This is a genomic window from Niveibacterium umoris (genome assembly GCF_014197015.1).
Lineage (GTDB): Bacteria > Pseudomonadota > Gammaproteobacteria > Burkholderiales > Rhodocyclaceae > Niveibacterium > Niveibacterium umoris.
Genome location: NZ_JACIET010000002.1, coordinates 114056 through 167198, shown reverse-complemented (window position 1 = coordinate 167198; position 53143 = coordinate 114056). Strand labels below are relative to the sequence as shown.

Sequence of the window (53143 nt, the reverse complement as noted above, 5' to 3'; positions counted from 1 at the left end):
GGCCGCCGCAGCGTCGGGCGGTTTGTCGGAGGTCGTCGATATCGCTCGACGGGTGTACAAGGTCTTTAAGGCGGTGAAGCGCTATGCGCAGCAGATCATCCGCATCGCGATCAGCGCGCTCGATTCGGCGTCGGAGATCGCGAGTGGCGCCATCGACAAGGCGGGCGCGCGGGTGGAAGGGCTGATGCGCCGCGCGATGCCGGTGGTGATCGGTTTCCTGGCCGAACAGGTCGGGCTGGGCGGCGTCGGCAAGAAGATCCGCGAGCTGGTCGACACGATCCGCAAGAAGGTGGACGACGCGATCCTGTGGCTGATCGACAAGGTCAAGGCGGGCATCGACGCGATCCTTCGCGGCATCAAGGCGGTGGCCGGTGCGATCGCGGACTGGTGGAAGACCCGCGTGGGCTTCCGCAGCAAGAGCGGCGAATCGCACACGATCTCGACCGAAGGCACCGAGGATGCGCCGGCAATCTACGTCGAGAGCAAGAAGACCGCGATCGACGAGGCGATCGGGCAGATCGCCGACGGCGGCCTCAAGTCACAGGCGAAGGACCTCAAGCGCGATGTCTACAAGGCGATCCGCGACGGCAAGAACGCCAAGGACGACGCGGAAGCGGACAAGCACGCCAAGACGGTACAGAAGCACCTGAACGCGCTGGGCGGCGTGTTCCGCCAGGCCGGCGTGCCGACCGATGACAGCGACCCGGCGCTGGAGCTTGGCGACGGCATCCCGACCAGCGTCAGCTACGGTGGCGTCGATGCGCAGCGCGGCGGTAAGAGCATGACGGCCGACCCACTGACGCCCGAGCACGGCGCCGGCAGCTCGCCGTCAGTGGTACCGCCGATCTGGGACAAGGTGAACAAGCGACGCAACGACAAGCGGCTTTATGTCATGGGCCACCTGCTGAACAACAAGCTCGGCGGCCCCGGCGACAACATCGCCAACCTCACGCCGATCACCTTCAGCTGCAACGCGGCGCATCAGGCCGCGGTGGAAAGCACGCTAAAGTCGATGATCAATACCGCGCGCAAATTCGTGTACTACAAGGTCAGCGTGAAGTATCCGAAAACCCCGGTCGCGACCCCGCCCGAGGCGGCCCCCGAAGAGGGCTTCCTCGCCACCGCGATCTCGTGGGAGTGGCAGCAGCTCAAACGCAAGAAGACGGGTGGCGGCTACGAGCGCATGGGCAGCGCGACGCGCGGCTCGGTACCGAACTTCCCCAACGGTTTCCCGCAGACCTGAGGCGTCACAGGTGCGGGCGTCGGCGCCGGCCCGGGCGCACGACGCATCCTCCAACCCTTGCCAGAAAAGGTGAAATGACATGCAGGCACAACAGTTCTTCGATCAGGTAAAGCCGGTCATTGCTGCCCTGAAGGCAGAGGGGCTCGATCAGCGCATCTACAGCGACGTGATCGACGATGCAGGCATGCAGTATGTCGATCTGGTGATGGAAGGCGGTGGCGTGCTGGGGGTGGCGCTGCTCGGCTACGTGTATGTGCTGGAGCAGGCCGGGCTGCGTTTCAGCGGGCTCGGCGGCGCGTCAGCCGGTTCGATCACAGCGCTGGTGCTGGCGGCGATCGATGTGCCGGCGGCGGAAAAGAGCAGTCGCTTGATCGAGATCGTCGCCAACATGCCCATGGCCAGCTTCGTCGATGGCAAGGATGACGAGGACGAAGATGCGCCGGACTTCGTCAATACCATGCTGACCCGCCCGCGCCTTGCCAAGGTGCTGTGGAAGGGCGGGCAGGTTGTCGACAACTTCGAGCAGATGCATGCGCTCAATCGCGGCGAGGTTTTCCACGACTGGCTCAAGTACGATGTGCTGGGCCATTGCGGCGTGACGTCGACCTTGGCGCTGCGGCAACGCATGGGCACCACGCCCGCGGGTTGGCGCTTGCGCGACGACACCCGCTATCGCGCGTCCCAACTCGACGGTGCGGCTGCGTTGCCGCCACTCGACCCGGCACGCGATTACCTGTGCGTGGTGACTGCGGATATCGCGACCGAGACCAAGGTGGAATTCCCCCGCATGGCGGCGCTGTACTGGGATAACCCGGCGACGGTCAACCCGGCGGAATTCGCGCGCTGCTCGATGTCGATTCCGCTGTTCTTCAAGCCGATGCGGGTGCCGATGCCGGCTTTCGATGAGGCCCGCCGCAAGCTGTGGGAAGACATGGCCGGGCTCGGCGATCACGACGTCGAGAACGGTTTCCCGCCGGCCGAATGTGTGTTCGTCGATGGCGGGGTGCTGTCGAACTTCCCGATCGACGTCTTCCACTGCAGCTACAAGGTGCCGACCCGGCCGACGCTGGGTGCCAAGCTGCAGTGGGACGAGCGCTCACACGTGATCGACGGGGCCTTCAAGCTGGTGACGCAGACATTCAACTCCGCGCGGCATTGTCTCGACTACGAGTTCATCCGCAAGAACCCGGACTTCAAGCAACTGGTTACCTACATCGATACGGCGGACCACGACTGGCTGAACTTCAGCCTCTCGGATGCGGACAAGCTGGATCTGTTCGATCGCGGCGCGAAAGCGGCCTTCCGCTTTCTCGAAGGCTTCGACTGGCAGCGTTACAAGGACACCCGCGCCAAGCTTGTCGAGGTGCATCAGGAAGCGAGCCGGCCGCAGACGCTGCCGGTGTGACGGGTGATGGCGGCGGCACGCGCTGCCGCCATGTACCCGATCAGAGCCGCTCGATCGCCTCGCGCACCTTGTCCGGTTCGTCGAGCTTCATCAGCTTGCCGACCTTGAGTGCGAGTTCGCCGGCGTGGGCGCGCAGGACTTCCTGTTTGACTTCGAGGATCTGCGTCGGGTGCATCGAGAAGTCGCGCAGGCCCATACCCAACAGCAGCCGCGTGTTGGCGATGTCACCCGCCATTTCGCCGCACACCGACACCGGGATGCCCACCCGCAGCGCGGTCTGGATGGTGCGGTGGATCAGCATCAGCACTGCCGGGTGCCATGGGTCGTAGAGGTGCGACACGGCGGCGTCGGTACGGTCGATCGCCAGCGTGTACTGGATCAGATCGTTGGTGCCGATCGAGAGGAACTGCAGCTTGCGCGCGAACAGGCCGACCGACAGCGCCGCGGCGGGGATCTCGATCATGCCGCCGACCGGCACCGCGTCGTCGAACTTGATCTTCTCGGCGCGCAGTTCGGCCTTGGCGCGTTCGATCATCGCGAAGGTCTGCGTGATCTCGTCCAGCGTCGCCAGCATCGGCACCATGATCTGTAGCTGGCCGTGGTGCGAGGCGCGCAACAGCGCCCGCAACTGGGTCAGGAACATGCGCGGCTCGGCAAGGCAGTAGCGGATCGCGCGCAGCCCGAGTGCCGGGTTCTGTTCGTTATGGACGTCGGAGCCGCGCAGGGCCTTGTCGGCGCCGATATCCAGCGTGCGGATCGTCACCGGCTTGCCGGGCAACGCCTTGAGCACGCTGCGGTAGGCCTCGAACTGTTCGTCTTCGTCGGGCAGTTCGTCGCGGCCCATGAAGAGGAATTCGGTCCGGAACAGGCCGACGCCATCGGCTTCGACTTCGCGCACGCCCTGCGCGTCGCGCGGCAGTTCGATGTTGCCCTTGATGAACACCCGCTCGGCGTCCAGCGTACGGGCGGTGGCGCCGGTGATGCGCTTGAGCTTGGTGCGTTCGAGTTCGAGCTGATCCTGGCGGATGCGGTATTCCTCGAGCACCCGTTCGTCGGGCGCGACGATCACCACGCCACGGGTGCCGTCGACGATCAGCACGTCGCCGTCGTTCACCGTGTGGCGCACATGCTGCAGGCCGACCACCGCCGGGATCGCGAGGCTGCGCGCGACGATGGCGGTGTGCGAGGTGGCACCGCCGATGTCGGTGACGAAGCCGGCGATCTGCGCATCCTTGAAATGGATCGTGTCCGACGGCGACAGGTCATGCGCGACGACGATGGTCGCGAATCCGTCACGGCGTTTCTGCGGCACATAGCCGGGGTGGCCAAGCAGGCTCTTGACCAGCCGTTCGACCAGCTGTACGACGTCGGCCTTGCGCTCGCGCAGGTAAGCGTCCTCAATCGCGTCGAACTGCTCGACCAGCACCTCCATCTGCTGCACCAGCGCCCATTCGGCGTTGCAGCGTCGCTCGCGGATATGTTGCCGCGCCTCTTCGATCAGCAGCGGGTCTTGCAGCAACATCATCTGCAGATCGACGAACACCGCGACTTCCGAAGCGGCCGCGCTGGGCGTCTGCCGCAGCAGTTCGAGTTCCGCGCCGACTGCGGCGATCGCGTCGTCGAGGCGGCCAAGTTCTTTCTGAACTGCCTTGGGCGAAACGACGTAGTGATGAACTTCGAGCAGCGCGTGCGAGATCAGGTGGGCGTAGCCGATCGCGATGCCGTGCGATACCGGCAGCCCGTGCAGCGCAAACGAAACCGATTCCGGGCGCGCCACCGTTTGCGGCATTACTCGGCTTCCCCGAAGCGGTTGGCAACCAGGTCGACCAGCGCCTTCATCGCCACGTCGGCGTCCGACCCTTCGGTCTCGATGATGACTTTCGTCCCCTTGCCCGCCGCCAGCATCATCACCCCCATGATGCTCTTGGCGTTGACGCGGCGGCCGTTGCGCTCGAGCCACACCTCGGCTTCATGGCCGCTGGCGACCTGGGTCAGCTTGGCCGAGGCGCGCGCGTGCAGCCCGAGTTTGTTGACGATTTCGACTTCAGTTCTTGGCATCGCGATCCACCTTCATGTGCAGCACGCCATCGCATCCCCCTGCAATGGCCTTGGTAATGACGGTATGAATGTCGTTCTTCTCGCGGTAGGTCAGGATCCGCAGCAGCATCGGCAGGTTGGCGCCCGCCAGGCCTTCAATCGAGCCGGGCTTGAGCAGCTTGAGTGCGATGTTGCTGGGGGTGGCCCCGAAGATGTCGGTGAGCACGATCACGCCGTCACCGGAATCGACGGTGGACATCAATGAGCGCGCGGTCGGCAGGGCATCCAACGGGTCGTCGGCGGCCGACACGCCGAGCTGCGCGATCTGCGGCGGCCGGCGGTTTAGAACATGACAAGCGCATTGTATCAGCGACTCGCCGAGGGTCCCGTGCGTGACGAGAAAGATTCCGATCATGCTGTCTCCGGTCGGCAAGGCCGAGGTATCCGACCGATTCTAACCGCTGCGTGCGTGATGCGGCAGTGTCAGTCCACGACCGTGTCGGCACGAACGTCACCGAGCCACTCGATACGCTTGGCAAGCGCACGGGTGACTGCGATGCGCCCGGCGGCATCAACGCGCAGCGCGTGGTCGATGCCGTAGGCGGCGACGCGCGCGCGCCAGTGCTCGCCGTCGATGAAGGCGGGCTTGCTGGCGGCGTCCGACAAGGTGCCGGCGCGCGGCCGGGCGGCGACCAGGATGGTGAGGCTGCGCGTCTCGGTCGCCGGGTTGCCGGTGCGCGGGTCGATCAGGTGGCAGAAGCGCTGGCCATCGCGCTCGAAGAAGCGCTGGTAGTCGCCGGAGGTGCCGATCGCCTCGCCGTCTTTCAGCGGTAGCGCAGCCAGCGCGCCGGCGCCGCGCGGGTTCTGGATGCCCACCTTCCACGGCTGCTCGCCCTTGGCGCCCAGCGCCAGCACGTTGCCGCCGATATTGATCAGCGCGTTGGCGATACCTTCGGCGCGCAGGATCTCCGCCGCGCGATCCAGCGCCCAGCCCTTGGCGTAACCGCCCAGATCCAGCTGCACCGCAGGGTTGCGGCTGCTGACCCGCGTCCCTTCGATTTCCAGGTCGGCCATCGTCGGGTGGGCGGCTACCGCTTCGCGCAGGGCGAGCGGGTCCGGCGTCACCGCTTCGTACTGGTCGCGGTGGAAACCCCACAGGCCGATCAACTTGCCGATCGCCGGGTCGAAGAGCTGGTCGCCGCGTGCAGCCAGATCTTTCGCCTCGACCAGCATGCCGGCCAGCTCCGGCGTCACGGTGGCGGTTTCGCCTCGCGCCAGCGCCGCGTTCAGCGTGGTCAGCTCGGAAGGCTGCCAACCGTGGTACGCGCGGTGCATGCGGTCGAACTCGCGCAGCACCGCGCCGACCGCCTTGCCGGCCTGAGCTTCGGGCACACCCCAGGTCGTGATTTCGACCCGCGTCCCGAACACGAAGGATTCCTCATGGTGGGCCGTGTTGCGGGCGCAGCCGGCCAGCGTGGCGATCGCAACCAGCAGGGGGAACAGGCGGAGCAGCGTGAGTGATCGGGCGAATGTCATCGGTAGCGGCAAGACGGAGCGGTTCGACACACTGTAGCGAGCAAGCAATTCGCTTGCCTTGTATTAATCGTTGTGTGATCGGCCCATGCTGGAAAGGTCATTGCCGCATCGGTGCAGGGGTTGGTCGGCGCATTTGCCAGCCATGCCTGCGCGGGACGAGCATGCCCTTGGAGCCTTGGGATGTCGCCTTTGCGCCAATCGGAAGTCGGAAATGCGTCCGGCTAGCTGTGTTCCAGCGCTTCGATCACCTTCGTGGCGACTGCACAGCCCGTCTGCGCTTCGATCTCGACCATGCAGGTCGGGCTGGTGACGTTGACCTCGGTGAGGTAGTCGCCGATCACGTCTAGCCCGACGATCAGCAGGCCGCGCGCCCACAGTTGCGGGGCCAGGGTCTCGGCGATCTCGCGGTCGCGCGGGGTGAGCGGGCGTGCGACGCCGCGGCCGCCGGCGGCAAGGTTGCCGCGCGATTCGCCATCCTTGGGGATGCGGGCGAGGCAGTAGGGCATGACTTCGCCGCCGATGATCAGGATGCGTTTGTCGCCTTCGCTGATCGCCGGAATGTAGCGCTGCGCCATGATCGTCTGGCTGCCGAGCTGGCCCAGCATCTCGATGATCGAGTTGCGGTTCGGATCGTCGCGGCGCACGCGGAAGATGCCGCTGCCGCCCATGCCGTCGAGCGGCTTCAGGATGACGTCGCCGAATTCGTCGATGAAGGCGTTGATGTCGGCGGTGGCGCGTGCCACCAGCGTCGGCGCGGTGAACTGCGAGAACTCGGTGATCGCGATCTTCTCCGAGTGGTCGCGCACCGCACGCGGGTCGTTCCAGACCTTGGCGCCTTGCGCCTTGGCGCGTTCGAGCAGCCAGGTGGCGGTGATGTACTCGAAGTCGAAGGGCGGGTCTTGCCGCATCAGCACGGCATCGAAGGCGGCGAGATTGAAGTCGCGTGCCTCGCCGGCGGCGTACCAGCGGGCGTTGTCGTCCGATACCGTGAGCGGCTGCGCACGCGCGCTGACAATGCCGTCGCGCAGGCGCAGGTCGTCGCGCAGCAGTGCGAAGACCTCATGGCCGCGCGCCTGCGCCGCCCGCATCATCGCGACGCTCGAATCCTTGTAGGGCTTGAGTCCTTCGAGCGGATCGACGATGAAGGCGATCTTCATGCGAGTTCGAGCTCCGCCGGGGCCGTCTCTTCGAGTTCCACCGAGGCCGCCAGCAGCGCGAGGCGGGCCACCACGCCGTAGGCGTAGAAGCGGTTGGGCGCGTCGTCCGGCCCGAGCATGCAGTCGGGCGTGTTGCAGCCAGTCTCGAAGGCCAGCGGTTCGAAGCGCATGCCCGGCGCGTTGAGGTTCTCGTCAATGCCGCGCTCGGTGTTCACCCGGTAGAAGCCGCCGACAACGTACTTGTCGAGCATGTACACCACCGGCTCGGCGACGCCACCGTTCACGGTTTCGACGGTGTGCACGCCTTCCTGGATGATGACCTCGCTGACCTGCATGCCCTCCTTGATCACCGACATCTTGTTGCGCTGCTTGCGGTTGAGGCCGGTCACTTCGGAGGCGTCGCGCACCGTCATCACGCCCATGCCGTAGGTGCCGGCATCGGCCTTGACGATCACGAAGGGCTGGTCATCGACGCCGTATTCGGCGTACTTCGCGCGGATCTTCGCGAGGGTGGCATCCACCTGTGTGGCAAGGCATTCCTCGCCCACGCGCTCATGGAAATCGATCTTGCCGCAGCGGCCGAAGTAGGGGTTGATCAGCCAGGGGTCGATCTTGAGCATCTTCCCGAAGGCCTCGGCGACGCGGTCGTAGGCGCCGAAGTGGATCGACTTGCGGCGCGTGGTCCAGCCTGCGTGCAGCGGCGGGATCACCCATTGCGAGTCGAGTCCCTTGAGGATCTCGGGCACGCCGGCTGACAGGTCGTTGTTCAACAGCACCGCACAGGGCTCGAAGTCCCTGAGGCCGAGGCGGTCGCCCTTGCGCACCAGCGGTTCGAGCGTGAGCTTCTGGCCGTCCGGCAGGTCGAGCGTGGTTGGCTCGGTGATGTCGGGCAGCAGGCTGCCGATGCGCACCTTGAGCCCCGCATGGCCAAGGATGTTCGCCAGCTTCGCGACGTTCATCAGGTAGAACTGGTTGCGCGTGTGGTTCTCGGGCACCAGCAGCAGCTTCGAAGCGTCCGGGCAGATGTGTTCGACCGCGGATTGCGCGGCCTGCACACACAGCGGCAGGAAGCTCTCGTGCAGGTTGTTGAAACCGCCGGGGAAGAGGTTCATGTCGACCGGCGCGAGCTTGAAGCCGGCATTGCGCAGATCGACCGAGCCGTAAAACGGCGGTTGGTGATCCAGCCATTGCTGCCGCAGCCAGGCCTCGATGCTGGTGGCGTGGTCGAGGAAGCAGCGTTCGAGTTCCAGAAGCGGTCCGGTGAGGGCCGTTGTCAGATGCGGGACCATTGGGGTGTCTCCTCGGTCGGGGCGCCAAGTTTAACCCCGCAAGGAACGCGCTGCGATTTACGCGGCGCGGGACCCGACGGGGGGCAATTGTCGTGCGTACGCGGCGAAGGCGGCCGGCAGGCGGGCGTTCTGCAGCGCCCGCTGGCCGAAGATGAAGCGACCGTCGCAGACGAAGCCCTGCTCCGCCCAGTCGACCGCGTTCAGCATCGCGCACAGTTCATTCAGGCCTACATCGGGGCGATGCGGGAAAAGCGCAAGTACCGCACCGTCGAAATGCGGACTGTCGTGCAGGAAGAAGGGCTCCGCAACGCGGGTGCGGTGGTTCACATAGATGCGTGGCGCGGCGCTCTGCGGGTAGCCGCGCCCCCACTGCCACCAGTTGCTCTCGTCGAAGGGTGCGATGCGTCGCGCCAGCAGCGCCGCCTTGTGCGGCTGCAGCGCGGGGTGGGGCGACTCGGGTTGCCAGATCATGCGCCGGGTCTCGCCGCTGGTACGGGTGTGCGAGCAGACGAAATCGCGCGTGCCATGCTCGGCGCTAGCGAAAACCGAATCGGCGCCCGAGACCGCACCGACCTTGACCGAGAAAACCTCGGTCAGAGGGACCTCATGTGCGTCGCGCACAAAGGCGAGCTGCCCGGCGTGTTCGACGAAGTCGCGCATCTCCCAGTCGCCGTTCCGGGCGGCCGCCAGCGCATCGTCGAGCGTGCGGTGATGGGCGGCGTCGATCAGCGCGGTGCGGCGCGAGAAGTCGCCTTCGACAAAGCGCCAGATCAGGCAGTTCGGCAAAGCACCTGCGAAACTCTTCTTGTCGCCCAGTTCGATCGCATGGGTGATCGTGCCGCGTGCATGCAGCAGGCGGTTCAGCGGCTGGGCGCTGGTGGCCTTCAGGAAATCGCGCGGGGTGATGAAGATCAGCTCGCCGCCCGGCACGAGGTGCTTCACGCATTTGGCGATGAAATACAGGAACAGGTTGCTGCGGCGATCGAATGGCAACTCTGTCGGCAGCAGTCTGCGTGTGCCCGGCGCGATGTCCTGATGCCGCACATAGGGCGGGTTGCCGATGATCGTGTCGAAGGTTTCGTTCAGCGGCAGCGCGAAGAAATCGCCCACCAGCACGCCCGGCGGCGCGTGGCGCGGGTCGAGCTCGATCCCGACCGCGCCGGGTAGATGGCGCAGGAAGGCGCCATTGCCGCAGGACGGTTCAAGCGTACGGCCGTGATTGCGGCGCAGCGCCAGCATCGCGCGCACCACCGGCTCGGGCGTGAAGACCTGGCCCAGCTGCGCGACATCGTAGTCCGGCGTGCTGGGGGTGCTGGCGTGAGGCGGGCTGCAAAGGGTGTCCATCGGGGTGGGATTGTCCCACAAGCCCGCGCTATCGCTGGCGACGCTGCCGAACGACGGCGAAACCTGAGCCAGACGGTAACGATCCGTTACGGAAAGCCCTCATCCGGGCGTGCTAGCGTCACGCCATGACGACGCCTTTGCTTCCCTTCACATTCTGGGCGCTGCTGACCCAGCTCGGCACCGCAGCCCTGATCGTTCCGGTCGCCGCGCTGGTGGCCTTCGGTGCGACGCGCGCGGGCGGTGCGCGTTTCGCAGTGCGCTGGTTCGCGTTGTTGATCGCCGGCGCCGCGGTGGTGCTGGCGACCAAGATCGCATTCATGGCGTGGGGATTCGGATCTGCCGACCTCGATTTCACCGGCATCAGCGGGCACTCGATGCTGGCGACCGCGATCGTGCCCGTGGTGTGTGTCGCGCTGGGTGGCGGTGGGAACGGGCGGCGCCGCGTGTTGCTGACGGTCGTCGGCCTGCTGATCTGCGCGCTGGTTGCCTATTCGCGCATCGTGCTGGGGGCTCACAGTATCAGCGAGGCGGTGGCGGGATGGACGCTTGGCGCCCTGGTGGCGCTCGCAGCCACGCTGGATTCAGTGCCGTCGGGCGTCCAGCGCTTCCGCGCCTTGGTGCTGTTCGCCAGCGTGGCACTGCTGCTGTGCGCACATTCAAGCCTTGGCCTGCCCTCTGCGCACCGTTGGGAAGCCTGGCTGGCCGCGCGGATGATCGGCAAGGATTGCCTGTTCACCCGCGCTGCCCTGCACAGTGGTGCGACACAATGCGTGCCGCGCCACCTTGCGCCGGCAAGCGTCTTGAGCTGAGTCGGTCGGCGCGCGCCTGTGGTCGGGCCGGCGACGGCGCTCAGTGCAGCCCGACCTGACCCTTGTTCGCGGCGATGATCTGCGGCGAGTCGTAGGCCACGCCGGCCTTCATCGTCCAGGTGAGCTTGTTGAGCGCCGTGGCGTCGGCAGACAAGCTGCCCTTGAAGGCGACCAGATCGGCGCGCAGGCCTGGCGCGATGCGCCCGATGCTTGCCTCGCGCTGCAGGTAGCGGGCGCCGTTGTGCGTCGCGACCTGTATCGCCTGCGGCAGCGTGAATCCGGCTTCAAGCAGCAGTTCGATGGCGCGCACCGCCGAATAGCCCGGCACCACACCACCGAAGCCGGTCGGATCGGTGCCGACGACCAGCAGCCCGCCGTCGTCGTAGTAACGCTTTTCCCAGGCCATCGCCTTCGGCAGCAACTCGGTCCACAGGTTCTTGCCCTTGCGTGCGATCTTCGACCACTGCGCGACGTAGGCCTCGCGCAGCGGCGGGATTAGCAGATCGAGCGCGCCCTGCGGTGCGAGCGGGCGTCCGGCGGCGAAGGTCTCGAACACCGTCAGCGTCGAGGTGATCGCGACGCCGCGTTCGCGCAGATGCTGCTGCAGCGCGAGCATGCGCGGATCATCGGCGGCGAGCGCATTGAGCGACTTGTCGACCTTGTCCTGGCCGGGGCACACGTCGGGCTTCTTGTCGGCGACGAAATCGCTCGCGACCAGGAAGCCGTGCTCGAGGTCGTCGATGCCCAGGTCAGCCGCCTCGGTGTAGGTCAGCGAGCACAGGTGCGCCGTCACCTTCTGGCCACGGGCATGGGCGGCCGTGATGATCGCCTTCATCTGCGCGCGCGTCAGGTGCATGTAGCCCTTGTAGGAGGAGGCTCCCTCGTCGGCCCAGTAGTCGACCATCCGTGTGGCCTGCGCCGGGGTTTCAAGGCGCTGCATCTGCCCGACGAAGGCTTCCTTGCCGTTGAGGAAGGGCGCGGTCACATCCATGTCCGGCCCGACGATCTTGCCGGCGCGGATGTCTTTCCAGGTATTCAGGTCTGCATACGGGCTTACGCTGCCGGCGGTGCGCAGCGTCGTCGTGCCGCCGGCGAGGTAAAGGCCGGGGAAGGTCTCGAACATGGCCCCGTACGAGCCGCTGGCGAGCGGATAGAACCAGTGTTCGTGCAGCATCACGAAGCCGGGCGTCAGCGAGTGGCCGCTCATGTCCTTTACCAGCGCGTCGCGCGGAATGCGGGCGTCGCCGTCGGGCAGCACCGCCTTGATCAGGCCATCTTCGATCAGCACTGTCTGGTCTTTGCGGACTTCACCGCCGCTGCCGTCGATCAGCTCGGCATGGGTCAGCGCGATCTTCGAGCCCTTGAACAGCACGTACTTGTCGGCGGGATTGGGCGGCGTTTCTGCCCGCGCCATGAACGGAATCATTAGCAGACCGACGGCAAGCGTGCGCAGATTCATCGGGCGAAGTCTCCTCAGGGTTGGCGGATGCCGGCAAGGCGCTGGCCCCGATCGCAACGGGGCCCGGATTGTTGTTGGGGGTGGTGCCGCGCTTACAAGGTGCGCGTCTGCCCGCCGTCCACGTCGAGAATCGTACCCTGACAGTAGGCCGACAGCGGCGAGGCGAGGAAGGTAACCGCAGCCGCGATCTCGGCGGGGTCGCCAAAGCGCGCCACGCCGAGCTTCTTCGCCATCGCGGCCGCCGCTTCGTCGAGTGACAGTCCGCTTTCGCTTGCAACAGCCCGGATGCGGGTTTCGAGCCGTTCGGTGCGGACCGAGCCAGGGTTGATCGCGTTGACCTTCACCCCATCGGTGAGACCTCGATCGGCGAGCGATTTGGTGAGGTTGAGCAAAGCCGCGTTCACTGATCCGCCGATCGAAAATTCGGCCGAACCGGTGCGGCCACCGACTCCGACGATGTTCACGATCGCGCCTTGCGTGCGCACCAGATGCGGCCAGGCCGCGCGGCTGCAACGCACGGTGCTGAAGAACTTCAGCGCGAAGCCGTCTTCCCAGTCCGCCTCGGTGAGCTCAAGGAAATCGCCGCGCCGGGTGGCGCCGGCATTGTTCACCAGCACGTCGATCGTGCCGAATTCGGCAAGGGCGAAGTCGATCAGCCTTTGCGGGGCGTCCGGTTCGCGCAAGTCGGCCGGGAATAGTCGGACGTCGCAGTCGCATTGCGCTGCAGTGTCCTCAAGGCCGTCACGCGAGCGGGCCGCCAGAACGAGGCGGGCGCCTTCCGTGGCGAGCCCGATCGCAATCGCGCGACCGATACCGCGGCTGGCGCCGGTGACGATGGCGACCGAATCGTGCAGTTTTGTGTTCATTCAGAGCCTCTGGCCGGTCAGGGGGCGATCGAGCAGGATCAGGCGCAGTGCGAGCGACAGCATTACACCGGCGAGCAAACGCCCCTGCGTTCTGAAGATCACCGGACTGCGCCGCAGCATCGCGCCGACCTGTCCGCTGAAGGCGCCCAGCAGCGTATTGAACGCCAGCGCGGTGAACGACAGGGTGCTGCCGAGAAACGCCAGTTGCAATGCCACATGCCCGTGAGCGGGCTCGACGAACTGGGGCAGGAAGACCATGAAGAACAGCAGGGCTTTCGGATTGAGCAGGCTGTTGAGCATGGCGCTTCGGCACACGTACAACAGCGAAACCTCAGCGTGCCTCTGGGCGAACGGCTTCGAGGTGGCGCGCAGGGACTGGACGGCGAGCCAGAGAAGATACGCCGCACCAGGTACCTGAGCAGATCGAACGAGGGCGGCCATGCCGCGACGAAGGCGGTGACGCCGGAACAGGTGAGCAGCGTGAGTACCAGATCGGCAAGCGTGATGCCGAGCGCGGCGGCGAACCCGCCTCGCGGACCATGGGCGAGGCCGTGAGACAGCACGAATGCCATGTTCGGCCCCGGCGAGAGCATCAGTGCCAACACGGCGAGCAGGAAGAGGGCGAGGGTCGAGAGTTCAATCGGCATGATCAGACTGCGGTGACGTTCCGGGGCACGGGCCATTGCTTTGCATGGATTGTCCGGGCGCGAATTGTCCGCAATGTGTCGAAGCGGCGTCGATCTCTCCCGGGGTTGGGCTCATGCCTCGGGTCGAGGTCGCACAGCGCGGGTCTCCAGCAGGGCGATCAGCTCGCTCATGTGCCCGATGCGCCACTCTCCGAGCTTCAAGGGTTCGCTGTCGGCCGGCGCGAGATGGACAACATCCATGCCGGCAGCCCGCGCGGCAAGCACGCCGGCTTCGCTGTCCTCGACGACAACGCAGCACGACGGGGCAAATCCCATCGCGTCGGCGGCATGAAGAAACAGGCCGGGGTCAGGCTTCCAAGAGCCGACCTCGTACGCGCTGAATACGTGTTCGCCGAAGTAGCTGGAAAGACCACTTACCGATAGCGCCTGGCGAATCTTGGCGGATGGCCCGCTCGATGCCACGCAGCGCGCATCGCGCAGTTGCCGGAGCATTTCGCGAACCCCCGGCATTGGATGCAAGGCTTCGGAGAAGCGCGCCGCAACATGCGCGCGGTAGCGTGTTTCGAAGTCTGCCGGCAGCGCACGGCCGAGTGCGCTACTGAGGTCAGCGAGGATCTCTGCAAGCTTGCGGCCCCGGTGCATCGCGACCAGCGACGCGAGCGGCGTATCGAGATCCGGGAGCAGGTCGAGGAAGGCCTGGTTGCAGAGCCCCTCACTGTCCACCAGTGTGCCGTCGAGATCGAAAATGATGCAGCGCTGTGTCGTCACCCGCTCAGTCGCCGCGCAGTCGTGCATGCATGACGCTGTCGATCAGTTGCCCATCCTTGAAGACACTCTTGCGCAGCACGCCTTCGCGGCGGAAACCCGCTTTCTCGAGTACGCGCATCGACGCAGCATTCCATTCGAACACGGCGCCTTCGAGTCGTTCGAACCGCAGATGCGTGAACGCGTGATCTGCCATCGCGCGCGCGGCTGCGCTGGCGATGCCCTGACCCCAGTGCGGCTCGCCAAGCCAATAGCCGAAGTTGCCGGTGAAACGCGCATTACCTTCCCCGGCAATGATGCCGATGCCGCCCACGAGGCTGCCGCGATGAACAATCGCGACGTGGCATGAGGGGGCGCTGTGATTGGCGAATTCAATCCAGAACGCCGCGTCGGCCTCGGTGTAGGGGTGCGGAAACAGGTCGGTGAGGTTGCGCCAGATCTTGCGATTGTCGGCGAGCGCAACCAGGGCCGCCTGGTCGGATTCCTGCCAGGGGCGCAGGAAGCAGTCTGGAAGGTCGGTTCGGATCATGGGTGTCGGACGGGGCGCAAGTGAGGCTTGATCTCGCAGCAGGACTGCCTCCGAGCGCGCCCGGAGCCGTAATGCGTTACTTCCACTCGTAAGCTGATTCGAGGCCGAAGGCCGTCAGCGCTTCATCCAGCAGGCGCGCGGGTGTGCCGCGCGTGTTCTGTTCGGCGAGCCGCGCGTCCATGGCTTGAAGCAGGGCGAGGCAAGGCGACTTGCGGCTGAAGCCGAAGTGGATGGTGCCGTTGCTGATCGGCGGGTTAACCGAGGTGATGCGTATGCCGCTCTTGCCCGCTGCGCTGCGCAGGTAGGCGCGCCCGAGATAGTCGCCGGACACGAAGTAGTCGATGCGACCAAGCTTGAGCTTGCGGAAGTTCTCGACCATGGTGAGCGCGGTTTCAACCTTGAGATTGTCGCGCATGTACTCGTCAAATCCGTTTCCGAAAGCATCTCCCAGGCTCACCCCGCCCCGATAGTCCTTCAGCGTTTGCCAGTCGGCGTACTTGATGGGGCTGGTCTCGGGAACGAAGACGACGATCGGATTGGCGAAGGCGGCAGCGCGGGTGAAACTCAGGTAGCGCTCGCGTTCGGGCGTGATGCGCAGACTCAGCAACAAGTCGATCTCACCGGCCTCGGCCATCGCCTGTGAGCGTTTCCAGGGGAACACCATCGGCACCAGCGTGACGCCGGGCGGGGCGACCAGCTTGAGCAGTTCCACGCTCGCACCCTTGTAGTCGTCGCGCTCGCCGGGCCAGCTGAAGGGGGGGTAGTTCGGATTGGTCGCGTACCGCAGGACCGTGCAGTCGGCAGCGGCCGGTGGCGCGGGCAGCAGGGCCAGCACGGTGGCGATCGCGACGACAAATCCGCTGAGCAGGTTCATTGAAGTTCAGCACGCTTGATGGGAAGCCATTTGCGACCGCCAGTCCTGCCTGTTTGGGGTCGCCAGCCTGCATCCTATCCCTCAACGCATGCCCGCGGGAAACTTCTACCCGCGTCGCCGCTGCGACGCGGGCCCTGCGTCAAGCCGGGACTCAGCGACCGAGTTCCTTGAGGTACACCTTGCGCGCCGCGACCGCGGTATCGGTGAAGTCGGAGAACAAGCCGTCGATGCCGAGCCGGTAGTACTGCAGATATTCGGCCTGCGGATCGCCCTTGTAGTCGAGGGCCAGGCGCCGCTTCTCGTTGCGGAAGGTGTAGGCGTGCACCATCAGGCCGGCCTTGTGTGCATCGGCGATCAGCGTGGTCGGGGTCTGCGTGGTCGCATCGGCATAGTTGATCTTGCCGTCGCCGTTCATGTCCTTGACTGCGCCGTTCGCATCCAGCGTGCCTTTCACCGGCACGATGTAAGGCTTCCACGGGCCGATACCGTCGGCGTAGGTGGCGATCTCGGCCAGGCCAGCCGGCGTCACCATATCCTTGAAGCCGCGCGGGTCGCCCGCCCTGGCCCAGTCGTAAGGCTTGTCGTAGGGCGCTGCATAGGTGAGCTGGCCGGTCTTCAGGTCAACGTCGTCGGCATCGATCAGCTGGATCAACTTGGTGTTGAGACCATTTGCCTTCATGTACTTGAGGCTGCCCGGCTCGAAGCTCTGCACATAGATCGGCGCGGACTTGCTGTTCCAGCCGGCGGCGTTGATCAGCGAGATCAGCGTGCCTTCCAGCGGCAGGCCCAGGTCGCGGTGGTAGCTCGGATTCTTCGTCTCGGGGTACACGGCAATCGTGCGGCCGAGCTTGGCGCTCTGCGTTTTGGCGAGGTCGATGATTTCCTGGAAGGTGGCGATCTTGTAGAGGCCGTTGTACTGCTGGGGGCGCTCGGCGTCGGTCGAAATGCCGCCCAACGTCTTGATCTCTGCCAGCGTGAAGTCGCTGGCGAACCAGCCGGTCTGTGTCTCGCCGTCAACGCTGGTGGTCTTCTTGCGGTCGGCGAATTCCGGGTGACTGGCGACGTCGGTGCTGTAAGCGAGGTTAGGGTCGTGGCGCGCGATCAGTACGCCGTCCTTGGTCGACACCAGATCCGGCTCGATCACGTCGGCGCCCATGTCGATCGCCAGCTGATAGGCCTCCAGCGTTTCCTCCGGCAGGTAGCCGGAGGCGCCGCGGTGGGCGACGACAATCGGCGCGGCCTGGTTGAGCGTCTTGAACGCTTGTGGCGTGGGGGGCGTGGTGTCGGTGCCGTCGCTGCCGCAGCCAGTCAGCAGCAGACCGGCGCTGAACAGGGCTGCGATGGAGGTGTGCGGGCGAATGCCGAGCGAAGCGAAGGTGCGCATGGATAGGTCCAGTAGACGATCGGACCTTGCAAGCTATCGGCGACACATGACGCCGGCGTTGAGGCGAGATGGCAGGCGCGTGACGCGGCCCGCTTGGCGTGTCGTGATGTCAGGCAGCCACGATGGGCGTAGCCACGCGCGCACGGCGCCCGACGCGCAGGCACAGCGCGACGATCGGCGGCCCGATCACCGCCGCGGTACTGAGGATGTCGGCCAGCGAGTGGTAACGCTGAATCATCATCAGTCCCGCGTAGGCCACCAGCGAACCGATCCACACCCACCGCGCGCGCGGCAGCAGGGTGCACAACAGCGCGACGAAGGCAAAAGACACCGCCGCGTGGGTGCTGTAGTCGAGTCCGAAGGCGGGCCACAGCGCCAGCGCTTTGTCGGCGAACATCATCGCGTAGCAGATCGCGACGCAGGCCAGGCCCAGCGCAAGGCGCCACGCCGCAACGGGCCAGTCTTGTGCAAAGGCGGCGCGCAGTACGCAGGCCAGCCAGAGCAGGCCGATCGTGGGTGTGTACGCGTTCGCAATTGCAGCAAGTGTCTCGTAGGAAGGCATGGTGGCTGTCTTCAGGCGGGGAGCTGGTATTCGAAGATCCAGAAGTTGTCGAGGCTGCGGTAGTCGACCAGTTCGGCGCCGAAAGTCTGCACCATCGCGCGCAGCTCGCTCTCGTGCGGAAAGTTCTTCAGCACCCGATGCTGGCTGCCATCACGCAACGGGCGCATCTGGTAGGTGTTGCCATCGGCATCGGTGTCGCAGATCGGGTAGTCCCGGCACTGCACCTCGCTGTTGTCGATGAAAAGCACGCGCGCGCCGGGGCGCAGGCGCCGATGCAGGCCGCAGAGGAATTCGCCGCGCCTTGCGATCGGCACATGCGACAGCCACAGTCCGGCGAAGGCGCCTTCGAATTGACCGAGCGATTCGGGCAGTGCGTAGGCGTCTGCGACGAGGCAGCACGCCGGATCGACGCCGGGCCTCTGCTTCGCGAAGGCGAGCGGCGCGTCGAGGCCGTCGGTTGCGACCAGTCCGGTACATGCCGGGGCGAGGTGCTGCGACCAGTAGCCCGTACCGCAGGCTATCTCCAGCACCCGCCGCCCGGAGAAACGCGCGGGCAGGTGGTCGCGCAGGAAAGCGATGTCGGCGGCGCGCTCGGGCTGCTCATAGACGGCGTCGTAGTAGGGCGCGCGGGCGGAATAGTAGGCCTTCATGGGGGGCTCCGTGGCAGGCAGACGCCATGCTACCGGTGGATGCGGATCACGCGCGTGCAGGTGTCACATCGCCCTGCATGGTGGCGAGGGCGTCAACCACATGCTGCTGCCAACCGGCCGCGGCGGTGGGGCGCCAGACCAGCCAGACGGATTCCTCGCAGGTGTACGGACAGTCGCTGACCGAAACGTGCACCAGGCCGGGGGTCTGCAGCGCGAAGTCGGGCAGGTAGGCCAGCGCTTCGCCTGCGATGACGAGGCTGACGAGGACCTGCAGGTCATCCACCCAGTAGCGGATCGCGCGCGGCAGGCGATCGTCACGCCAGCCATCGGAGCGGCTGCCGCGTTGCACCCCGCAGAACAGCGACCGGCTTGGGCAGGCGAACGGGTGGGCGAGCACTTCGGCTGTGCTGGCGGTGACCGGCAGGCCGGGTGCGCGCTGTGCGAGCGGATGATGTGCGCCCGCCGCGAGCTGCATGCGTATCGTGCCGAGCGACACGGCAGCAAAGTCGCTGCGCCAGTGGCGCGGGTTGCTGCCCTGCAGGGCTTTACCGGTGACGCAGGCGAAGTCGGCGTCGCCGCGGGCGAGCGCGGCCAGCGCCTCGTCTTCGAACACCGGGCGCAGCGCGAGGCTGCTGTCTGGAAAGCGCGCCGAGAGTGCGCGAGCGATCGCCGCACCCCAGCGCCACTGCAACACCGCGGGTGCTGCAACGCGGCAGTGCACGCGGAAATCGGCGCCTTCGAACTCGGCACGCGTCTGTTCCGCGAGATGCACCAGATCGAGCGCGCGTTGCCGCAATCGCTCCCCTGCTGCGTTGAGCCGCAGTGATTTGCTCTGGCGATCGAAGAGCGGCGTGCGCAGGTCTTCTTCCAGGCGGCGAATGGCTTTCGACAGCGCCGATGGCGTCAGGTGCTGTTCGCTGGCCGCCGCCTGCAGGCTGGGGTGGCGGGTGGCGGCGAGAAACAGGCGGAGATCGGCGAGATCCATGCTTGTGTCGGAACGGGCAACAAAAGTGTAATTTTAGTTGCTTTTCGGGAAATATGGCGGCGAACACACTGCAGGCTTCTCCAGTTTTTTGCGTGCCCAGCCATGACCGTGTCGAATCCCCCGATCCATCAGCAGTGGATCTACGCCCGCCAGCCCGATGCGGTGGTGGGCCCCGAGCATTACGAACTGCGCAGTCAGCCACTCTCCTTTGCGTTGTCGAGCGGCGAGGTGCTCGTGGCCGCGCGTTACATCAGCGTCGATCCCTACATGCGGATCAACCAGTCGCGTCGCCCGACCTACAACGCGGAACCGCATCCCTTGGGCGTGGTGCAGAGCGCCGGCGTGGTTGGCGAAGTGCTGGCCGCGCGCGATGCCCCGTTCGCGCCGGGCGACTGGGTCGAGGGCCTGCTCGGCTGGCAGACCCATGCGCGGGTGCATCACAGCGTGCTGCGCAAGCTCGATCCGACGCTCGCGCCGGTCAGCACTGCCCTGGGCGTGCTCGGCATGCCGGGGCGCACGGCGTGGTTCGGTCTGACCGAGTCCGGCCGGCCGCACGCCGGCGAGGTGGTGGTGGTGTCCGGTGCGGCCGGTGCGGTGGGCTCGCTGGTGGCGCAGTTTGCGCGACGCCACGGGTGCCGGGTCCTCGGCATCGCCGGGGGCGCTGACAAGTGCGCCTGGCTGACGGGCACGCTCGGCCTGGACTGGGCCATCGACTACCGCGCCCACGCCGACGCCGACAGCCTGTCGCGGGCGATCCGGGCAACGACCGGCGGCGTCGACGTGTACTTCGACAATGTGGGGGGCTGGATCAGCGATGCCGTGATCCCGCAGATCAACCGCCGCGCGCGCATCGTCATCTGCGGCAGCATCAGCCAGTATTCCGGCGGACTCGACGCGCCGGAACTCGGGCCGCGCTTCCTGCATCACCTGCTGTACCAGCGGGCGACGATCCAGGGGATGCTGGCGCGCGACTATCTGCACCGCATGGACGAAATGCTGCGCGTGGTCGGGCCCTGGGTGCAGCGCGGTGAAATCGTCTTCGAAGAAACCTGCGTCGATGGCTTCGAACAACTGCCAGCGACCCTCAACCGCCTGTTCACCGGAGAGCACCGCGGCAAGCTGCTTGTCAGGGTGGCCCTGTGAGCGTGCGCTCCGCGTTGCAGGTGCATTGCCTGCCGGCGCTGGGTCGCGCGCTGCCCGCCGATCAGGACCATTGCCTGACGCGCACCTCGCCGGGCGCGCTATTGCTGATTCATGTGCCGCCCGGCGCCTACGCCTTCGAACAGCACGTTGCGGACGAATGGATCGTTTGCGTGAGCGGCCGCCTCGTCATGGAGACCGCTGACGGCGGGCGCGCCACGGCGAACGCGGGGGATCTGCTGCATGTGCCAGCCGGATTGGCGCACCGCTTCGCGCAGGACGCGGATGCCGTGGTGCTGACCCTGTCGCAGGCGGCCGAGGCGCCGCCGTGGAACCGGGCGTAACCCGCCAACAGGGGCCTCTAGTCCTGCTGAAATGAAACTGGCATTCCATACAGGCCGGCGCTGCGCGGCCGCCTGTCGGCGCGGCTCGCGACATTGCGCTCGCGCGGTATATAGTCACGGCCGCACGAACAAAATGCTTGCCCGGGAGCCTGAATGGAATTCCAGAACTATTCGATGATCGCAACGCTGTCGCCGGCCGAGAACGCGGGCTATCCCGCCCTTGGTACGCTGGTCGAGCAGATCCTGCATCTGCTCAATTCAGACATCGTCTTCAGCGACATCATCATCCACCAGAACAGCCCGGTGATGCTGCGCCAGCCCAAGCGGCTGGTGGCGGCCTCTGATACGCCGGTGACCGGGGAGGATCTGGAGGAATTCTTCAAGGTCATCGAGCCGAACTGGGAAGAGCGCATCATGGAGCGCGCCTTCGACCGCTCGAAAGATTTGTACAGCGCCCGGATCCGCGCCAACTGCTTCACCTTCCAGGGCCGCAAGCGCCTGGGTTGTGTGATCCGCCGCTTCCCGACCGAGCCGATGCCGCTCGAAGACCTCGGCCTGCGCCCGTCGATCCAGGATCTGGTCAAGCTCAACAGCGGCCTGGTGCTGTTCATCGGTGACACCTGCCAGGGCAAGTCGACGACGATCGCGTCGCTGCTCGACGAGATCAACAAGACCCGCTCGGGCCACATCATCACGATCGAAGACCCGGTCGAGACGCTGATCCCGCAGCGTCGCTGCATCATCACCCAGCGCGAAGTGGGTGAGGACGGCGACGTCGGCAGCTACTACCTCGGCGCGCTGGATGCATTGCGTGAGCGGCCCGATGTGATCCTGATCGGCGAGATCCGCGATGCGCAGACCGCGCAGGAAGCGCTGGCGCTGTCCGAGTCCGGCCCGCTGGTGTTCGCGACGCTGCACGCAAAGACCACCGAACTTGGCCTGCAGAAGATGCTGCGCCTGCTCGGCAACAGCGAAACCCAGGCGCAGACGCTGGCCAGCTCGCTGCGCAGCGTGATCTGCCAGGCCCTGATTCCGTCGAACAAGGGCGATTCCTACTACCTCGCCACCGAATGCCTGACGCCCAACGCCGAGGCGCAGGCGCTGATCAGCGCGCGCAATGTTGGCGGCATCCGCGCGCTGCTCGACAAGCTCAACGCAATGCCCGATTCGCGTTCGCACACCATGAACTCGGATCTGGAAATCCTGCTCAAGGCCAAGCGTGTCGGGCTTGCCGATGCACGCAAGGCGACTACCGACCTGGCGCGATTCAGCGAACTGTTCGAGCGCTGAGTCTGACCGACCATCCGGGCCGCGCGATGGACTTCGAGCTGGATTTCTATAGTTCCGAAGTCGAGCGGGTTGAAGTTGCCGGCGATACGCTGAGCGTGGTCTTCTCCGCTGCCCACGGCCTGCGTGCCGTTGCGCCGGGTCTTGCGCCGGTGCGCGGATACGCGAGCGGGGTCGTGCTGCGCTTTGAAGCGGCGCGCTGGGAGGGCGATCCGGCGCGCTTCTTCGGCGGCCTGGCCGACGGGTGGCTGGAAGTCGCGTCGACAAAGCGGGCGCGCCTGCGCCTGCCGCTCAGCGAGACGGGCGGCGTTCGCGCGGAATTGCGACTGATCTCCGGGGTGAGCCTGCTGCTTGCGGCCGCGGCGGTGTACTGCGACGCGCCGGCCGCCGAGGCTTTCACCGAGTCGTACGCCTGCTGAACGCCACCGGCCCCGCTGTTCCCGGCGGCAGCCTATGCGGCGGGTGCGGCTGTTAGAATGCCGGCGTGGAACCCATGAACCTCACCCACCACTTCCTGATCGCCATGCCCGCCATGGACGATCCCAATTTTTCTCGTACGCTGATCTATCTCGCCGAGCACAACGAGGAGGGTGCGCTCGGCGTGATCGTGAATCGCCCGATCGAGATGACGCTGGGCGAGTTGTTCGGCAAGGTTGATATCGCGCTGGAAGCCGACGAGCTGGCGCAACGCCCGGTGTATTTCGGTGGCCCGGTGCAGACCGACCGTGGTTTCGTGCTGCATCGCCCGGCGGGCGAATGGCACTCGTCGCTGAAGGTGAACGACGAGGTTGCGCTGACCAGTTCCAAGGACATTCTCGAATCCCTGGGTTCGACGGGTGAGCCTTCCGATGTGTTGATTTCGCTCGGCTATGCCGGCTGGTCGGCCGGCCAGCTCGAGGACGAACTGGCGCAGAACGCCTGGCTGACGGTGCCGGCCGACCTGCGCATCGTGTTCGACCTGCCGCCCGACGAGCGCCTGGATGCGGCGATGAAGCTGCTGGGTGTCGATTTCGCCCGACTCTCGGACGTCGCCGGACACGCCTGATGGGCACGGTGCTGGGCTTCGACTTCGGCACCGCCCGCATCGGCGTCGCCGTTGGCGAAACCGAGCTGGGCATGGCGCAGCCGATCGAAGTCATCGAAGGCGAGGCGAACGAGCCGCGCTTTGCCGCCATCGCCAAACTCATCAAGGAATGGCAGCCGCAGGCGCTGGTCGTCGGCCTGCCGGTGCATACCGACGGTGCCGAGCACGACATGACCGCGCGTGCGCGACGCTTTGCCAATCAACTCAACGGCCGTTTCCGCCTGCCGGTGGAACTGGTCGACGAACGCCTGACCTCGCTCGAGGCCGAATCCATGCTGCGCGAAGCCGGCCACGGCTGGCAGAAACGCAAGCGCCACCTCGACGCGGTCGCCGCCCAACGCATCCTTCAAACCTGGTTCGATACCCGCCATGCATCTGCCTGACGTTGAAAGCCTGATCGCCGATCTGGTCACCCAGATCCGCCCGCACCTCACGCCTGCCACCGGCATGGTCGGCATCCACACCGGCGGCGTGTGGCTCGCCGAACGCCTGCACGCGGCGCTGGGTATCGCCACACCGCTCGGCGTCATGGACGTGTCCTTCTACCGTGATGACTACAGCGCCAAGGGCTTGCACCCAAGCCCGCGCAAGACCGACATCCGCTTCGATGTCGACGGCGCGCCGATCATCGTGGTGGATGACGTGCTCTACACCGGACGCACGACACGGGCTGCGCTCAACGAGTTGTTCGACTACGGCCGCCCGGCGCGCGTCGACCTGTGTGTGCTCGCCGACCGCGGTGGTCGCGAGTTGCCGGTCGCCGCGCGCTTCTGCGGCATCACACTGCAGGCTCCCCTCTCGGCACGCGACCGGCTACAGCTGGAGAAGGCCGAAGACGGCGCCCTTACCCTGAGGCTCGCCCATGCATAACCCTCAATTGACCAAGGACGGCAAGCTCGCGCACCTGCTCACGCTGGAAGGCCTGCCGGCCAGCATCCTGACCGCGATCCTCGATACGGCGGCGCCCTTCACCGAAGTGGGCGAGCGCGAAGTGAAGAAGCTGCCGCTCTTGCGCGGCAAGAGCGTGTTCAACGTGTTCTTCGAGAACAGCACGCGCACCCGCACGACTTTCGAGATCGCCGCCAAGCGGTTGTCGGCCGACGTGATCAACCTGAACGTGTCGACCAGTTCAACGAGCAAGGGCGAGACCCTGCTCGACACGGTGGACAACCTCTGCGCGATGGGCGCGGACATGTTCGTGATGCGGCACGCATCGAGCGGTGCGCCCTACCTGCTGGCGCAGCACCTGCGCGCCACCGGGCGCGACCACATCAGCGTGGTCAACGCCGGCGACGGGCGCCATGCGCACCCGACGCAGGGCCTGCTCGATATGTACACGATCCGCCACTACAAGAAGGACTTCACCAACCTGACGGTGGCAGTGGTGGGCGATGTGCTGCATTCGCGCGTGGCACGCTCCGAGATCGCCGCGCTGACCACGCTGGGCGTGCCTGAAGTGCGTGTGATCGGCCCGAAGACGCTGCTGCCGACCGACGTCGAACGCATGGGCGTGCGTGTCTTCCACGACATGCGCGAAGGCCTCAAGGGCGTCGATGTGGTGATGATGCTGCGCTTGCAGAACGAGCGCATGCAGGGCGCGCTGCTGCCTTCCAGCCAGGAGTACTTCAAGGTCTGGGGCCTGACGCCCGAAAAGCTCGCACTCGCCAAACCGGACGCGATCGTGATGCACCCGGGCCCGATGAACCGTGGCGTCGAGATCGACTCCGCCGTCGCCGATGGCGGCAATGCGGTGATCCTGCCGCAGGTGACTTTCGGCATCGCGGTGCGGATGGCCGTGATGAGCATGCTGGCCGGACACTGAGACCAAGACGATGAAGATCCAGATTGCCAACGGCCGTGTCGTTGATCCGGCCCACAAGCTCGATACCCAGCAAGACGTGTTCATCGCCGACGACAAGATCGTCGCGCTCGGCGCCGCACCGACCGGCTTCACCGCGGACCGCGTGATCGACGCGCGCGGCCTGGTCGTAGCACCCGGCTTGGTTGACCTCTCCGCACGCCTGCGCGAGCCCGGTTTCGAATACCGCGCGACCCTTGAATCGGAGATGCAGGCTGCGATGGCCGGTGGCGTCACCAGCCTCGCCTGCCCGCCCGATACCGACCCGGCGCTGGACGAGCCGGGCCTCGTCGAAATGCTGTGCCACCGCGCACGCAAGCTCAACTGCGCCCACGTCTATCCGGTCGGCGCGCTGACCGCGGGCCTCAAGGGCGAACGGCTGACCGAGATGGCGGAGCTGACCGAGGCCGGCTGCGTCGCCTTCGGCCAGGCCAACACGCCGATGAAGGACAACCTGGTGCTGCTGCGCGCAATGCAGTACGCCTCCACCTTCGGCTATCGCGTCTGGCTGCAGCCGCTCGATCCCTACATGTCTCGTGGCGTTGCGCATGACGGCGAAGTCGCGTCGCGCTTCGGCCTCACCGGCATCCCGGTCGAAGCCGAAACCGTGGCACTCGCCACGCAACTGCAACTGGCGAAGACAACCGGCGTGAAGCTGCACATCACCCGCCTGTCGTCTGCCGCCGGCCTCGACCTGATCCGGCGTGCGCGCGCCGAGGGGCTGGACGTCACCTGCGACGTCAGCGCGCACCATCTGCATCTGTGCGACATCGACATCGGCTTCTTCAACCCGCTCACGCATCTGGTGCCGCCACTGCGCGCCCAGAGCGACCGCGAAGCACTGCGCGCAGCGCTGGCGAATGGCGAGATCGACGCGGTGTGTTCCGACCACACGCCGGTGGACGACGACGAGAAGCAGATGCCGTTCGCCGAAGCGGCGCCGGGCGCTACCGGCCTCGAACTGCTGCTGCCGCTGACGCTCAAGTGGGGCGCGGAGATGAAGCTGCCGCTGCTGACCGCGCTGTCACGCGTGACCGCCGACGCCGCCCGCATCATGGGCATCACCAAGGGCGGCCATCTCGGCGTTGGCGCCCGCGCGGACGTGTGCATCTTCGATGCCGAAGCGCATCGCACCGTCACCCGCGAAAGCCTGCGTAGCCAGGGCAAGAACACGCCCTTCCTCGGCTACGAACTGCCGGGTGTCGTGAAGCACACGCTGGTCGAAGGCCGCGTAATGTTCGGCGGCTGAGCGCACGCGATGCAACATCGCTTCTGGGATGAGCGCTACGGCCGGCCGGGCTACTTCTACGGTACCGAGCCGAACGACTTCTTGCGCGCGCAGGCGGCCGCGCTGCCGATCGGCGAGGTGCTGTGCATCGGCGAAGGCGAAGGCCGCAATGCGCTGCACCTGGCGCGGCTGGGGCATCGCGTCACCGCGGTGGATCAGTCCGAAGTCGGCATGGCCAAATTGCGCGAACGCGCTGCGGCAGAGCAGCTGGCGGTCGAGGCGATGGTCGCGGATCTGGCTGAGTTCGATTTCGGCGCAGCACGCTGGACGGCCATCGTGTCGATCTTCTGCCATCTGCCAAGCGCGCTGCGCGTCGATGTGCATCGCCGCGCCGCACACGCGCTGGCGCCCGGCGGGCGCATCATTCTTGAAGCCTACACGCCGCGCCAACTGAACTACGGCACCGGCGGGCCAAGCGACCCGGACATGCTGTGCGAAGCGGAGGCACTGCGCGCCGAACTCGCGCCGCTGACGTTCGATCACCTGATCGAGCTCGAACGCGAGGTCATCGAAGGCCCCGCGCACAACGGCCTTGCGTCGGTGGTGCAGCTCGTCGCGCGGCGGCCAGGATGACAACCCCCACGCTCACTATGCTCGCGGCCTGGCGCGTACTGTCATGAAACTGATCGACACCGCGGCACTGGAGGCGCGCCTCGCCGACTTCGCGCGCGAACGCGACTGGGACCGCTTCCATAACCCGCGCAACCTGATCCTTGCGCTCACCGGCGAGGTCGGCGAGCTGGCCGAGATATTCCAGTGGCTTACCGACGCGCAGGCCGAGGCGATCATGCAGGGTGACAAGGCCGAGCATGTACGGCAAGAAGTAGCCGACGTGCTGCTCTACCTGATGCGGCTGGCGATGGTCTTGAAGATCGACGTGGATGCGGCCGTGCGCGACAAGATCGCGCTCAACGCAAAGAAGTACCCGCCGCTGCCGGAAGCCTGAGCGGCGCGCCGAAAGCCGCTCAGTCGTCGTCGCCGTTCTGGCGCTTTGGCAACTCGGCGAGGCGGGTCAGCGCGTCGACGCGCTTGAGTAACTCACGGTCATGCCAAGGCTTCTGGAAGAAGCCGAAAACCCCTTCACAGTCGCGCACCCGCGCCTGCAGGTCTTCATGGCCGGTGATTGCGATGATCGGCAGGTTCTCGGTCTCAAGGCTGCCCTGCACCGAGGCGATCAACTGGAAGCCGTCCATGCGCGGCATCTCGAGATCGGTGATCAGCAGGTGAAAGCGCTGGCGGGTCAGGATCTCGTCGGCGGCGAGGCCGTCTTCCGCCAGCGTGACGGCGTAGCCTTCCGATTCCAGCAGTTTTTTCAGTTTGCTGCGGACCACCGCTGAATCGTCGACCACCAGCACCGATCGCTGATGCGGCACCGCCGGCGCGGCTTCCTTCTGTTCGGTCGGCGTCAGCGGCTGGTTGCGGAAGAGCGGTGAACACGCGAAGAAGATCAGGGCGAGGCCCATCAGCACGGCGATCAGGTAGCCGTAGCCCGACATCATGTCGGTGAATGCACTCCAGCTTTCCAGCCAGGCGCCTGAAGAAAAATCGAGCATGCGATCGACCTCGGATGGACGCGCGGTCCGTTGATGATTCTGGCAAAACTGCCGTAATCATGCGTAAGAACGGGCGCCGCGTAAATGTCGCTAGCATCGATTGCGCGGCGCAGGTCACGTCGGCACCCGCGCGCGGCTCCGTGGCGCATCAGCGGCGGCTGTTGCAGGCCACCTTGAGCCCCTGACCAGGTTCGATCTTGCGCTTTGCGACGCATTCGTTAAGCCCGGGCGGCAGCGCCTGAAAGAGCATCGACGCGGTGCCGGAATAGCGGCAGGCCACATAGAGCATCGGGCCCGCGCTGTGTGGGCCGCGCGCGATGTACCAGGTGTCACTGGTGCTCGTGGCCGGGGCGTTCTCCGGCTTGAGCGGCGCGAAGCCGTCGGCGGGGGACGTGGTGTAGATCGCCACACCTTCGAGGTTTGTAAGGCCGCCGTCGCCGGCTTGCGGATCATGGCGCTTCCAGCCTGTGGGCGGCGCTGCGCTAGGGTCGAACGAGGCCGGACACACGACGTCTGCGCGCCCGAGCGCGAGTGCGGCGCTACTCAGGTTCAGCAACACCACTACGGCCAATGCCTTCGCCAAGTATTGCGCCATGTCGGCCTCCTCACATCAGGGAAACAGCGGGGTGCCCCGCCAGGCGCCATCGGGCTGGCGCTCAAGCCGCACGCGGTCGTGCAAGCGGAAGGCGCCGGCTTTCCAGAACTCGATCACGCGCGGCGTCAGACGAAAGCCTGACCAGAACTCCGGGCGCGGAATCTCGCCGATGCCGAATTTGAGTGCAAAGGCGGCGACGCGTTTTTCCAGCTCCCAGCGGCCTTCCATCGGCTGCGATTGCTTCGAAGCCCACGCCCCGATGCGTGAATCGCGGGCGCGGCTGGCGAAGTAGGCGTCGGCTTCTTCGGCGCTGACCGGCGTGATCGTGCCCTGCACCCGAACCTGACGCTGCAGGCTTTTCCAGTGAAACAGCAGGGCGGCCATCGGGTGGGCGGTGAGTTCCCGCGCTTTCTGGCTACCAAGGTTGGTGTAGAAGACGAAGCCGTTTTCGTCAAAATCCTTCAACAACACCATGCGGCAGGACGGCATGCCATCCGGGCCGACGGTCGAGAGCGCCATGGCGTTGGGGTCGTTCGGCTCGCTTGCGGTGGCTTCGTTGAGCCATTCGCCGAAAAGTGTGAAGGGATCGTCGACCGGGATGCTCATGCTGGATTCCTTTGATGCCACACGGCAAGCGAGTGGCGGCTTGTTGGGTTGGATGCTGTGGGCCGCGGCCAGGTTCCCGTCAGACGGGCGCGAGGCTGGCCAACCTGACGGGGTCGGCACCCTCGACGCGCACGCGCTTCTGTCGCGAACTGGCGCCCGATTCCAGCGTGACGGCACGTTTGGGCAGATCGAGCGTGTCCGCGATGAAGGCCAGCAGCGCGGCGTTGGCCTTGCCATCCACCGGCGGGGCGGCAAGGCGGATCTTCAGCGCATCGCCATGCAGGCCGGCGATTTCAGTGCGGCTCGCGCCAGGCTGGATGTGCAGCGATAGCAGCGCGCTGCCGTCGCCGCGCAGCGTCAGCCAGCTCACATCAATGCAATGCTGGCGGGCGCCACCGCCATCAACAGATAGGCGATTACCTGCAGCACCAGCAGCAACACCAGCGGCGACAGATCGACACCGCCCACCGGCGGCATGCGCCGCTGCAAGGGCAGCAGGAAGGGGCGTGCGAGGCCATTCACCAGTGGCGCGATCGGCGCGCGCGGGTTCACCCAGGACAGCACCGCCGCCACGATCACCACCACCATCACCAGCCGCACGAGGCTCATCAGCAAACCGATGCTGCCGGTCAGCAGTGTATTGCCGAGCAGATCCAGCGGGTTGGCGTAGGGCCAGGCGAACAGCAGCACCACGCCGACGACGAGGCACTCGACCAGCCAGGCGGGCACGATGCAGGAAAGGTCGAAGCCGCCCTGTGACCCGAACACCTTCTGCGCCGGACGTACTGCCCAGTCGGTCGTGGCGAGGATGAAGTGGCCGAGCGGGTTGATGAAGGACAGGCGTTGCCAGCGCATCAGTGCGCGCACCAGCAACAGGGATGTGACGAAGCTTCCCACCGCCTTGAGGATCAGGATCAGCAGACCTGCGAGCATTCCGATTGTTCTCCTTGTTGCGCGCCGACGCTCAGGCCCGGCCCAGTTCGTCGCCGAGGCTGCGGCCACGTGCTTCCGCTGCCGCCAGCGCCCGCGCGATGAGCGGTTTGAAACCATCCTGCTCCATTGCCCGCAGCGCTGCCTCGGTGGTGCCGCCCTTGGAGGTAACCCGCGCCCGCAAGGTGGCGGCGTCGTCTTCGCTTGCGGCGGCGAGCTTTGCTGCACCGAGCACCGTGTCGATGGCAAGGCTGCGTGCGGTTTCGCGTTGCAGCCCGATCGCCTCGCCGGCCTCGGTGAGCGCTTCGATGAAGTAGAACACATACGCGGGACCGCTGCCCGAGAGGGCGGTGACGGCGTCGATCTGCCCCTCGTCGGTGAGCCAGGCGACCGAGCCGACCGCGGCCAGGATGCGCGATGCAGCATCGCGTTCGTCGTCGCTGACGCTTTCGTCGGCCACCAGGCCGGCGGCGCCGGCACCGATCAGCGCAGGCGTGTTCGGCATCGCGCGCACGATGCGGTGATAGCCACCGAGCCAGCGACCGAGGGAATCGATGCGTATCCCGGCCGCGATGCTCAGTATCAGTTGCGCGTTGAGTTTGCCCGCGATCGGCGCCACCGCTTCGCGCATGTTCTGCGGTTTGACCGCCAGCACCAGCACATCGCAATCGAGCGCAGCGGCGTCGAGTGCCGTGGCAGTGCGGATGCCGAAGCGGCTGGCGAGGCGCTCGCAGGTGCCGGCATCAAGGTCGATCGCCTGCAATGCGTCGCGCGGAAAATCACGGTCGATCAGGCCGCCGATGAGCGCGCTGGCCATGTTGCCGCCGCCGAGGAAAGTGATCCGCATGGGTGTTCCTGTCATGTGCGTCGAGTGTTCAGGGGTTGGCGGCGGTGCGCGCGCCGAAGATCGCGGTGCCGACACGGACCATGGTTGCGCCCTCCGCGATTGCGATATCGAGGTCCGAGGACATGCCCATCGAAAGCGTATCGAGCGGAAGTCCGTATTCTTCGCAGACGGTGTCGCGCAGCGTCCGCAGCAGCGCGAAGCGGCTGCGCAACAACGTTTGGTCTTCGCTTGGCTCCGGTATCGCCATCAAGCCGCGCAGGCGCAGGTGCGGCAATTCCGCGACCTGCAACGCCAGATCGACAGCCGCGTCTGGTGCGATGCCGGATTTCGAGGCCTCGCCGCTGACATTGACCTGGATGCACACGTTGAGCGGTTCGTGGTGGGCCGGGCGTTGTTCGGAAAGCCGTTGCGCGATCTTCAGCCGATCCACCGAGTGTACCCAGTGGAAGTGCTGTGCGACCGGGCGGCTCTTGTTGCTCTGCAGCGGGCCGATGAAGTGCCATTCCAGCGACAGTGCGGCAAGCGCTTCGGCCTTGGTGCAGCCTTCCTGCACATAGTTTTCGCCGAAGGCGTGCTGGCCGGCGTTGGCCACTTCGACCACCGCCTCGGCCGGAAAGGTCTTGCTGACGGCCAGAAGGCGTACGCTTGAGGGGTCGCGCCCGACACGCCGGCAGGCAGAATCGATCCGTGCGAGAACTGCTTGCAGATTGGCCGAAAGGGCTGTCATATAATCGTTTCGAGTCATTCGACCGGGCTGGCCAAGTATAGCAGCGCGCTTGTCGCCCACTGTCTGCGCCACGTTTCCTGAGGACGCCATGGATATCACCGAACTGCTGGCCTTCGCGGTCAAGAACAAGGCTTCCGACTTGCACCTCTCTGCGGGTCTGCCACCGATGATCCGCGTCCATGGCGACGTGCGGCGGATCAATCTGCCGCCCATGGAGCACAAGGAAGTGCACGCCATGGTGTACGACATCATGAACGACTCGCAGCGCAAGATGTACGAGGACGTCTGGGAGACTGACTTCTCCTTCAACGTCCCCAACCTGGCGCGCTTCCGGGTCAATGCCTTCAACCAGGACCGTGGCGCCGCCGCGGTGTTCCGGACGATTCCGTCGAAGGTGCTGACGCTCGAAGAACTCGAGTGCCCGAAGATCTTCAAGGACATCGCGCAGAATCCGCGCGGCATCGTGCTGGTCACCGGCCCGACCGGTTCCGGCAAGTCCACGACGCTGGCGGCGATGGTCGACTATGTGAACGAGAACGAGTACGGCCACATCCTGACGATCGAAGACCCGATCGAATTCGTGCACGAATCCAAGCGCTGCCTGATGAACCAGCGCGAGGTCTCGCGCGATACGCAGTCGTTCAACAATGCGTTGCGCTCGGCCCTGCGTGAAGATCCGGACGTGATTCTGGTCGGCGAATTGCGTGACCTTGAGACGATCCGTCTCGCGCTGACCGCGGCCGAAACCGGCCACCTTGTGTTCGGCACGCTGCACACCTCGTCCGCCGCCAAGACCATCGACCGTATCATCGACGTCTTCCCGGCGCAGGAAAAAGAAATGGTGCGCGCGATGCTGTCCGAATCGCTGCGCGCGGTGATCTCGCAGACGCTGCTGAAGAAGAAGGATGCGACCGGGCGCGTCGCGGCGCATGAAATCATGATCGGCACGCCGGCGATCCGTAACCTGATCCGCGAAGCCAAGATCGCGCAGATGTATTCGCAGATCCAGACCGGCCAAGCATTCGGCATGCAGACGCTCGACCAGTGTCTGCAGGAACTCGTGAAGCGCAACATTGTGAGCGCGCCGGAAGCGCGCCTGAAGGCCGCCAACAAGGACAACTTCCCCGGCTAGTTCCGCGCATAAGCCTGCTGTGCGTCCCGATCTCGATCCTGTGATGCTCGCCGTACCCGCGTACGGCTGTGCTTCTCGGATCGACCTCGGTCCGCTCGCGACGGCTTCTGCACGCAACTGCGGGGGTACAGAGAAGAACGCCTAGGGGAAGGACGGACACCATGGAACGCGATCAGGCACTCAAATTCATGCACGACCTGCTCAAGCTGATGATCAGCAAGCGCGGGTCGGACTTGTTCATTACCGCTGGCTTCCCGCCGGCGATCAAGATCGACGGCAAGATCGTGCCGCAATCGAACCAGGTGCTGACGCCGCAGCACACGGCGGAGCTGGTGCGTTCGGTGATGAACGACCGCCAGGCGGCGGAGTTCGAATCGACGAAGGAATGTAACTTCGCGATTTCGCCGGCCGGCATCGGGCGCTTCCGCACCAACGCCTTCATCCAGCAGAGCCGTGTCGGGATGGTGTGCCGCACCATCGCGCAGAAGATTCCGACCATCGACGAACTGGGCCTGCCCGCGATTCTGAAGGACATCGCGATGTCCAAGCGCGGCCTGGTGATCTTCGTTGGCGGCACCGGCACCGGCAAGACCACCTCGCTCGCGGGTCTGGTCGATTACCGGAACGAGAACAGCTACGGCCACATCATCACGCTCGAAGACCCGATCGAGTATGTGCATCCGCACAAGAACTGCATCGTCACCCAGCGCGAGGTCGGTATCGACACCGATAGCTGGGAGATGGGCCTCAAGAACACGCTGCGGCAGGCGCCCGACGTGATCCTGATGGGCGAAATCCGCGACCGCGAAACCATGGATTACGCAATCGCGTTCGCCGAAACCGGCCACCTGTGTCTGGCCACGCTGCACGCCAACAGTGCCAACCAGGCGATCGACCGGATCATCAACTTCTTCCCGGAAGACCGTCGCCACCAGCTGCTGATGGACCTGTCGCTGAACCTGCGCGGCATGATCTCGCAACGCCTGATCCCGCTCAAGGATCGCAAGGGGCGCGTGCCGGCGGTGGAGATCATGCTCAACTCGCCGCTGATCTCTGACCTGATCTTCAAGGGCGAGGTCGCCGAGATCAAGGATCTGATGAAGCGCTCGCGCGAACTGGGCATGCAGACCTTCGACCAGTCGCTGTTCGATCTCTACGAGGGCGGTCAAATCACCTACGAAGACGCGCTGCGCAACGCCGACTCGATCAACGACCTGCGCCTGCAGATCAAGCTCAACAGCAAGCACTCGGATCGCGACCTCAACGCGGGCATCCAGAACCTCGACATCGTGTAACGCCTGCCCGCCCGGCCGCGGCCGGGTGTGTCCGGATGTAGCGGCGACACATCGCGGCTACATCCCTCTTGCAGGATCGGGTTTTCGATGTTGAGGGAGTCCGCGATGCGTCTGGTCCTGTCGATCATCACACTCGCGCTGCTGGCCAGCACGGCGCACGCCGAGAACGCCAAGGTCGACAAGGTGGTACCCGCCTTCGACCGCATTGAGGTCGCCGCACCATTTGACTTTGTCTGGCGAAGCGGCGCCCCGCGGCTGGTGGCAGAGGGCGAAAAGGATCTCGTCGAGCGCCTTGGCTTCGAGGTGGTGGACGGCACGCTCAAGCTGACGGCAAAGGGCCGCATCTTTACGCTCGGCCCCCTGCACACGCTCAAGGTGACCGTCAGTTCGCCGTCGCTGCGCGAGGCGAGGCTGGTCGGCTCGGGTGATCTCGAGTTGCAGTCGGTGAGCGGCCCGGCCTTGGCGCTGTCCTTGTCCGGCTCCGGTGATGTAGTCGCGCGCGGCGTGAAGGTGCAGCGCCTCGATGTCAGGCTGTCCGGCTCCGGGGATCTGAGCGCCGACGGCGAAACCGACACGCTGACTGCGGCACTGTCGGGCTCGGGCGATGTGGTGCTGACTTCAATGAAGAGCCGCGATGCGACCTTGTCGCTGGCTGGCTCCGGCGACCTGTCGGCGTCGGTGGCGGCACGCGTCGTCGCCAGTTGCACCGGCTCTGGCGATATCGTCGTGCGCGGGGCGCCGGCGCAGCGGGAGCTCACTAAGCTGGGCAGTTGCGAGATCCATTTCTGAGCCTGATCGGCGTCAGACCTGATGCAGGCCACACGGGCCAACGGGGGCAGGCTGGTAGAATCGGCAACTTTCTGCCCTCAGCATCCAGGAAGCCCCGTGAAAATTGTCTGTCTTGACCTCGAAGGCGTGCTCGTTCCCGAAATCTGGATCGCCTTCGCCGAAGCCACCGGCATCGAATCCCTGCGCCGCACGACGCGCGACGAGCCGGACTACGACAAGTTGATGAAGTATCGGCTCGACATCCTGGCCGAGAAGGGCCTTGGCCTGCCGGAGATCCAGAAGGTCATCGCCGGACTGTCGCCGCTCGAAGGTGCGAAGGCTTTCCTCGACGGCCTGCGCCAGCAATATCAGGTCGTGATCCTGTCCGACACCTTCTACGAATTCGCGAAGCCGCTGATGGAACAGCTCGGCATGCCGACGCTGTTCTGCCACCGACTGGAAGCGGACGCGACCGGCAAGCTGGTGAATTACCACCTGCGCATGCCGGATCAGAAGCGCGCCGCGGTGAAGGCCTTCCAGGGCCTCAACTTCAAGTGCATCGCCGCCGGTGATTCGTACAACGACACCGCAATGCTCGGCCAGGCCGAAGCCGGCATCCTGATGCACCCGCCCGAAAACGTGATTCGCGAGTTTCCGCAATATCCGGTGGCGCGCGACTACGACACGCTGCGTCGATACATCGACGAAGCTGCCTCAAGAATCTGAGCCTTGCCTCGGGGCGTCTGGTGACGCCCCTTCAGGAAGCATCCCCCCATGCACACCCAACGCTTCTACACGCTCACCGCCTCCTGCCCCGATCGCTCCGGCATCGTTGCGCGGGTCACCGGCTTCATCGCCGAGCACGGCGGCTGGATCTTCGAATCCAACATGCACACCGATCACGAAGCGCAGCGTTACTTCCTGCGCATCGAGATTCGCGCCAGTTCGCTGCCCTTCCTGTTGGCGGAACTGCGCGAGCGTTTCGCGCCGATCGCGCGTGAGTTCGACATGGACTGGAAGATCACCGACAGCGCGGTGAAGAAGCGCGTCGTGCTGATGGTCAGCAAGCAGGAGCACTGCCTGTACGACCTGATCGGCCGCTGGCAGAGCAAGGAGCTGGATATCGAGATCCCCTGCGTGATCTCGAACCACGACACCTTCCGGGGGCTGGTCGAGTGGCATGGCATCCCGTTCCACCATGTGCCGGTCACCGCAGAGAACAAGCCGGCGGCGTATGCAGAAGTGCGGCGCATCTTCGAAGAGGTGCGTGGCGACGTGATGGTGCTGGCGCGCTACATGCAGATCATCCCGCCGGAGATGTGCCGTGATTACCCGGGCCAGATCATCAACATCCACCACAGTTTCCTGCCCAGTTTCGTCGGCGCCAAGCCCTATCACCAGGCGCATACCCGCGGCGTGAAGCTGATCGGCGCGACCTGCCATTACGTCACGGAAGAACTGGACCAGGGGCCGATCATCGACCAGGACGTGATCCGCGTCGATCACTCCGACTCGGTCGAGGATATGGTCCGCTACGGCAAGGACATCGAAAAAGCCGTGCTCGCGCGCGGCCTGCGCTATCACCTGGAAGACCGGGTGCTGGTGCATGGCAACAAGACGGTCGTCTTCCGCTGAACCTGCCCCCGACCGCAATCAGGGCGCCCGCAAGTGGGCGCCCTTTTTGTTGGGGATGCCGCATAGCCGCCATCTATCGACGGCATCGAGACAGTCGATTGGTCTCAACGCTCGTGGCTACCTAAATTCGGCAGATCGATCACACACGACCAGCAGGAGCACGACATGAGCGCCTTCCTCCACGCCGCAGCCGAAGTCCTCATCGAGACCCTTGCAGCACTCGGCGAGGCAGGCTGAAGCGCGACACGGCGAGATCGCACCGACGCGCGGGCACCATGGCCGCATGGCCACGTACAATTGCCTGATGCTCGCTCACGGAGTAAACCGATGACCCGCCGCATCGCCCTTGCCTTCACCGGCGCCTCCGGCATGCCCTACGGCATCCGCCTGCTCGAATGCCTGCTGGCTGCGGGCATCAAGGTCGAGCTGCTGTATTCGCAAGTCGCGCAGATCGTGGCGCGGCAGGAAATGGACCTCGCACTGCCGGCGCGCCCGTCGGAAGTGCAGGCGCTGTTCGCCGAACGCTTTGGCGCGGCGGAGGCCCAACTCGCGGTGTACGGCCGCGAGGAATGGTTCGCGCCGCTCGCCTCCGGCTCCAACCCGCCCGACGCGATGGTGATCTGCCCCTGCACGATGGGTACTTTGGCCGCAATTGCCGCAGGGCTGTCGTCGAACCTGATCGAGCGCGCGGCCGACGTGTGCCTGAAGGAACGCCGTACCCTCGTGCTGGTGCCGCGCGAAACGCCGTTTTCCACGCTGCATCTTGAGAACATGCTGAAGCTCTCACGCATGGGCGTCGTGATCCTGCCGCCCAGCCCCGGCTTCTACACCCACCCGAAGTCAGTGCAAGACATGGTGGACTTCGTGGTCGCGCGGGTGCTCGACCAACTCGCCGTGCCCAACACGCTGATGCCCCGCTGGGGCGACGAAACGCGCGAGTCCGACGCATGAAGCCGCCGCTCCTGTTCGCCACGTGTCTGGTTCTGGCCCTGTTGAATGGCTGCAGCAAGCTCACGCTGCAGCGCTACGAGCAATTGCATGCAGGCATGACGCAGGCCGAAGTCGAGGATGTGATCGGCACGCCGGCGAGCTGCGATGAAACCCTGGGCGTGCGCCTCTGTCAGTGGGGCGATGCCGAACGCAACATCAAAGTCAGTTTCGTGGCCGGCAAGGCTGTGCTGCTCTCGGCGCACAAGCTCAAGTAGCCGCCCCGGTGTCACCCTCGTCGAGATAACGCTGGCGCACCTCGAGCAGATCCGGCAGGCAATGCTCGAAGGCCGCGACCACCGTCGGGTCGAAATGCCGGCCGCTCTGGCTGCGGATGTAGTCCAGCGCCGCTTCCAGCGACAGCGCGGCCTTGTAGGGCCGCACCGACATCAAGGCATCGAAGACGTCGGCAAGCGCGACGATGCGGCCCTCAATCGGGATCGCATCGCCGCTCAGGCCGGCCGGGTAGCCGCTGCCGTCCCATTTCTCATGGTGTGACATCGCGATCGAACGTGCCGCGCGAAGCAGATCGTCGTCGTGCTCGCCGATGATCTCGGCGCCGATGCCGGCATGCCGCTTCATCGTTGTCCATTCTTCCGGGGCAAGGGGGCCGGCCTTGAGCAGCACCCGGTCCGGCGTGCCGATCTTGCCGATATCGTGCATCGGCGCCGCCATCTGGATCAGCTCCGCCGTCAGAGGCCCCAGCCCCATTGCCAGTGCGATCAGGCGCGCGCTGTGGCTCATCCGCATCACATGGTTGCCGGTTTCGTTGTCGCGGAATTCGGCCGCGCGGGCAAGGCAGCCGATCAGCTGGCGGCGCGATTCGCTCAGTTCCGCTGTGCGTTGCGCCACCATCTTCTCAAGTTCAAGCGTCTGGTCGTACAGCGCGAGGTGGGTGCGCACGCGGGCCCGCACGATGGCCGGACTGATCGGCTTGGTGATGTAGTCGACGGCGCCAAGCGAGAGGCCGAACGCCTCGTCCTCGGCGGCGTCCATGCTCGTCACGAAGATCACCGGAATGCGTCGCCGGTCCGGATTCGCCTTCAGGCGACGGCAGACTTCATGGCCGCTCATCTCAGGCATCATCACGTCGAGCAGGATCAGGTCGGGCGGCGTGTCGGAATACACCTGTCGCAGCGCGCGCTCCCCGCTGTTGGCCACCTTGACGCGGTAATCGTCCTTCAAGGCGTTGCTGAGGATGTCGATGTTGTCCGCGGCGTCGTCGACGATCAGCACCGTGGGGCGGGAACGCAAATCCAGCATGGCGCAACCTTTCTCGCGCAGTGACCTGAGATCTCGCTCAAGGCGGGTGTCTGCGCGCGACACCCGCTGCAGCGTTCACGGCGCAATCGCGTTGCGCTTGAATGGCCCCCGCTCAGTCTCCGATCCAGCGTTGCATGAACATCGCCTTGCCCCAGGCCGGGTCGAGCGCGTAGTCCTCGAAGCCACAGTCACGGTATAGCGCACGCGCCGGCGCATTGCCTTCGAGTACTTCCAGCGTGACCTTGCAGCACTCGAGTTTCTCGGCGAGCGCGACCACCTGCGTCATCAGCGCGCGGCCGATGCCGGCGCCGCGATGGGTCGGCAGCACGGCGAAGTCGTGCAGGTTCAGCAGCGGTGCGCCGGCAAAGGTCGAATAGCCTTCCATGCAGATCGCGAGCCCGGCTGGCTCGCCTTCGGCGAAGGCGAGCAGCACATGCACGCCAGGGCGGTCGGCGAGGGCGCGCGGCAGGCGTGCCTTGACCTCGTCCTTGAGCCCCTCGGCGCCGCCTGCCGGGTCGCGGGCATAGGCGTCGAGCAGCAGGAGCATGGCGGCAGCGTGTTCGGGTTGGTGAAGGTTGGCGCGGAAGATGTCGAGTTGCATGAGAAGGCGTGCGAAATTGCGGGTGGGTGTTTGGATCGCTCAAGCGATCAGTGTCGCGAGGGCGCGGATCACGGTCTGGCGCCGCACTGCTTCACGGTCGCCATCGAAACGGTGGGATTCGGCGCGGGTCGTGCCGCCGCGTTCTGCCCAGGCGATCCACACGGTGCCGACCGGCTTTTCGGGCGTACCGCCGGTGGGGCCGGCGACGCCGGACACCGCAATCGCATGGCTCGCGGCCGAAGCGGCCAGCGCGCCTTCGGCCATCTCGCGCACCACCGCTTCGCTCACTGCGCCATGGGTTGCCAGCGTGGCCGCCTGCACACCCAGCATCGCTTGCTTGGCTTCGTTGGAGTAGGTGATCCAGCCGCGGTCAAACCAGCCGGAACTGCCCGATGTGGCCGTCACCACCTCGGCGATCCAGCCGCCGGTGCACGATTCGGCGGTGGCCAGCACATGGCCGCGCGCGGCGAGCCAGTCGCCGATGTCTTTCGAGAGCCGTTCGAGTTCGTGATCCATCAGCCAATGATCCGTTTGAGGATGGCGAGCACCAGCAGCGCATAGCCGGCGGCCAGCAGGTCGTCGAACATCACGCCAAGTCCGTGTTTGAAGCGCGCATCGCACTGGCGGATCGGCGGTGGCTTGAGGATGTCGAAGGCGCGGAACAGTACGAAGGCGCCAATCGCCCAGGTGAGGCCGGGCGGCGTGAAGAACAGCACCAGCCACATTGCGACGAACTCGTCCCAGACGATGGCGCCGTGGTCGATCTCGCCCAGCTTGCGGCCGGTGATTTCGATTGCGAAGCAACCGAGCACGAAGCTCCATCCGAGAAAGGCGAGGAAGGCCCAGTCGTGCGGCAGCAGGCCGCGCAGCATCGGGTACAGCAGGCAGGCGGCGAGGGTGCCGAAGGTGCCGGGCGCCTTCGGGGCGAGGCCGGAGCCGAGCCCCAGCGCCAGAAAGTGGGCCGGGTGGGCGAGCAGGAAACGGGGCGTGGGCTGGATCGGCATGGGATTCCGGCGTCAGGCGGTGGCGGGGGCTTCGGCCGGTTGCCAGGCCGAGATCAGCGCGGCGCTGGCGACCAGCAAGGCACCGGTGAGCTCGCGCGCGCTCAGCGTCTCGCCGGCCCACCACCATGAAAACAGCGCGGCGAAGACCAGTTCGGTGCTCATCAGTACCGCGGCGAGGTTGGCGGGCAAGCGTTGCAGCCCCCACTGCATCGCGATGATGATGCCCCACATCGCGATGCCGACAAAGGCCGTCATCCCCAAGGGGGCGGCGCCGGGTGCCGCGAGGGTTTCGCCGTCGGCGAGCAGCCACGCGCCCGCGAGCACGAACTCGACAATGAAGATCAGTGCGACGCGTTCCTTCTCGTCGCCATGCGGCAGGGCGCGAATCAACACGTTGTAAACCGCGAAGCTGGCGCCGGCGGCGAGCCCGATCCACTCCCAGCCGGACGCCGGCCAGGGGTAGCCCAATGCCGGGTGCCACAGCATCAGCAAGGCGCCGCCGACACACAGCGCCAGCGCCACGCTGCCGCGCAGGCCGGGACGCTCGCGCAGCAGCCACCAGGCCAGCGGCACGGTCCACAGCGGCGCGGTGTAAAGCAACAGCACCACCTTCATCACCGGCGCGTGGGTGGCGGCCGCGTTGTAGCCGAGGTTGCAGATCGCCGAGGCGAGCGCGAGCACCAGCAGGCGCGGGTCGCGCATGAAGCCCGGCAGGCGGCCGCGCGACCAGGCCAGCGCAATCACCGCGCCGAAGCCGAAGGCCAGCGTATTCGCCAGCGGCGTAGACAACCCGTGTTCGAGCAGCCAGCGGAAGGGCCACCAGATCGCTGCCCAGAACATGGCGGTACAGATGAGCGTGAGGGCGGGGCGGTTCATGCGAAGTGATCGAAACCCTGTGCGGCAAGTGCCTCGACGCGGCCGTCGGGCGCGCGCAGGTACAGACCGGTTTGCGCGGTGCAGGCCCCGATACGGGTCAGCGGCACGCCGTGCGCGGCGGCGATAGCCTGTAGCGCGGTGCGCTGCGAAGGGGGTGCGGTGAATACGAGTTCATAGTCGTCGCCGCCCGCGAGCAGGCAGTGCCGGGCTCGCGCAGCGTCGTTGCAGGCGGCGAGCGCGGGGCCGAGCGGCAGCGCTGCTTCGTCGAGCACGGCGCCGCACGCCGACGCATTGAGGATATGGCCGAGATCGCCGGCCAGCCCGTCGGATACGTCGAGCATCGCGCTGGCGATGCCGCGCAGCGATTGCCCCAGTGCGACGCGCGGCTGCGGGCGTTCGAGCGCGTCGACGCAGATCGCGCGCCAGTCCTCGGCAAGCGGTATGCCGTCGAGCAGGTGGCGCAGACCCAGTGCGGCCAGACCCGGCCAGCCGGACACCCAGACCTCGTCGCCGGGCCGTGCGCCGCCGCGGCGGATCGCTTGTCCGCTAGGCGCTTCGCCAAACACGGTGGCGCACAGGTTCAGCGGCCCGCGGGTTGTGTCGCCGCCGATCCAGTCAACGTCGAAGGCCGTGCAGCATTCCGAAAAGCCTTGCGCCAGCGCCGCGATCCAGGCCTCGTCCGCCGCCGGCAGCGATAGCGCAAGCGTGATCCAGCGCGGCGTTCCGCCCATCGCGGCGATATCCGAGATATTGACTGCGGCAGTCTTCCAGCCCAGGCGGAGCGGATCGGTATCCGGCAGGAAATGAGTGCCGGCGACCAGCATGTCGCTCGATACCAGCAGTTCGTGGCCGGCCGACGGTGCCACGATCGCGCAGTCGTCACCCACGCCTAGCACGGTGTGCCGGGTCGGGCGGGTGAAATGCCGGGCGATGAGGCTGAATTCGGAAGGCATGGCGGCCGCGAACAGGGTGGAGCCGCGATTATCCACGCTTCCCCGGCCTTTGCCGGAGGCCGGGTTGTTGCCGGGCGTTTCCGGCAGTGCTTGATGTCAGCTGCCGAGCAGCTTGCTCATCGTCACCAGCGGCATTTCGCTGAAGCCGAGCCGGGCGTAGAAGGCGTGGCCGGGGGCGTTTTCGCCGGTCTGCAGGTTGATCGAGCTGATGCCTTCTTCGCGCAGGTCTTCGCACATGGCTTCGATCAGGCGCCGGCCAATCCCTTCGCCTTGCCGTGCGCGCGCGACGCACATCTCGCGCAGCGCGAAGAACCAGCCGTCGTGCCAGCGTTCACGTGCGCCCAGCGCGAAGCCCAGTGGCACGTCGTTCTCCCAGATCGCGAAGCCACGGAAGTTGGGGTTTGCAACCAGACTCTCAAAGCGCTCGGTGGCGACTTCCGGCGTCCAGCCGTCGTGCCAGGGCGGCGCGTTGAAGATCTCGATGAAGATCGGAACCAGCTGCGGGATATGGGCGGCGGTGATCGGGCGGGTCTGCATGGTGTCGGCCTGTGCCGGTGCGACCGGCGGTGTTGGGCGGAGTTGCGAGTATCGGCGCCTCAGGCGGCCGGCCGCCTGATTCGCATCAACGCTCGGTGCCCTGGATCACCCGCAGGGCACTGACCAGCACACCCACCGCGATACCCAATGTGAGGTTGCCGCAGATCGCTTCGAGCGGGCCGAGGATGCGCCACGGCGCCTGCATCACGATGTCGCCATAGCCGAGCGTCGCGAAGTTCACCGCGGAGTGGTAGACCGCGGTTTCCATGTCGTCGAACTGGTGCAGCGCGCGGAAGATGCCGGCCCAGATCGCGATCTGTATGAAGAAGGTCAGCAGCAACGAGAAGCTCACCGCCGACAGCGTCTTGATCGCGCCGCTCAGCCGTTTGCGGGCCAGCCAGCGGGTACCAGGGCCATTGACCATGCGGACAATCAGCACCCCGGCAGCGATCTGGATCGCAAAGTTCGAGACGAAGCCGCCGCCGGCGACAAGCAGGAGCTTGAACATGCCGCCTAGCCGAGGAACATCTTGTAGGCGGGGTTGCTGGTCTCGTCGACGTACTCGTAGCCGAGCTTGTCGAGGAAGGCCGAGAACTCCGCGTCGTCCTGTGGCGGTACCTGGATGCCTACCAGTACGCGGCCGTAATCCGCGCCGTGGTTACGGTAGTGGAACAGCGAGATGTTCCAGTCCGAACGCATGTGGTTCAAGAAGGTCATCAGCGCGCCCGGCCGCTCCGGGAAGATGAAGCGCAGCACGCGTTCGTGATCCGCGGCCGGCGCGTGGCCGCCAACCATGTGGCGCACATGCAGCTTGGCCATCTCGTCGTCGGTGAGATCGAGCGTGTCGAGATCGTGGCGGCGAAGGGTTTCGACGAGCTTCAGGGATTCGGCGCGCGAATGCACCTGCACCCCGACGAAGACGTGCGCGGTATCGCTGTCGCCGTAGCGGTAGTTGAATTCGGTGATGTTGCGGTTGCCGAGCAGGGTGCAGAACTTGCGGAAGCTACCGGCCTTCTCGGGAATCGTCACCGCCAGCACGGCTTCACGCTGCTCGCCGATCTCGGCGCGCTCGGCGACGAAGCGCAGGCGGTCGAAATTGGTGTTGGCGCCTGATGCCACCGCCACCAGCGTCTTGTCGCGCAGCTTGTGCTGCGCGGCGTAAGCCTTGGCGCCGGCGATCGCGAGCGCGCCGGAGGGTTCCAGGATCGAGCGGGTGTCTTCGAACACATCCTTGATCGCCGCGCAGATCGCGTCGGTGTCGACCAGGATCACCTCGTCGACCAGATCCTTGCAGAGGCGGAAGGTCTCTTCGCCAACCAGCTTCACCGCGGTGCCGTCAGCGAAGAGGCCGACGTGGTCGAGCCGGACCCGCTCACCGGCAGCCAAGGAGCGCGCCATCGCGTCGGCATCATAGGTTTCGACGCCGATGATCTTCGTCTCCGGACGCAGGCGCTTGATGTAGGCGGCTACGCCGGCGATCAGCCCCCCGCCGCCGATCGCGCAGAACACCGCGTGGATCGGCTTTGGGTGCTGACGCAGGATCTCCATGCCGATCGTGCCCTGGCCGGCGATCACGTCCGGATCGTCGAACGGATGCACGAAGGTCAGCTTCTCCGCTTGCTCCAGCTCTTTCGCGTGGCCGTAGGCCTCGTCGTATGAGGTGCCGTGCAGCACCACCTCACCGCCGCGCGCGCGCACTGCATCGACCTTTATCGCCGGTGTCGTGGCCGGCATCACGATCACCGCGCGGATGCCCATCTTGGCGGCCGACAACGCAACGCCCTGCGCGTGGTTGCCCGCCGAGGCGCAGATCACGCCGCGCTCACGCGCCTTGGCAGAGAGCTTCGCAATCTTGTTGTAGGCGCCGCGAATCTTGAACGAGAACACCGGCTGCATGTCTTCACGCTTGAGCAGGATGCGGTTGTGCGCACGCGCCGACATGTTCGGCGCCAGCTCCAGCGGGGTTTCGATGGCAACGTCGTAGACGTTGGCGTTCAGGATGCGTTCAAGGTAGTCGTTCTGCATGGTCGGATTCGGTGGTGTTCGCCGCCGGGGGGTGGCGGGTCGGTCAGGGTAGCAGTCGATCGTGCGGTGCGGCAAGGCAGTGCGGACAAGCGCAGCGTGGATCGCTCGCCAATGCGGCAGAATGGCCGCAGGATCCGTCACCACCAGAGATGGCGCACTGCCATGCCCAGCAAGACGCATATCGGACACCGGCACCTCGACCGCGCGTCGATCATGAGTTACCTGGCCGATCCGATGCCCGGCACGCCTTCCGCCGGCGATTACATTGCCTGCAACATGGCGATGAAGCGACGTTTCGGCATCGACTACAAACCGCCGCCGAACGCGGTGCCAGATCCCGGCGTCGGGCTTGCCGATCAGGGGGCGGCGCAGTTGCGCATCGCGCCGGATGAGCTGCCGGAGGCCGATGGCGGACATTGACCGCCGCCAACGTTCACACGGCCTTGGGGGTGGGTGGCCGATGTGTGCGGCGCCGCACGGCCCATTCTTCCGCGGTGATCGCATAGCGGGCGTGGTCGCGCCAGCGACCGCCGATCTTCAGGTATCGCGGCGAGAAGCCTTCGAGGCGGAATCCGGCGCCGGACACCAGCGCGATCGACGCGGCGTTCTGTGGCTGGATATTGGCTTCGAGCCGATGCAGCTTGAGCTGGCGGAAGGCGACGTCGAGCACCAGTGGCAGCGCGGCGCGTGTCCAGCCGCGTCCGGCGTGACTCGCCATGGCGTAATAGCCGAGATAGGCGTTGCAGAACGCGCCGTAAATGATCTGGCTGAGGTTGAACACGGCAATCGGTGCGCCGCTGGCACGGTCCTGCGCAAGCAGGGCCTGGAAACTGGCCGACTGGGATCGGGCGACCCAAGCGGTCAAGGCTTCATGGCTTGCCTCGATGTGGCTCCAGGGGCGATGCAGACGGGTGCTGCGCCGGATCGCGTCGGCGAGCTGCGGAATGTCGGCTGGGGTGGGCGGGCGTAGGGCGATCCACTTGTTGGCCGCGGTCGGCATGGGAGAATCGCCGCATGAAGTCTGTGCCATGGCTCCCTCTTCTGATGATCGTGCTGGCCGTTATGTGCGCGGTCGCCGGGATCGCGCTCGGCTTCGACCTGTGGCGCCCTGAGCGTGACTGGCTCGCAGCCGACGGCGCGGCGCTGGCGCTGATCGTGTCGGCAGCGGCGCTTGCCGGCTCCGCCGCCTTTCCGCTCGTGATCCGGCGCCTCGTTGCGAATGACCGGCCTGCCGATCAGTAGAACCCGGGTTCGCCTTCCGGACGGGTCTTGAAGCGCTTGTGCACCCAGTAATACTGCGCCGGCATGGTCAGCACGTGGCGCTCCAGTTCCTGATTCATGCGCAGCGTATCGGCGTATTCGTCGTCGCCGGGAAAGTCCTCCCACGGCGCACCTATCGTCAGTTCGTAACCGCGCCCCCACGGCATCATGCGGATGATGCCGCTGAGCACCTGGGCGCGCGCCATGCGCGCGATGCGCGGCAGGCCGGGCACGGTGGCGGCCTGCACGCCAAAGAAGGGCACGAAGATCGAGTCGCGCGGGCCGAAATCCTGATCCGGCAGGTAGAAGAAGCCATACCCGCCCTCGCGCAGCTTCTTGATCACCGGGCGCACGCCTTCCTGGCGCGAGAACAGCACCTGGTTGCCGAAGCGGGTGCGGCCGTGCAGCAGCCAGCGTTCCAGCACCTTGTTCTTCTGCGACGAGTAGATGCTGACCCAGTTCACCTCGGTCGCAAGGCGGGTGCCGGCCGCGTCGAGCGCGCAGAAATGCGGTACCAGCAGGATCGCCGGTGTACCACTGTCGATCACCGTCTTCAGGTGTTCCAGCCCTTCGACGCGTACGAGACGGCGGATCCGGTCCGCGGAGGCGAACCACAGCACGCCGCGTTCGAGGAAACTGCGGGCAACGTACATGAAATGCTGCCGCGCCATCCGCGCACGCGCGCGCTCCGACAGATCAGGGAAGCACAGGCGCAGGTTGGTGAGCGTGACACGGCGGCGAGGAGCCACCACCCAGTAGAGCAGCCAGCCGAGCGCGTTACCGCAGGCCGCCTGCAGCGGCAGGGGCAGCCAGTGGAAGCACCACAGGAAGATCACCACCAGACGGCTCATCGCACGACCTCCGCGGGCGCCGGGGCGGTGGTTGGGGGGCTTACGCCTGGCGGACATTTGTAGCGGTTGTAACCCCACAGGTACTGCGCCGGGCTGGACAGGATCTGCCGCTCGAGCGCTGCGTTGAGCGCGGCGACACGCTGCGGCAGCGGCGCATCGGGCAGGTCCAGCGGTTCGATGTGCAGGTGGAATCCGCGTCCCCAGGAAAGGCGACGGGCAAAGGCGATGAATGCGGCCGAGCCGCCGGTGCCGGCCATCCGTGCTGCGAGCGTCATGCTGTAGGCGGGGCGGCCGAAGAACTCGGCCCATACGCCTTCGCCTTCGCGCGGCACCTGATCGGGCAGGATGCCGATCGCTTCGCCCGCTTTCAGTGACTTCAGCAACTGGCGCACGCCACCGGCATCGGCCGGAACGGCCCTCATGCGGCCGCGGTTGCGTCCGGCGTCCATCAGCGGTGCCAGCACGTTCTTGCGCGGCGGCCGGAACAGCACGGTGATCGGGCCGCTGAGCGCGGCGTAGTACTGCGCCGAGATTTCGAAACAGCCCAGATGCGGCGTGACGAAGAGGATGCCGCGGCCCGCCGCCAATGCCGCGCCGACCGCTTCATACCCACTGGTTGATCGCACCGCGCGGGCCAGCGCTGACTGCGGCCGCGTCCAGACCCAGGCGGTTTCGAAGGCGCCTTTGCCGGCTTCGATCGCATTCACCAGGCATGCGCCAAGCGGCGCGCGGTGGCCGAGCGCTTGCGACAGGTTGGCGGAGAGGGTGCGGCGATAGCTGGCGGACACCGCCCAGACGAGCAGGCCGATGGCCGTGCCGAACAGGTGCAATACGAACAGGGGCAGGTGGCCGAGCAGGCGGAAGAAGGTGTTCATTGCGCGGGGCAGGGCCTCGGCCCTTGTTTGACCGAGTTGGCTCGGCCGGGGGATAATAGCTGATCCGCCGCGTTAAACCGACAACTTGCAGGGCGGAACGGTGTCGAAATCCGGCGTCGAAAATACTGCTAAAGCGTCGCCAGCTCGAACCCCGGAGCCGGCCACGATGGCTGCTACGGGGTTTTTTGTTTGGAGCGATCCATGAGCAACGATTTCCTCTTCACCTCCGAGTCGGTCTCCGAAGGCCATCCGGACAAGGTTTCGGACCAGATCTCCGATGCCATCCTCGATGCGATCTTCACGCAGGACAAACATGCCCGCGTGGCGGCCGAGACGCTGTGCAACACCGGCCTCGTGGTGCTGGCGGGCGAGATCACGACGCACGCGAACGTCGACTACATCCAGGTTGCGCGCGACACGATCAAGCGCATCGGCTACGACAACACCGAATACGGCATCGACTACAAGGGCTGCGCGGTGCTGGTGGCCTATGACAAGCAGAGCCCGGATATCGCCCAGGGCGTCGATCACGCCTCCGACGACTACCTGAACACCGGCGCCGGCGACCAGGGCCTGATGTTCGGCTACGCCTGCGACGAGACGCCGCAGCTGATGCCGGCGCCGATCTACTACGCACACCGCCTGGTGCAGCGTCAGTCTGAGCTGCGCAAGGACGGCCGCCTGCAGTGGCTGCGCCCGGACGCCAAGAGCCAGGTCACCTTCCGCTATGTCGACGGCAAGCCGCATTCGATCGACACGGTGGTGCTGTCGACCCAGCACGCACCGGACATCACGCAGGAAATGATCCGGGAAGCGGTGATCGAGGACATCATCAAGGGCGTCATTCCGGCGGAACTGCTGAAGGACACCAAGTACCTGGTGAACCCGACGGGTCGCTTCGTCATCGGCGGCCCGCAGGGCGACTGCGGCCTCACCGGCCGCAAGATCATTGTCGATACCTACGGCGGCGCCTGCCCGCACGGCGGTGGCGCGTTCTCCGGCAAGGATCCGACCAAGGTCGACCGCTCCGCCGCCTATGCGGCGCGCTACGTTGCGAAGAACGTCGTGGCTGCCGGGCTGGCCCGCCAGTGCCAGGTGCAGGTGTCGTACGCGATCGGGGTCGCCAAGCCGATCAATGTGACCGTCTATACCGAAGGCACCGGCGTGATCCCGGACGAGCAGATCGCCAAGCTGGTACAGGAGCACTTTGACCTGCGCCCCAAGGGCATCATCAACATGCTCGACCTGCTGCGCCCGATCTACGAGAAAACCGCCGCCTACGGCCACTTCGGCCGCGACGAGCCGGAATTCACCTGGGAAGCCACCGACAAGGCCGAGGCCTTGCGCGCCGCAGCGGGTCGCTGACCCCAAGCGTTCCCGAGTCATCCGGAAGGCGGGCTGCCGAGAGGCGGTCCGCCTTTTTGCATTGCAGCAACACTTCTGTGCATTTGTTGGTGTGGTTTTGGGTGTGTACGCCTAGGCCTGCAATGCTGCAGCGCATACACTGAAATCGCACGGGGTTTTTCGCCTCGTTGGTGCAGGAAGGAGGCAATCATGGATACCGCAATGCCTGTCGGCGGCGTACTGCTCCCGCCCGGAAGACATTTTGGACTGGCGCAGCCAATGCTCGGCGGCTTGGGCGGGCTGTTCGTGCAGTGTGCGGATGGCGAGCGCGTGACCGGATTCAGTGAAATCGACGACCCGAAGGGCACGCTGATCAATCTGACGCCGCAGCGCGTCGGAAAGCGCTGGCGCGTGGTCAGCGTCGGCGACCCGCTGCTGCACGCGTGCGTACTGCCGGGCGAGATCGTGCTGTTCGGCAGCAAGGAAGAACTCAGCGCGCGGATTGCCGACGAGTTGTCGAATCTGGATCTTGATCCGCTGATCGCCGCGGAGCTTGAGACTTTCTGTACCGCGGTCGCAGGAACCTGATCGCCGCCCTGTGAATCAGTCTGCCGTTTCGGCAAAGTGACACGCCACGCGGAGGCCGCCAACATCGCGCAGCAGCGGCACTTCGGCCGTGCAGCGGGCTTGCGCCAGCGGGCAGCGACCGGCATAGGCGCAGCCCGGCGGTGGTGCCAGCGGCGACGGCGGCTCGCCGATCACTGACACGCGCTGACCGCGTTCAGCAGGGTCGAGCCGCGGCGTCGCGGCCAGCAAGGCCCGGGTATAGGGGTGGCGAGGCGTGTCGAACACCACCCGCGTCGGTCCCTGTTCCACCACCCGCCCCAGGTACATCACCATCACTTCATCGGCAATGTGCTCGACGACCGACAGGTTGTGCGAGATGAACACATACGCCACCCCGGTATCGCGTTGCAGATCCATCAGCAGGTTCAATACCTGCGCCTGGATCGATACGTCGAGCGCGGAAACCGGCTCGTCCGCCACCACCAGACCCGGTTGCGTCATCAGCGCGCGGGCGATCGCGATGCGCTGGCGCTGCCCGCCTGAAAACATGTGCGGATAGCGGCCATAGTGCTCCGGCCGCAGGCCGACGCGGGCCATCATCTCGCGCGCCCGCTCGCTGCGCTCCGCCGCGGTGAGGCGGGTATGGATCTTCAGGGGCTCCTCGAGGATGCTGCCGATGCGCTTGCGCGGATTCAGGCTGGCGTACGGGTTCTGGAAAACCATCTGCACCTTCGGGCGCAGGCGCAACAGGTCGGTTTTCGATGCCCCTTCGAGTGCGATGCCTTCCAGTGCGAGATGCCCCGAGGTCGGCGATTCGAGCATCGTGATCTGGCGCGCCAGCGTGCTCTTGCCGCAGCCCGATTCGCCTACCACCGCAAGGGTGTGGCCGGCACGCACGCCGAAACTGACGCCGTCGAGGGCGCGCACGACCGCCTTCGGGCGGAACGGCCCCTGCGGCACAAGGTAGTGTTTGGTGAGGGCCGTCGCTTCGAACAGCAGCGCACTCATCGGGCGGTCTCCGGCGGGCGATCGATGGCTTCGGCGGCGGCCGCCGCAACGCCGAGCGGATAGTGGCAGCGGACCCTGTTTGCGCCGTCCGAAACAAGCGCGGGGCGTGTTGCCCGGCAATTGGCGTCGGCGTAGCGGCAGCGTGGTGCCAGCAGGCAACCGCCGGGGCGGTCGAACTGACCCGGCACCACCCCGGGCAGGCTCTGCAGCCGCGCGCTGCCGCGGTTGTGTTCCGGCAGGGCGTCGAGCAGGGCCTGGGTGTAGGGATGCTGAGGGGTGCGGAAGATGGCGGGCACCTCGCCGTGCTCCATGACTTGCCCGGCGTACATCACCACCACCCGTTGCGCCACCTCGGCAACGACGGCCAGGTCGTGGGTGATCAGCAGCAGGGCCATGCCGCGCTCGCGCTGCAGACGCAGCAGCAGTTGCAGCACCTGCGATTGCACCGTCACATCGAGCGCGGTGGTCGGTTCATCGGCGACCAGCAGGCGCGGGTTGCAGGCGATCGCCATGGCGATCATGACGCGCTGGCTCATGCCGCCCGAAATCTGGTGCGGATACGCATCAAGGCGGCGCTCGGCATCGGGGATCTCGACCTGACGCAGCAGGTCCAGCGCACGCGCCCGCAGGGCGCGGCGCGAACCGCCTTCGTGCACCGCCAGCGTTTCGACGATCTGGTCGCCGATCGTGAAACAGGGGTTGAGGCTGGTGGCCGGGTCCTGGAAGATCATCGCAATGTCGCGGCCGAGCAATTGGCGCCGCTGCGCCGGGCGCATCGCGAGCAGGTCGCGGCCATCGAATTGCAGGCGTTCGGCCTCCACACGGCCGGGCGGATCGATCAGGCCCATCAGCGCCAGCGACGCGACGCTCTTGCCGGAGCCGGATTCGCCGACCAGCCCGACCACTTCGCCCGCGTCGATCGACAGGTCGAGCCCGTCCACCGCGCGCAGGGGCTGGTCAGCCGCGCCGAACTGCACCTGGAGATTGCGTACGTCGAGAAGCGCCATGCGAGATCCGTTCAGTCGTGCTTGGCGAGTGGCCGCACAAAGGTGAGCTGCGTCTTGCGTTCAACGAAGCCGCGCTTGCGGTAGAAGGCGTGGGCCGCTTCGCGTTTGATCTGCGAGCGTACGCGCAGGGCATCGACCCCTTGCGTGCGTGCCCAGCCGGCGATGGCTTCGACCAGTTTCGTGCCGACGCCCGCGCCACGTGCATGCGTGCTGACGACCAGCCCGCCGATTTCGACGTAGGGCTCGCTCTCGATCAGGTAGCACACATAGGCGTGTCCCCAGCCCAGCACCGCATCGCCCAGCGTCGCGACGAAGGCCGCGTGGTCTTCGCGTTTGAGCACTTCGTCGGCCCGCGCGATGACGCGTGCTGCGTCGCTCGGGTAACCCAGCTCGGTCGCAAGGGCGGCTACCGCCGGTGCGTCGAGCAGGGTCATCCGGCGCAGACGGATGCGTGTTTCGCTCATCGTTTCAGTCTTGGGTCCAGCGCGTCGCGCAGCCCGTCCCCCATCAGGTTGAAGGCCAGCACCGTGACGAAGATTGCGATGCCCGGAAAGGTGACGACCCACCACGCGGACTGAATGAACTCCATCGCGCTCGCCAGCATCGCGCCCCATTCGGAGGCCGGCGGCTGCGCGCCGAGGCCGAGAAAGCCGAGTGCCGCCGCGTCGAGGATTGCAGTGGAAAACCCAAGGGTTGCCTGCACGATCAGTGGCGCGAGACAGTTCGGCAGCACCGTGATGAACATCAGTCGTAGCGTACCGGCGCCTGCGATGCGCGAGGCGAGCACGTATTCCTTGTCGCGTTCCGCGATCACCGCCGCGCGGGTCAGGCGCACATAGTGCGGCAGCAGCACCAGCGCGATCGCGTACATCGCGTTGATCAGGCCCGGCCCGAGCACCGCCACCACGGCGACCGCCAGCAGCAGCGAAGGTAGCGCGAGCAGGATGTCCATCAGGCGCATTACCGCGGTGCCAACCCAGCCGCGCGAAAACCCGGCCACCAGACCGAGCAGGATGCCGAAGCCAAGCGACAGCGACACCGACACCAGACCAATGCCCAGCGAGAGGCGCGCGCCGAAGATGAGTCGTGACAGCAGATCGCGCCCAACCGGATCGGTGCCGAGTGGGAACTCCGAATGACCGCCGGCGGCCCACGCGGGCGGCGCGAGCACCGTGTCGCGGAACTGTTCGATCGGCGAGTGCGGCGCCAGCCATTCGGCGAACAGCGCGCAAACGACGAGCAAGAGCACGACGACGAGGCCGCCCACGGCACCGGGGTTGCGCGCGAAATCGCGCCAGAGTTCCAGCATTGGATGCGGCGGTTGTTGTGGCGTCATCGCGGATGCCGGATGCGTG

The 53143-nt window shown here is 66.0% G+C and carries 65 protein-coding genes and 1 pseudogene (2 of these 66 cut by a window edge); 25 read left to right on the top strand and 41 right to left on the bottom strand.

From position 1 onward, the window contains the following. Both GGR36_RS12905 and GGR36_RS12900 read left to right on the top strand, forming a co-directional pair. Nucleotides 1–1243: the final stretch of an eCIS core domain-containing protein gene (locus GGR36_RS12905; protein ID WP_183635150.1), read on the top strand. Its footprint begins 2435 nt before the window's first position; 1243 of the gene's 3678 nt are visible here — the last part of the coding sequence; the start codon falls outside the window, past its left edge; its stop codon occupies nt 1241–1243. A 79-nt stretch (nt 1244–1322) separates the two neighbouring features. Then, nucleotides 1323–2648: a patatin-like phospholipase family protein gene (locus GGR36_RS12900; RefSeq protein WP_183635149.1), complete on the top strand. Its 1326-nt coding sequence runs from the start codon at nt 1323–1325 to the stop codon at nt 2646–2648. 40 nt (nt 2649–2688) lie between these two features. Here the strand turns inward: GGR36_RS12900 and ptsP are convergent, their stop codons facing one another. The 7 genes from ptsP to GGR36_RS12865 all read right to left on the bottom strand — a co-directional run bounded on the left by ptsP (nt 2689) and on the right by GGR36_RS12865 (nt 10011). Continuing rightward, nucleotides 2689–4437, bottom strand: a complete 1749-nt coding sequence (gene ptsP, locus GGR36_RS12895; protein ID WP_183635148.1) for a phosphoenolpyruvate--protein phosphotransferase — start codon at nt 4435–4437, stop codon at nt 2689–2691. Then, the gene (locus tag GGR36_RS12890; RefSeq protein WP_183635147.1) at nt 4437–4706 is read right to left on the bottom strand and encodes an HPr family phosphocarrier protein; all 270 of its coding nucleotides are present in this window, start codon (nt 4704–4706) and stop codon (nt 4437–4439) included. Before GGR36_RS12890 ends, ptsP begins: the two co-directional genes overlap by 1 nt. Then, nucleotides 4693–5100 (bottom strand): PTS sugar transporter subunit IIA, encoded by a 408-nt coding sequence (locus GGR36_RS12885; protein WP_183637027.1) that lies wholly within the window; start codon nt 5098–5100, stop codon nt 4693–4695. Before GGR36_RS12885 ends, GGR36_RS12890 begins: the two co-directional genes overlap by 14 nt. A 68-nt stretch (nt 5101–5168) precedes the next feature. Next, entirely contained in the window at nt 5169–6221 is a 1053-nt protein-coding gene (locus GGR36_RS12880; protein WP_183635146.1) for an FAD:protein FMN transferase, read from the bottom strand. A gap of 221 nt (nt 6222–6442) precedes the next feature. Then, complete coding sequence (gene gshB, locus GGR36_RS12875; protein ID WP_183635145.1) at nt 6443–7378, bottom strand: glutathione synthase; 936 nt, start codon at nt 7376–7378, stop codon at nt 6443–6445. After that, the gene (gene gshA, locus GGR36_RS12870; protein ID WP_183635144.1) at nt 7375–8667 is read right to left on the bottom strand and encodes a glutamate--cysteine ligase; all 1293 of its coding nucleotides are present in this window, start codon (nt 8665–8667) and stop codon (nt 7375–7377) included. Before gshA ends, gshB begins: the two co-directional genes overlap by 4 nt. 57 nt (nt 8668–8724) lie before the next feature. After that, a complete protein-coding gene (locus GGR36_RS12865) occupies nt 8725–10011 on the bottom strand; it encodes an Eco57I restriction-modification methylase domain-containing protein (RefSeq protein ID WP_183635143.1) in 1287 nt (428 codons plus the stop codon). Nucleotides 10012–10136: 125 nt separating this feature from the next. Between GGR36_RS12865 and GGR36_RS12860 the strand changes: the two genes are divergently transcribed. Further along, a complete protein-coding gene (locus GGR36_RS12860) occupies nt 10137–10820 on the top strand; it encodes a phosphatase PAP2 family protein (protein WP_183635142.1) in 684 nt (227 codons plus the stop codon). Between the two features lie 40 nt (nt 10821–10860). Here the strand turns inward: GGR36_RS12860 and GGR36_RS12855 are convergent, their stop codons facing one another. The 10 genes and pseudogenes from GGR36_RS12855 to GGR36_RS12810 all read right to left on the bottom strand — a co-directional run bounded on the left by GGR36_RS12855 (nt 10861) and on the right by GGR36_RS12810 (nt 19541). Next, complete coding sequence (locus GGR36_RS12855; RefSeq protein ID WP_183635141.1) at nt 10861–12279, bottom strand: amidohydrolase family protein; 1419 nt, start codon at nt 12277–12279, stop codon at nt 10861–10863. A 92-nt stretch (nt 12280–12371) separates the two neighbouring features. Then, nucleotides 12372–13145: an SDR family oxidoreductase gene (locus GGR36_RS12850; RefSeq protein ID WP_183635140.1), complete on the bottom strand. Its 774-nt coding sequence runs from the start codon at nt 13143–13145 to the stop codon at nt 12372–12374. Next, nucleotides 13146–13717: pseudogene (locus GGR36_RS12845) on the bottom strand (LysE family translocator). Between the two features lie 186 nt (nt 13718–13903). Continuing rightward, nucleotides 13904–14587: an HAD family hydrolase gene (locus GGR36_RS12840; protein WP_183635139.1), complete on the bottom strand. Its 684-nt coding sequence runs from the start codon at nt 14585–14587 to the stop codon at nt 13904–13906. Beyond that, complete coding sequence (locus GGR36_RS12835) at nt 14565–15086, bottom strand: GNAT family N-acetyltransferase (RefSeq protein ID WP_183635138.1); 522 nt, start codon at nt 15084–15086, stop codon at nt 14565–14567. The genes GGR36_RS12840 and GGR36_RS12835 overlap by 23 nt, the downstream gene beginning before the upstream one ends. A gap of 76 nt (nt 15087–15162) precedes the next feature. After that, nucleotides 15163–15960 (bottom strand): substrate-binding periplasmic protein, encoded by a 798-nt coding sequence (locus GGR36_RS12830; RefSeq protein ID WP_183635137.1) that lies wholly within the window; start codon nt 15958–15960, stop codon nt 15163–15165. Nucleotides 15961–16111: 151 nt separating this feature from the next. Next, a complete protein-coding gene (locus GGR36_RS12825; protein ID WP_183635136.1) occupies nt 16112–17344 on the bottom strand; it encodes a glycerophosphodiester phosphodiesterase in 1233 nt (410 codons plus the stop codon). A gap of 109 nt (nt 17345–17453) precedes the next feature. Next, a complete protein-coding gene (locus GGR36_RS12820) occupies nt 17454–17906 on the bottom strand; it encodes a hypothetical protein (protein WP_183635135.1) in 453 nt (150 codons plus the stop codon). A gap of 11 nt (nt 17907–17917) precedes the next feature. Next, nucleotides 17918–18556 (bottom strand): class I SAM-dependent methyltransferase, encoded by a 639-nt coding sequence (locus GGR36_RS12815; protein WP_183635134.1) that lies wholly within the window; start codon nt 18554–18556, stop codon nt 17918–17920. Between the two features lie 46 nt (nt 18557–18602). Next, a complete protein-coding gene (locus GGR36_RS12810; protein ID WP_183635133.1) occupies nt 18603–19541 on the bottom strand; it encodes a LysR family transcriptional regulator in 939 nt (312 codons plus the stop codon). Nucleotides 19542–19643: 102 nt separating this feature from the next. Here GGR36_RS12810 and GGR36_RS12805 point away from each other — a divergent pair, with 102 nt between their 5' ends. The 11 genes from GGR36_RS12805 (at nt 19644) to GGR36_RS12755 (ending at nt 27488) form a co-directional block, all read left to right on the top strand. Continuing rightward, complete coding sequence (locus tag GGR36_RS12805) at nt 19644–20684, top strand: NADP-dependent oxidoreductase (protein WP_183635132.1); 1041 nt, start codon at nt 19644–19646, stop codon at nt 20682–20684. Continuing rightward, nucleotides 20681–21025, top strand: a complete 345-nt coding sequence (locus GGR36_RS12800) for a cupin domain-containing protein (protein WP_183635131.1) — start codon at nt 20681–20683, stop codon at nt 21023–21025. Before GGR36_RS12805 ends, GGR36_RS12800 begins: the two co-directional genes overlap by 4 nt. Before the next feature lie 153 nt (nt 21026–21178). Then, nucleotides 21179–22315, top strand: a complete 1137-nt coding sequence (locus tag GGR36_RS12795; protein ID WP_183635130.1) for a type IV pilus twitching motility protein PilT — start codon at nt 21179–21181, stop codon at nt 22313–22315. 26 nt (nt 22316–22341) lie between these two features. Beyond that, nucleotides 22342–22731, top strand: coding sequence for a hypothetical protein (locus GGR36_RS12790; protein ID WP_183635129.1), 390 nt, complete (start codon nt 22342–22344; stop codon nt 22729–22731). Between the two features lie 74 nt (nt 22732–22805). Beyond that, on the top strand, nt 22806–23357 hold the full coding sequence (locus GGR36_RS12785) for a YqgE/AlgH family protein (RefSeq protein ID WP_183637024.1): 552 nt from the start codon (nt 22806–22808) through the stop codon (nt 23355–23357). Continuing rightward, a complete protein-coding gene (gene ruvX, locus GGR36_RS12780; RefSeq protein WP_183635128.1) occupies nt 23357–23779 on the top strand; it encodes a Holliday junction resolvase RuvX in 423 nt (140 codons plus the stop codon). Before GGR36_RS12785 ends, ruvX begins: the two co-directional genes overlap by 1 nt. Beyond that, nucleotides 23766–24266, top strand: coding sequence for a bifunctional pyr operon transcriptional regulator/uracil phosphoribosyltransferase PyrR (gene pyrR / locus GGR36_RS12775; RefSeq protein ID WP_183635127.1), 501 nt, complete (start codon nt 23766–23768; stop codon nt 24264–24266). The genes ruvX and pyrR overlap by 14 nt, the downstream gene beginning before the upstream one ends. Beyond that, complete coding sequence (locus GGR36_RS12770) at nt 24259–25218, top strand: aspartate carbamoyltransferase catalytic subunit (RefSeq protein ID WP_183635126.1); 960 nt, start codon at nt 24259–24261, stop codon at nt 25216–25218. The genes pyrR and GGR36_RS12770 overlap by 8 nt, the downstream gene beginning before the upstream one ends. A gap of 10 nt (nt 25219–25228) precedes the next feature. Beyond that, on the top strand, nt 25229–26503 hold the full coding sequence (locus tag GGR36_RS12765; protein WP_183635125.1) for a dihydroorotase: 1275 nt from the start codon (nt 25229–25231) through the stop codon (nt 26501–26503). Nucleotides 26504–26512: 9 nt separating this feature from the next. Further along, the gene (locus GGR36_RS12760) at nt 26513–27115 is read left to right on the top strand and encodes an SAM-dependent methyltransferase (RefSeq protein WP_172201323.1); all 603 of its coding nucleotides are present in this window, start codon (nt 26513–26515) and stop codon (nt 27113–27115) included. Nucleotides 27116–27158: 43 nt separating this feature from the next. Beyond that, nucleotides 27159–27488, top strand: a complete 330-nt coding sequence (locus GGR36_RS12755; RefSeq protein ID WP_183635124.1) for a nucleotide pyrophosphohydrolase — start codon at nt 27159–27161, stop codon at nt 27486–27488. Between the two features lie 19 nt (nt 27489–27507). On the opposite strand, the gene GGR36_RS12750 is transcribed toward GGR36_RS12755, so the two are convergent. From GGR36_RS12750 to GGR36_RS12720, 7 genes are all read right to left on the bottom strand, one after another. Continuing rightward, the gene (locus GGR36_RS12750; RefSeq protein WP_183635123.1) at nt 27508–28095 is read right to left on the bottom strand and encodes a response regulator; all 588 of its coding nucleotides are present in this window, start codon (nt 28093–28095) and stop codon (nt 27508–27510) included. A 148-nt stretch (nt 28096–28243) separates the two neighbouring features. Next, complete coding sequence (locus GGR36_RS12745; RefSeq protein ID WP_183635122.1) at nt 28244–28690, bottom strand: STY0301 family protein; 447 nt, start codon at nt 28688–28690, stop codon at nt 28244–28246. A gap of 15 nt (nt 28691–28705) precedes the next feature. Then, nucleotides 28706–29296, bottom strand: a complete 591-nt coding sequence (pdxH, locus tag GGR36_RS12740; protein WP_183635121.1) for a pyridoxamine 5'-phosphate oxidase — start codon at nt 29294–29296, stop codon at nt 28706–28708. Between the two features lie 79 nt (nt 29297–29375). Then, nucleotides 29376–29672, bottom strand: coding sequence for a DUF167 domain-containing protein (locus GGR36_RS12735; protein WP_420847495.1), 297 nt, complete (start codon nt 29670–29672; stop codon nt 29376–29378). Further along, the gene (locus GGR36_RS12730; RefSeq protein ID WP_183635119.1) at nt 29663–30229 is read right to left on the bottom strand and encodes a YggT family protein; all 567 of its coding nucleotides are present in this window, start codon (nt 30227–30229) and stop codon (nt 29663–29665) included. Before GGR36_RS12730 ends, GGR36_RS12735 begins: the two co-directional genes overlap by 10 nt. A 31-nt stretch (nt 30230–30260) precedes the next feature. After that, on the bottom strand, nt 30261–31073 hold the full coding sequence (proC, locus tag GGR36_RS12725) for a pyrroline-5-carboxylate reductase (protein WP_183635118.1): 813 nt from the start codon (nt 31071–31073) through the stop codon (nt 30261–30263). A 28-nt stretch (nt 31074–31101) separates the two neighbouring features. Continuing rightward, nucleotides 31102–31800 (bottom strand): YggS family pyridoxal phosphate-dependent enzyme, encoded by a 699-nt coding sequence (locus GGR36_RS12720; protein WP_183637021.1) that lies wholly within the window; start codon nt 31798–31800, stop codon nt 31102–31104. Between the two features lie 88 nt (nt 31801–31888). Between GGR36_RS12720 and GGR36_RS12715 the strand changes: the two genes are divergently transcribed. The 7 genes from GGR36_RS12715 (at nt 31889) to GGR36_RS12685 (ending at nt 37835) form a co-directional block, all read left to right on the top strand. Continuing rightward, nucleotides 31889–32932, top strand: coding sequence for a type IV pilus twitching motility protein PilT (locus GGR36_RS12715; RefSeq protein ID WP_183635117.1), 1044 nt, complete (start codon nt 31889–31891; stop codon nt 32930–32932). A 161-nt stretch (nt 32933–33093) separates the two neighbouring features. Beyond that, nucleotides 33094–34227, top strand: coding sequence for a PilT/PilU family type 4a pilus ATPase (locus GGR36_RS12710; protein ID WP_183635116.1), 1134 nt, complete (start codon nt 33094–33096; stop codon nt 34225–34227). Between the two features lie 105 nt (nt 34228–34332). Next, the gene (locus GGR36_RS12705) at nt 34333–35016 is read left to right on the top strand and encodes a head GIN domain-containing protein (protein ID WP_183635115.1); all 684 of its coding nucleotides are present in this window, start codon (nt 34333–34335) and stop codon (nt 35014–35016) included. 96 nt (nt 35017–35112) lie between these two features. After that, the gene (gene thrH, locus GGR36_RS12700) at nt 35113–35721 is read left to right on the top strand and encodes a bifunctional phosphoserine phosphatase/homoserine phosphotransferase ThrH (protein ID WP_183635114.1); all 609 of its coding nucleotides are present in this window, start codon (nt 35113–35115) and stop codon (nt 35719–35721) included. 48 nt (nt 35722–35769) lie between these two features. Then, nucleotides 35770–36630, top strand: coding sequence for a formyltetrahydrofolate deformylase (purU, locus tag GGR36_RS12695; RefSeq protein ID WP_183635113.1), 861 nt, complete (start codon nt 35770–35772; stop codon nt 36628–36630). A 327-nt stretch (nt 36631–36957) separates the two neighbouring features. After that, a complete protein-coding gene (locus GGR36_RS12690; protein WP_183635112.1) occupies nt 36958–37581 on the top strand; it encodes a flavin prenyltransferase UbiX in 624 nt (207 codons plus the stop codon). Next, complete coding sequence (locus tag GGR36_RS12685) at nt 37578–37835, top strand: DUF3862 domain-containing protein (protein ID WP_183635111.1); 258 nt, start codon at nt 37578–37580, stop codon at nt 37833–37835. Before GGR36_RS12690 ends, GGR36_RS12685 begins: the two co-directional genes overlap by 4 nt. Here GGR36_RS12685 and GGR36_RS12680 read toward each other — a convergent pair. From GGR36_RS12680 to ilvA, 9 genes are all read right to left on the bottom strand, one after another. Next, nucleotides 37828–38880 (bottom strand): response regulator, encoded by a 1053-nt coding sequence (locus tag GGR36_RS12680; protein WP_183635110.1) that lies wholly within the window; start codon nt 38878–38880, stop codon nt 37828–37830. The genes GGR36_RS12685 and GGR36_RS12680 overlap by 8 nt on opposite strands. A 112-nt stretch (nt 38881–38992) precedes the next feature. Beyond that, nucleotides 38993–39481 (bottom strand): GNAT family N-acetyltransferase, encoded by a 489-nt coding sequence (locus tag GGR36_RS12675; RefSeq protein WP_183635109.1) that lies wholly within the window; start codon nt 39479–39481, stop codon nt 38993–38995. Nucleotides 39482–39520: 39 nt separating this feature from the next. Next, complete coding sequence (gene pncC, locus GGR36_RS12670; RefSeq protein WP_207064511.1) at nt 39521–40000, bottom strand: nicotinamide-nucleotide amidase; 480 nt, start codon at nt 39998–40000, stop codon at nt 39521–39523. After that, nucleotides 39997–40485: a phosphatidylglycerophosphatase A family protein gene (locus GGR36_RS12665; RefSeq protein WP_221229584.1), complete on the bottom strand. Its 489-nt coding sequence runs from the start codon at nt 40483–40485 to the stop codon at nt 39997–39999. Before GGR36_RS12665 ends, pncC begins: the two co-directional genes overlap by 4 nt. A gap of 12 nt (nt 40486–40497) precedes the next feature. Next, nucleotides 40498–41361 carry a DMT family transporter gene (locus tag GGR36_RS12660; RefSeq protein WP_183635107.1) on the bottom strand — a complete coding sequence of 288 codons (864 nt, stop codon included), beginning with the start codon at nt 41359–41361 and terminating at the stop codon, nt 40498–40500. Next, nucleotides 41358–42314, bottom strand: coding sequence for a thiamine-phosphate kinase (gene thiL / locus GGR36_RS12655; protein WP_183635106.1), 957 nt, complete (start codon nt 42312–42314; stop codon nt 41358–41360). Before thiL ends, GGR36_RS12660 begins: the two co-directional genes overlap by 4 nt. A 96-nt stretch (nt 42315–42410) precedes the next feature. Beyond that, a complete protein-coding gene (locus tag GGR36_RS12650) occupies nt 42411–42851 on the bottom strand; it encodes a GNAT family N-acetyltransferase (protein WP_183635105.1) in 441 nt (146 codons plus the stop codon). Between the two features lie 85 nt (nt 42852–42936). Beyond that, nucleotides 42937–43359, bottom strand: a complete 423-nt coding sequence (locus GGR36_RS12645) for an ion channel (protein WP_183635104.1) — start codon at nt 43357–43359, stop codon at nt 42937–42939. A 5-nt stretch (nt 43360–43364) separates the two neighbouring features. Further along, the gene (gene ilvA / locus GGR36_RS12640) at nt 43365–45056 is read right to left on the bottom strand and encodes a threonine ammonia-lyase, biosynthetic (RefSeq protein ID WP_183635103.1); all 1692 of its coding nucleotides are present in this window, start codon (nt 45054–45056) and stop codon (nt 43365–43367) included. Between ilvA and GGR36_RS12635 the strand changes: the two genes are divergently transcribed. After that, complete coding sequence (locus GGR36_RS12635) at nt 45039–45296, top strand: hypothetical protein (RefSeq protein ID WP_183635102.1); 258 nt, start codon at nt 45039–45041, stop codon at nt 45294–45296. The genes ilvA and GGR36_RS12635 overlap by 18 nt on opposite strands. 13 nt (nt 45297–45309) lie before the next feature. Here the strand turns inward: GGR36_RS12635 and GGR36_RS12630 are convergent, their stop codons facing one another. After that, nucleotides 45310–45876: a GNAT family N-acetyltransferase gene (locus GGR36_RS12630; protein WP_183635101.1), complete on the bottom strand. Its 567-nt coding sequence runs from the start codon at nt 45874–45876 to the stop codon at nt 45310–45312. Between the two features lie 14 nt (nt 45877–45890). Between GGR36_RS12630 and GGR36_RS12625 the strand changes: the two genes are divergently transcribed. Next, entirely contained in the window at nt 45891–46118 is a 228-nt protein-coding gene (locus GGR36_RS12625) for a hypothetical protein (RefSeq protein ID WP_183635100.1), read from the top strand. Here the strand turns inward: GGR36_RS12625 and GGR36_RS12620 are convergent. Both GGR36_RS12620 and GGR36_RS12615 read right to left on the bottom strand, forming a co-directional pair. Beyond that, nucleotides 46112–46987: a lysophospholipid acyltransferase family protein gene (locus tag GGR36_RS12620; protein ID WP_183635099.1), complete on the bottom strand. Its 876-nt coding sequence runs from the start codon at nt 46985–46987 to the stop codon at nt 46112–46114. The two genes, GGR36_RS12625 and GGR36_RS12620, sit on opposite strands and share 7 nt — an antisense overlap. Beyond that, nucleotides 46984–47862 (bottom strand): lysophospholipid acyltransferase family protein, encoded by an 879-nt coding sequence (locus GGR36_RS12615; RefSeq protein ID WP_183635098.1) that lies wholly within the window; start codon nt 47860–47862, stop codon nt 46984–46986. The genes GGR36_RS12620 and GGR36_RS12615 overlap by 4 nt, the downstream gene beginning before the upstream one ends. Nucleotides 47863–48063: 201 nt before the next feature. On the opposite strand from GGR36_RS12615, the gene metK reads away from it, so the two are divergent. Both metK and GGR36_RS12605 read left to right on the top strand, forming a co-directional pair. Then, nucleotides 48064–49227 (top strand): methionine adenosyltransferase, encoded by a 1164-nt coding sequence (gene metK / locus GGR36_RS12610; RefSeq protein WP_183635097.1) that lies wholly within the window; start codon nt 48064–48066, stop codon nt 49225–49227. A 189-nt stretch (nt 49228–49416) separates the two neighbouring features. Next, nucleotides 49417–49794 (top strand): hypothetical protein, encoded by a 378-nt coding sequence (locus GGR36_RS12605; RefSeq protein ID WP_183635096.1) that lies wholly within the window; start codon nt 49417–49419, stop codon nt 49792–49794. Between the two features lie 15 nt (nt 49795–49809). Here GGR36_RS12605 and GGR36_RS12600 read toward each other — a convergent pair whose 3' ends face one another. The 5 genes in view from GGR36_RS12600 to GGR36_RS12580 are tightly spaced (at most 11 nt apart) and all read right to left on the bottom strand, a layout consistent with a single transcriptional unit that may run on beyond the window. Then, a complete protein-coding gene (locus GGR36_RS12600; RefSeq protein ID WP_183635095.1) occupies nt 49810–50781 on the bottom strand; it encodes a dipeptide ABC transporter ATP-binding protein in 972 nt (323 codons plus the stop codon). Next, complete coding sequence (locus tag GGR36_RS12595) at nt 50778–51788, bottom strand: oligopeptide/dipeptide ABC transporter ATP-binding protein (protein WP_183635094.1); 1011 nt, start codon at nt 51786–51788, stop codon at nt 50778–50780. Before GGR36_RS12595 ends, GGR36_RS12600 begins: the two co-directional genes overlap by 4 nt. A gap of 11 nt (nt 51789–51799) precedes the next feature. Continuing rightward, nucleotides 51800–52252, bottom strand: a complete 453-nt coding sequence (locus GGR36_RS12590; RefSeq protein WP_183635093.1) for a GNAT family N-acetyltransferase — start codon at nt 52250–52252, stop codon at nt 51800–51802. After that, nucleotides 52249–53124, bottom strand: coding sequence for an ABC transporter permease subunit (locus GGR36_RS12585; RefSeq protein WP_183635092.1), 876 nt, complete (start codon nt 53122–53124; stop codon nt 52249–52251). Before GGR36_RS12585 ends, GGR36_RS12590 begins: the two co-directional genes overlap by 4 nt. Next, nucleotides 53121–53143, bottom strand: partial view of an ABC transporter permease subunit gene (locus GGR36_RS12580; protein WP_183635091.1) — the 3' portion only. Its footprint extends 988 nt past the window's final position; 23 of the gene's 1011 nt are visible here — the last part of the coding sequence; its start codon lies beyond the right edge, outside the window — the gene reads right to left on this strand; its stop codon occupies nt 53121–53123. Before GGR36_RS12580 ends, GGR36_RS12585 begins: the two co-directional genes overlap by 4 nt.

Bases quoted from the DNA above. Each gene is read 5' to 3' on its own strand.
- GGR36_RS12665 (WP_221229584.1), bottom strand. From the start codon at position 40,485: ATGCCGATCCAGCCCACGCCCCGTTTCCTGCTCGCCCACCCGGCCCAC.
- GGR36_RS12825 (WP_183635136.1), bottom strand. From the start codon at position 17,344: ATGCGCACCTTCGCTTCGCTCGGCATTCGCCCGCACACCTCCATCGCA.
- GGR36_RS12815 (WP_183635134.1), bottom strand. From the start codon at position 18,556: ATGAAGGCCTACTATTCCGCCCGCGCGCCCTACTACGACGCCGTCTAT.
- GGR36_RS12785 (WP_183637024.1), top strand. From the start codon at position 22,806: ATGAACCTCACCCACCACTTCCTGATCGCCATGCCCGCCATGGACGAT.
- GGR36_RS12660 (WP_183635107.1), bottom strand. From the start codon at position 41,361: ATGAACCGCCCCGCCCTCACGCTCATCTGTACCGCCATGTTCTGGGCA.
- GGR36_RS12805 (WP_183635132.1), top strand. From the start codon at position 19,644: ATGACCGTGTCGAATCCCCCGATCCATCAGCAGTGGATCTACGCCCGC.
- GGR36_RS12645 (WP_183635104.1), bottom strand. From the start codon at position 43,359: ATGTTCAAGCTCCTGCTTGTCGCCGGCGGCGGCTTCGTCTCGAACTTT.
- GGR36_RS12715 (WP_183635117.1), top strand. From the start codon at position 31,889: ATGGATATCACCGAACTGCTGGCCTTCGCGGTCAAGAACAAGGCTTCC.
- GGR36_RS12595 (WP_183635094.1), bottom strand. From the start codon at position 51,788: ATGGCGCTTCTCGACGTACGCAATCTCCAGGTGCAGTTCGGCGCGGCT.
- GGR36_RS12615 (WP_183635098.1), bottom strand. From the start codon at position 47,862: ATGAACACCTTCTTCCGCCTGCTCGGCCACCTGCCCCTGTTCGTATTG.
- GGR36_RS12890 (WP_183635147.1), bottom strand. From the start codon at position 4,706: ATGCCAAGAACTGAAGTCGAAATCGTCAACAAACTCGGGCTGCACGCG.
- ilvA (WP_183635103.1), bottom strand. From the start codon at position 45,056: ATGCGTCTTGCTGGGCATGGCAGTGCGCCATCTCTGGTGGTGACGGAT.
- GGR36_RS12880 (WP_183635146.1), bottom strand. From the start codon at position 6,221: ATGACATTCGCCCGATCACTCACGCTGCTCCGCCTGTTCCCCCTGCTG.
- GGR36_RS12820 (WP_183635135.1), bottom strand. From the start codon at position 17,906: ATGCCTTCCTACGAGACACTTGCTGCAATTGCGAACGCGTACACACCC.
- GGR36_RS12840 (WP_183635139.1), bottom strand. From the start codon at position 14,587: ATGCACGACTGCGCGGCGACTGAGCGGGTGACGACACAGCGCTGCATC.
- GGR36_RS12650 (WP_183635105.1), bottom strand. From the start codon at position 42,851: ATGCAGACCCGCCCGATCACCGCCGCCCATATCCCGCAGCTGGTTCCG.
- GGR36_RS12625 (WP_183635100.1), top strand. From the start codon at position 45,891: ATGAAGTCTGTGCCATGGCTCCCTCTTCTGATGATCGTGCTGGCCGTT.
- GGR36_RS12760 (WP_172201323.1), top strand. From the start codon at position 26,513: ATGCAACATCGCTTCTGGGATGAGCGCTACGGCCGGCCGGGCTACTTC.
- GGR36_RS12690 (WP_183635112.1), top strand. From the start codon at position 36,958: ATGACCCGCCGCATCGCCCTTGCCTTCACCGGCGCCTCCGGCATGCCC.
- GGR36_RS12605 (WP_183635096.1), top strand. From the start codon at position 49,417: ATGGATACCGCAATGCCTGTCGGCGGCGTACTGCTCCCGCCCGGAAGA.
- GGR36_RS12755 (WP_183635124.1), top strand. From the start codon at position 27,159: ATGAAACTGATCGACACCGCGGCACTGGAGGCGCGCCTCGCCGACTTC.
- proC (WP_183635118.1), bottom strand. From the start codon at position 31,073: ATGCGGATCACTTTCCTCGGCGGCGGCAACATGGCCAGCGCGCTCATC.
- GGR36_RS12680 (WP_183635110.1), bottom strand. From the start codon at position 38,880: ATGCTGGATTTGCGTTCCCGCCCCACGGTGCTGATCGTCGACGACGCC.
- GGR36_RS12685 (WP_183635111.1), top strand. From the start codon at position 37,578: ATGAAGCCGCCGCTCCTGTTCGCCACGTGTCTGGTTCTGGCCCTGTTG.
- GGR36_RS12765 (WP_183635125.1), top strand. From the start codon at position 25,229: ATGAAGATCCAGATTGCCAACGGCCGTGTCGTTGATCCGGCCCACAAG.
- GGR36_RS12830 (WP_183635137.1), bottom strand. From the start codon at position 15,960: ATGAACCTGCTCAGCGGATTTGTCGTCGCGATCGCCACCGTGCTGGCC.
- GGR36_RS12860 (WP_183635142.1), top strand. From the start codon at position 10,137: ATGACGACGCCTTTGCTTCCCTTCACATTCTGGGCGCTGCTGACCCAG.
- purU (WP_183635113.1), top strand. From the start codon at position 35,770: ATGCACACCCAACGCTTCTACACGCTCACCGCCTCCTGCCCCGATCGC.
- GGR36_RS12750 (WP_183635123.1), bottom strand. From the start codon at position 28,095: ATGCTCGATTTTTCTTCAGGCGCCTGGCTGGAAAGCTGGAGTGCATTC.
- GGR36_RS12790 (WP_183635129.1), top strand. From the start codon at position 22,342: ATGGACTTCGAGCTGGATTTCTATAGTTCCGAAGTCGAGCGGGTTGAA.
- GGR36_RS12705 (WP_183635115.1), top strand. From the start codon at position 34,333: ATGCGTCTGGTCCTGTCGATCATCACACTCGCGCTGCTGGCCAGCACG.
- gshA (WP_183635144.1), bottom strand. From the start codon at position 8,667: ATGGTCCCGCATCTGACAACGGCCCTCACCGGACCGCTTCTGGAACTC.
- GGR36_RS12835 (WP_183635138.1), bottom strand. From the start codon at position 15,086: ATGATCCGAACCGACCTTCCAGACTGCTTCCTGCGCCCCTGGCAGGAA.
- GGR36_RS12600 (WP_183635095.1), bottom strand. From the start codon at position 50,781: ATGAGTGCGCTGCTGTTCGAAGCGACGGCCCTCACCAAACACTACCTT.
- metK (WP_183635097.1), top strand. From the start codon at position 48,064: ATGAGCAACGATTTCCTCTTCACCTCCGAGTCGGTCTCCGAAGGCCAT.
- GGR36_RS12885 (WP_183637027.1), bottom strand. From the start codon at position 5,100: ATGATCGGAATCTTTCTCGTCACGCACGGGACCCTCGGCGAGTCGCTG.
- gshB (WP_183635145.1), bottom strand. From the start codon at position 7,378: ATGAAGATCGCCTTCATCGTCGATCCGCTCGAAGGACTCAAGCCCTAC.
- GGR36_RS12675 (WP_183635109.1), bottom strand. From the start codon at position 39,481: ATGCAACTCGACATCTTCCGCGCCAACCTTCACCAACCCGAACACGCT.
- ptsP (WP_183635148.1), bottom strand. From the start codon at position 4,437: ATGCCGCAAACGGTGGCGCGCCCGGAATCGGTTTCGTTTGCGCTGCAC.
- GGR36_RS12855 (WP_183635141.1), bottom strand. From the start codon at position 12,279: ATGAATCTGCGCACGCTTGCCGTCGGTCTGCTAATGATTCCGTTCATG.
- pdxH (WP_183635121.1), bottom strand. From the start codon at position 29,296: ATGAGCATCCCGGTCGACGATCCCTTCACACTTTTCGGCGAATGGCTC.
- GGR36_RS12635 (WP_183635102.1), top strand. From the start codon at position 45,039: ATGCCCAGCAAGACGCATATCGGACACCGGCACCTCGACCGCGCGTCG.
- GGR36_RS12620 (WP_183635099.1), bottom strand. From the start codon at position 46,987: ATGAGCCGTCTGGTGGTGATCTTCCTGTGGTGCTTCCACTGGCTGCCC.
- GGR36_RS12865 (WP_183635143.1), bottom strand. From the start codon at position 10,011: ATGGACACCCTTTGCAGCCCGCCTCACGCCAGCACCCCCAGCACGCCG.
- GGR36_RS12770 (WP_183635126.1), top strand. From the start codon at position 24,259: ATGCATAACCCTCAATTGACCAAGGACGGCAAGCTCGCGCACCTGCTC.
- GGR36_RS12730 (WP_183635119.1), bottom strand. From the start codon at position 30,229: ATGCTCGCAGGTCTGCTGATCCTGATCCTCAAGGCGGTGGGAAGCTTC.
- pyrR (WP_183635127.1), top strand. From the start codon at position 23,766: ATGCATCTGCCTGACGTTGAAAGCCTGATCGCCGATCTGGTCACCCAG.
- GGR36_RS12850 (WP_183635140.1), bottom strand. From the start codon at position 13,145: ATGAACACAAAACTGCACGATTCGGTCGCCATCGTCACCGGCGCCAGC.
- thiL (WP_183635106.1), bottom strand. From the start codon at position 42,314: ATGCCTTCCGAATTCAGCCTCATCGCCCGGCATTTCACCCGCCCGACC.
- GGR36_RS12795 (WP_183635130.1), top strand. From the start codon at position 21,179: ATGGAATTCCAGAACTATTCGATGATCGCAACGCTGTCGCCGGCCGAG.
- GGR36_RS12900 (WP_183635149.1), top strand. From the start codon at position 1,323: ATGCAGGCACAACAGTTCTTCGATCAGGTAAAGCCGGTCATTGCTGCC.
- GGR36_RS12630 (WP_183635101.1), bottom strand. From the start codon at position 45,876: ATGCCGACCGCGGCCAACAAGTGGATCGCCCTACGCCCGCCCACCCCA.
- GGR36_RS12585 (WP_183635092.1), bottom strand. From the start codon at position 53,124: ATGACGCCACAACAACCGCCGCATCCAATGCTGGAACTCTGGCGCGAT.
- GGR36_RS12590 (WP_183635093.1), bottom strand. From the start codon at position 52,252: ATGAGCGAAACACGCATCCGTCTGCGCCGGATGACCCTGCTCGACGCA.
- ruvX (WP_183635128.1), top strand. From the start codon at position 23,357: ATGGGCACGGTGCTGGGCTTCGACTTCGGCACCGCCCGCATCGGCGTC.
- GGR36_RS12720 (WP_183637021.1), bottom strand. From the start codon at position 31,800: ATGACAGCCCTTTCGGCCAATCTGCAAGCAGTTCTCGCACGGATCGAT.
- GGR36_RS12710 (WP_183635116.1), top strand. From the start codon at position 33,094: ATGGAACGCGATCAGGCACTCAAATTCATGCACGACCTGCTCAAGCTG.
- GGR36_RS12810 (WP_183635133.1), bottom strand. From the start codon at position 19,541: ATGGATCTCGCCGATCTCCGCCTGTTTCTCGCCGCCACCCGCCACCCC.
- GGR36_RS12745 (WP_183635122.1), bottom strand. From the start codon at position 28,690: ATGGCGCAATACTTGGCGAAGGCATTGGCCGTAGTGGTGTTGCTGAAC.